This window comes from Paenibacillus agri (assembly GCF_013359945.1).
Lineage (GTDB): Bacteria > Bacillota > Bacilli > Paenibacillales > Paenibacillaceae > Paenibacillus_AQ > Paenibacillus_AQ agri.
On the sequence record NZ_JABWCS010000211.1, the window covers coordinates 1 to 57671 of the forward strand.

General features: G+C 46.7%; 53 protein-coding genes (1 of these 53 running past the window's edge). 7 read left to right on the forward strand and 46 right to left on the reverse strand.

Annotated elements, in window-relative coordinates; all coding sequences use genetic code 11:
- Positions 1-186: 186 nt before the first annotated feature.
- The 13 genes from HPT30_RS15575 to HPT30_RS15635 form a co-directional block, all read right to left on the reverse strand.
- A complete protein-coding gene (locus HPT30_RS15575) occupies positions 187-1020 on the reverse strand; it encodes a carbohydrate ABC transporter permease (RefSeq protein WP_175372277.1) in 834 nt (277 codons plus the stop codon).
- A gap of 15 nt (positions 1021-1035) precedes the next feature.
- Positions 1036-1926 carry a carbohydrate ABC transporter permease gene (locus HPT30_RS15580; RefSeq protein ID WP_175372278.1) on the reverse strand — a complete coding sequence of 297 codons (891 nt, stop codon included), beginning with the start codon at positions 1924-1926 and terminating at the stop codon, positions 1036-1038.
- A gap of 105 nt (positions 1927-2031) precedes the next feature.
- Positions 2032-3435, reverse strand: coding sequence for an ABC transporter substrate-binding protein (locus HPT30_RS15585; RefSeq protein WP_175372279.1), 1404 nt, complete (start codon positions 3433-3435; stop codon positions 2032-2034).
- 288 nt (positions 3436-3723) lie between these two features.
- A complete protein-coding gene (locus HPT30_RS15590; RefSeq protein ID WP_175372409.1) occupies positions 3724-4455 on the reverse strand; it encodes a glutamine amidotransferase in 732 nt (243 codons plus the stop codon).
- Complete coding sequence (locus tag HPT30_RS15595; protein WP_175372280.1) at positions 4455-5777, reverse strand: M20 family metallopeptidase; 1323 nt, start codon at positions 5775-5777, stop codon at positions 4455-4457. Before HPT30_RS15595 ends, HPT30_RS15590 begins: the two co-directional genes overlap by 1 nt.
- Positions 5778-5793: 16 nt before the next feature.
- Positions 5794-6345 carry an ureidoglycolate lyase gene (locus HPT30_RS15600; protein ID WP_175372281.1) on the reverse strand — a complete coding sequence of 184 codons (552 nt, stop codon included), beginning with the start codon at positions 6343-6345 and terminating at the stop codon, positions 5794-5796.
- Positions 6346-6369: 24 nt separating this feature from the next.
- Entirely contained in the window at positions 6370-7413 is a 1044-nt protein-coding gene (locus HPT30_RS15605; RefSeq protein ID WP_066364600.1) for an autoinducer 2 ABC transporter substrate-binding protein, read from the reverse strand.
- A 21-nt stretch (positions 7414-7434) separates the two neighbouring features.
- Positions 7435-8370 (reverse strand): ABC transporter permease, encoded by a 936-nt coding sequence (locus tag HPT30_RS15610; RefSeq protein WP_175372282.1) that lies wholly within the window; start codon positions 8368-8370, stop codon positions 7435-7437.
- Positions 8367-9329: an ABC transporter permease gene (locus HPT30_RS15615; RefSeq protein ID WP_175372283.1), complete on the reverse strand. Its 963-nt coding sequence runs from the start codon at positions 9327-9329 to the stop codon at positions 8367-8369. The genes HPT30_RS15610 and HPT30_RS15615 overlap by 4 nt, the downstream gene beginning before the upstream one ends.
- Positions 9326-10840: a sugar ABC transporter ATP-binding protein gene (locus HPT30_RS15620; protein WP_175372284.1), complete on the reverse strand. Its 1515-nt coding sequence runs from the start codon at positions 10838-10840 to the stop codon at positions 9326-9328. The genes HPT30_RS15615 and HPT30_RS15620 overlap by 4 nt, the downstream gene beginning before the upstream one ends.
- A 202-nt stretch (positions 10841-11042) precedes the next feature.
- Positions 11043-11963 carry a ribokinase gene (locus HPT30_RS15625; protein ID WP_175372285.1) on the reverse strand — a complete coding sequence of 307 codons (921 nt, stop codon included), beginning with the start codon at positions 11961-11963 and terminating at the stop codon, positions 11043-11045.
- 16 nt (positions 11964-11979) lie between these two features.
- Entirely contained in the window at positions 11980-13005 is a 1026-nt protein-coding gene (locus HPT30_RS15630; protein WP_217622401.1) for a LacI family DNA-binding transcriptional regulator, read from the reverse strand.
- A gap of 742 nt (positions 13006-13747) precedes the next feature.
- Positions 13748-14647, reverse strand: coding sequence for a LysR family transcriptional regulator (locus HPT30_RS15635; protein ID WP_175372286.1), 900 nt, complete (start codon positions 14645-14647; stop codon positions 13748-13750).
- 136 nt (positions 14648-14783) lie between these two features.
- On the opposite strand from HPT30_RS15635, the gene HPT30_RS15640 reads away from it, so the two are divergent.
- A complete protein-coding gene (locus tag HPT30_RS15640) occupies positions 14784-15794 on the forward strand; it encodes an alpha/beta fold hydrolase (protein WP_175372287.1) in 1011 nt (336 codons plus the stop codon).
- Positions 15795-15835: 41 nt separating this feature from the next.
- Entirely contained in the window at positions 15836-16906 is a 1071-nt protein-coding gene (locus HPT30_RS15645) for an MFS transporter (RefSeq protein WP_175372288.1), read from the forward strand.
- A gap of 51 nt (positions 16907-16957) precedes the next feature.
- Here HPT30_RS15645 and HPT30_RS15650 read toward each other — a convergent pair whose 3' ends face one another.
- The 5 genes from HPT30_RS15650 to HPT30_RS15670 all read right to left on the reverse strand — a co-directional run bounded on the left by HPT30_RS15650 (position 16958) and on the right by HPT30_RS15670 (position 23664).
- Positions 16958-18316 carry an Nramp family divalent metal transporter gene (locus HPT30_RS15650; RefSeq protein WP_175372289.1) on the reverse strand — a complete coding sequence of 453 codons (1359 nt, stop codon included), beginning with the start codon at positions 18314-18316 and terminating at the stop codon, positions 16958-16960.
- 337 nt (positions 18317-18653) lie between these two features.
- Positions 18654-20711, reverse strand: a complete 2058-nt coding sequence (locus HPT30_RS15655) for an iron ABC transporter permease (RefSeq protein ID WP_175372290.1) — start codon at positions 20709-20711, stop codon at positions 18654-18656.
- Between the two features lie 8 nt (positions 20712-20719).
- Positions 20720-21742 (reverse strand): ABC transporter substrate-binding protein, encoded by a 1023-nt coding sequence (locus HPT30_RS15660; RefSeq protein ID WP_175372291.1) that lies wholly within the window; start codon positions 21740-21742, stop codon positions 20720-20722.
- A gap of 188 nt (positions 21743-21930) precedes the next feature.
- Positions 21931-22755: an aldo/keto reductase gene (locus HPT30_RS15665; protein ID WP_175372292.1), complete on the reverse strand. Its 825-nt coding sequence runs from the start codon at positions 22753-22755 to the stop codon at positions 21931-21933.
- Between the two features lie 66 nt (positions 22756-22821).
- Positions 22822-23664, reverse strand: coding sequence for an IclR family transcriptional regulator (locus HPT30_RS15670; protein WP_376767042.1), 843 nt, complete (start codon positions 23662-23664; stop codon positions 22822-22824).
- A 146-nt stretch (positions 23665-23810) separates the two neighbouring features.
- Here HPT30_RS15670 and HPT30_RS15675 point away from each other — a divergent pair, with 146 nt between their 5' ends.
- Positions 23811-24215, forward strand: coding sequence for a hypothetical protein (locus HPT30_RS15675; protein WP_175372293.1), 405 nt, complete (start codon positions 23811-23813; stop codon positions 24213-24215).
- A 165-nt stretch (positions 24216-24380) separates the two neighbouring features.
- Here the strand turns inward: HPT30_RS15675 and HPT30_RS15680 are convergent, their stop codons facing one another.
- From HPT30_RS15680 to HPT30_RS15705, 6 genes are all read right to left on the reverse strand, one after another.
- On the reverse strand, positions 24381-25352 hold the full coding sequence (locus HPT30_RS15680; RefSeq protein ID WP_175372294.1) for an alpha/beta hydrolase: 972 nt from the start codon (positions 25350-25352) through the stop codon (positions 24381-24383).
- Between the two features lie 137 nt (positions 25353-25489).
- Positions 25490-25774 carry a CD3324 family protein gene (locus HPT30_RS15685; RefSeq protein ID WP_175372295.1) on the reverse strand — a complete coding sequence of 95 codons (285 nt, stop codon included), beginning with the start codon at positions 25772-25774 and terminating at the stop codon, positions 25490-25492.
- An 800-nt stretch (positions 25775-26574) separates the two neighbouring features.
- Positions 26575-27261, reverse strand: coding sequence for a (2Fe-2S)-binding protein (locus tag HPT30_RS15690; RefSeq protein WP_175372296.1), 687 nt, complete (start codon positions 27259-27261; stop codon positions 26575-26577).
- A 110-nt stretch (positions 27262-27371) separates the two neighbouring features.
- Positions 27372-28340: an ABC transporter substrate-binding protein gene (locus tag HPT30_RS15695; protein WP_175372297.1), complete on the reverse strand. Its 969-nt coding sequence runs from the start codon at positions 28338-28340 to the stop codon at positions 27372-27374.
- A 35-nt stretch (positions 28341-28375) separates the two neighbouring features.
- Positions 28376-29584, reverse strand: coding sequence for an alpha/beta hydrolase family protein (locus tag HPT30_RS15700; protein WP_175372298.1), 1209 nt, complete (start codon positions 29582-29584; stop codon positions 28376-28378).
- 170 nt (positions 29585-29754) lie between these two features.
- On the reverse strand, positions 29755-31335 hold the full coding sequence (locus HPT30_RS15705; protein WP_175372299.1) for an AraC family transcriptional regulator: 1581 nt from the start codon (positions 31333-31335) through the stop codon (positions 29755-29757).
- Positions 31336-31514: 179 nt separating this feature from the next.
- Between HPT30_RS15705 and HPT30_RS15710 the strand changes: the two genes are divergently transcribed.
- Both HPT30_RS15710 and HPT30_RS15715 read left to right on the forward strand, forming a co-directional pair.
- Complete coding sequence (locus HPT30_RS15710; RefSeq protein WP_175372300.1) at positions 31515-31877, forward strand: MerR family transcriptional regulator; 363 nt, start codon at positions 31515-31517, stop codon at positions 31875-31877.
- A 132-nt stretch (positions 31878-32009) separates the two neighbouring features.
- The gene (locus HPT30_RS15715) at positions 32010-32765 is read left to right on the forward strand and encodes a Nif3-like dinuclear metal center hexameric protein (protein WP_175372301.1); all 756 of its coding nucleotides are present in this window, start codon (positions 32010-32012) and stop codon (positions 32763-32765) included.
- A 164-nt stretch (positions 32766-32929) separates the two neighbouring features.
- On the opposite strand, the gene HPT30_RS15720 is transcribed toward HPT30_RS15715, so the two are convergent.
- Both HPT30_RS15720 and HPT30_RS15725 read right to left on the reverse strand, forming a co-directional pair.
- Positions 32930-33862, reverse strand: coding sequence for a DMT family transporter (locus tag HPT30_RS15720; protein WP_175372411.1), 933 nt, complete (start codon positions 33860-33862; stop codon positions 32930-32932).
- Positions 33863-33864: 2 nt separating this feature from the next.
- On the reverse strand, positions 33865-34722 hold the full coding sequence (locus tag HPT30_RS15725; protein ID WP_175372412.1) for an AraC family transcriptional regulator: 858 nt from the start codon (positions 34720-34722) through the stop codon (positions 33865-33867).
- Between the two features lie 135 nt (positions 34723-34857).
- Between HPT30_RS15725 and HPT30_RS15730 the strand changes: the two genes are divergently transcribed.
- Complete coding sequence (locus tag HPT30_RS15730; RefSeq protein WP_175372302.1) at positions 34858-36063, forward strand: DNA glycosylase AlkZ-like family protein; 1206 nt, start codon at positions 34858-34860, stop codon at positions 36061-36063.
- Between the two features lie 159 nt (positions 36064-36222).
- On the opposite strand, the gene HPT30_RS15735 is transcribed toward HPT30_RS15730, so the two are convergent.
- The 16 genes from HPT30_RS15735 to HPT30_RS15810 all read right to left on the reverse strand — a co-directional run bounded on the left by HPT30_RS15735 (position 36223) and on the right by HPT30_RS15810 (position 53115).
- The gene (locus HPT30_RS15735) at positions 36223-36930 is read right to left on the reverse strand and encodes an HD domain-containing protein (protein WP_246317164.1); all 708 of its coding nucleotides are present in this window, start codon (positions 36928-36930) and stop codon (positions 36223-36225) included.
- A 405-nt stretch (positions 36931-37335) separates the two neighbouring features.
- Positions 37336-37551, reverse strand: coding sequence for a hypothetical protein (locus tag HPT30_RS15740; RefSeq protein WP_175372304.1), 216 nt, complete (start codon positions 37549-37551; stop codon positions 37336-37338).
- Positions 37548-38747 carry an MBL fold metallo-hydrolase gene (locus HPT30_RS15745; RefSeq protein WP_175372305.1) on the reverse strand — a complete coding sequence of 400 codons (1200 nt, stop codon included), beginning with the start codon at positions 38745-38747 and terminating at the stop codon, positions 37548-37550. Before HPT30_RS15745 ends, HPT30_RS15740 begins: the two co-directional genes overlap by 4 nt.
- Positions 38744-40495, reverse strand: a complete 1752-nt coding sequence (locus tag HPT30_RS15750) for an ABC transporter ATP-binding protein (RefSeq protein ID WP_175372306.1) — start codon at positions 40493-40495, stop codon at positions 38744-38746. The genes HPT30_RS15745 and HPT30_RS15750 overlap by 4 nt, the downstream gene beginning before the upstream one ends.
- An 18-nt stretch (positions 40496-40513) precedes the next feature.
- Positions 40514-41293, reverse strand: a complete 780-nt coding sequence (locus HPT30_RS15755; protein WP_175372307.1) for an energy-coupling factor transporter transmembrane component T family protein — start codon at positions 41291-41293, stop codon at positions 40514-40516.
- Positions 41294-41307: 14 nt separating this feature from the next.
- The gene (locus HPT30_RS15760) at positions 41308-41898 is read right to left on the reverse strand and encodes a hypothetical protein (protein ID WP_066364667.1); all 591 of its coding nucleotides are present in this window, start codon (positions 41896-41898) and stop codon (positions 41308-41310) included.
- Positions 41899-41917: 19 nt separating this feature from the next.
- Entirely contained in the window at positions 41918-42619 is a 702-nt protein-coding gene (locus HPT30_RS15765) for a Crp/Fnr family transcriptional regulator (RefSeq protein ID WP_066364668.1), read from the reverse strand.
- 37 nt (positions 42620-42656) lie between these two features.
- Positions 42657-43115, reverse strand: a complete 459-nt coding sequence (locus HPT30_RS15770; RefSeq protein ID WP_175372413.1) for an NUDIX domain-containing protein — start codon at positions 43113-43115, stop codon at positions 42657-42659.
- 227 nt (positions 43116-43342) lie between these two features.
- Positions 43343-44179 (reverse strand): SDR family NAD(P)-dependent oxidoreductase, encoded by an 837-nt coding sequence (locus HPT30_RS15775; RefSeq protein ID WP_175372308.1) that lies wholly within the window; start codon positions 44177-44179, stop codon positions 43343-43345.
- Positions 44180-44810: 631 nt separating this feature from the next.
- Positions 44811-45533 carry an SDR family oxidoreductase gene (locus HPT30_RS15780; RefSeq protein ID WP_175372309.1) on the reverse strand — a complete coding sequence of 241 codons (723 nt, stop codon included), beginning with the start codon at positions 45531-45533 and terminating at the stop codon, positions 44811-44813.
- Between the two features lie 152 nt (positions 45534-45685).
- Positions 45686-46993 carry an LLM class flavin-dependent oxidoreductase gene (locus HPT30_RS15785; protein ID WP_175372310.1) on the reverse strand — a complete coding sequence of 436 codons (1308 nt, stop codon included), beginning with the start codon at positions 46991-46993 and terminating at the stop codon, positions 45686-45688.
- Positions 46994-47004: 11 nt separating this feature from the next.
- On the reverse strand, positions 47005-47544 hold the full coding sequence (locus tag HPT30_RS15790) for a GNAT family N-acetyltransferase (RefSeq protein ID WP_175372311.1): 540 nt from the start codon (positions 47542-47544) through the stop codon (positions 47005-47007).
- A complete protein-coding gene (locus HPT30_RS15795) occupies positions 47541-49604 on the reverse strand; it encodes an ABC transporter ATP-binding protein (protein WP_175372312.1) in 2064 nt (687 codons plus the stop codon). Before HPT30_RS15795 ends, HPT30_RS15790 begins: the two co-directional genes overlap by 4 nt.
- 22 nt (positions 49605-49626) lie before the next feature.
- The gene (locus tag HPT30_RS30010) at positions 49627-50451 is read right to left on the reverse strand and encodes an ABC transporter permease (protein ID WP_175372313.1); all 825 of its coding nucleotides are present in this window, start codon (positions 50449-50451) and stop codon (positions 49627-49629) included.
- Positions 50452-50502: 51 nt separating this feature from the next.
- Positions 50503-51426, reverse strand: a complete 924-nt coding sequence (locus tag HPT30_RS15805; protein WP_175372314.1) for an ABC transporter permease — start codon at positions 51424-51426, stop codon at positions 50503-50505.
- Between the two features lie 24 nt (positions 51427-51450).
- A complete protein-coding gene (locus tag HPT30_RS15810; protein WP_175372315.1) occupies positions 51451-53115 on the reverse strand; it encodes an ABC transporter substrate-binding protein in 1665 nt (554 codons plus the stop codon).
- Positions 53116-53653: 538 nt separating this feature from the next.
- Here HPT30_RS15810 and HPT30_RS15815 point away from each other — a divergent pair.
- Positions 53654-54961: an LLM class flavin-dependent oxidoreductase gene (locus tag HPT30_RS15815; protein WP_175372316.1), complete on the forward strand. Its 1308-nt coding sequence runs from the start codon at positions 53654-53656 to the stop codon at positions 54959-54961.
- A 78-nt stretch (positions 54962-55039) separates the two neighbouring features.
- On the opposite strand, the gene HPT30_RS15820 is transcribed toward HPT30_RS15815, so the two are convergent.
- From HPT30_RS15820 to HPT30_RS15835, 4 genes are all read right to left on the reverse strand, one after another.
- Complete coding sequence (locus HPT30_RS15820) at positions 55040-55663, reverse strand: TetR/AcrR family transcriptional regulator (RefSeq protein ID WP_175372317.1); 624 nt, start codon at positions 55661-55663, stop codon at positions 55040-55042.
- A 14-nt stretch (positions 55664-55677) separates the two neighbouring features.
- Positions 55678-56253 carry a TetR/AcrR family transcriptional regulator gene (locus HPT30_RS15825; protein ID WP_175372318.1) on the reverse strand — a complete coding sequence of 192 codons (576 nt, stop codon included), beginning with the start codon at positions 56251-56253 and terminating at the stop codon, positions 55678-55680.
- A gap of 411 nt (positions 56254-56664) precedes the next feature.
- Complete coding sequence (locus tag HPT30_RS15830; RefSeq protein WP_175372319.1) at positions 56665-57474, reverse strand: SDR family NAD(P)-dependent oxidoreductase; 810 nt, start codon at positions 57472-57474, stop codon at positions 56665-56667.
- A gap of 77 nt (positions 57475-57551) precedes the next feature.
- On the reverse strand, positions 57552-57671 hold the final stretch of the coding sequence (locus HPT30_RS15835; RefSeq protein ID WP_175372320.1) for an MBL fold metallo-hydrolase. Its footprint extends 981 nt past the window's final position; the window shows 120 of its 1101 coding nt (coding positions 982-1101); its start codon lies beyond the right edge, outside the window; the stop codon is at positions 57552-57554.

A 57671-nucleotide genomic window follows, 5' to 3' on the forward strand; every position in this document is an offset into this window, starting at 1 on the left:
CGATCCATCTGGATCGCCTGGAAAAACGGGGGTAAAACCCTCGCTTTCCGACGGGCTCTTGCCTGAACGCAAAAAAGAAACCCTGGATATTTAAATATCCGGGGTTTCTCGACAATCTGAACGGCATTTCTGCCGTTAATATTTTCAAAAATGATTTGTTTATCAAGAGATATCTCGTGAAAGGCTCTACCCCTTAGTACCTCCCTGTAACCCAAAACCCTTGGACATGTACTGCTGTGAGAGGATATACATAATGATCGCCGGGATTGCATACAGGACCGAGAACGCAGCCAGGCTGCCATAATCAACCATGCCGTATTGCCCGAAGAACTGATATAGCTTCACGGAAGCCGGGAATTTCTCAGGAGATTGGAGCAGGATATATGGCACAAAGAAGTTACCCCAACTGCCAGAGAAGGTGAAAATCGCGACCGTGCATATACCGGGAACCATGAGTGGAGCTACAACTTTGCGGATTCCTGTAAACACCGATGCGCCATCCACCCAAGCCGCTTCTTCCAGGTCGCTAGGCACGGAATCCATGAAGTTCTTCATCATCCAGATGCCATACGGCATCGAAGATGCTACATAGAACAGAATGACGCCAAGAATATTGTCGTACAGCTTCAGCCCCAGAAACAACTGATACACAGGTACCATAACCGCCGTAATCGGTAGGGAGGTCATGAACAAAATCGTAAGCATGAACGGCTTCTTATACTTCAGTTGATAACGCGATAGCGGATAAGCAGCCAGCAAGGCCAGAACCACCACAAGCACAGCTTGGCTTAGCGACATTACAAGGCCGATCAGGAAGGCTCTTTGATTGTCTCTGCTTGTGATGACATCGATGTAATTAGCCCCGGTAATTCGGCTTGGAACCTTTAGGGATTGCATCGCATTGGGATCTACGGACGCTACCAGAATCCAGAGCAGCGGTAGCACGAAGCATATTCCAAGTCCTGCAAGGATCACATACGGCAGGATACGAAAGATTAGTTTGCGTTGTTTGGCATTCATTTGGATTCACCTCGGTTACTCTTTCATCGAGCGGATATATAACAAACTTAGTACGATACCGATTAGCAGCAATAGTAAGGATATGGCCGTCCCGTAACCGAGCTGATAGTTCACGAAAGCCTGATTGTACATGAAGATGGGCAGCGTAGTCGTGGAGTTACCAGGACCGCCCCCGGTCATCGCATATATCAAGCCAAATACCCCGAGCGTCTGCAATGTGACCAGCATCATGTTGGTTGTGATGGTCCCTTTGATATAAGGCAGAATGATACGGGTGAATATTTTCCACTTGGATGCCCCGTCCACCACCGCAGCCTCCTCGATTTCAGTTGGCACATCGTCCAGCGCCGCCTGGAATACCAGCATCGAGAATGCCGTACCATGCCAAATGTTCGCCAGGATAATGGTGAGCATCGGCACCGTGAACAGCCACGTGACTTCCGAAAATCCGAAAAAGCCAATGATCGCATTCAGCGTACCATCATCCCCAAAGAAGCTGTACAGACACAAGGCGCATACGATTTCTGGTGTGACCCAGCCCGCAAGCACGATGGTCCCAATGACGCGCCGAAAGGTTTTGTTCCGCTGCTTCATCAGCAATGCAATAAGAAATCCGAGCACCTGTTGGCCGATAACCGCCGAGCCGATCAGGAAGATCAACGTATTCCAGATGCTGATTCTTACCGTAGGGTCCTGGAACATTCGCGTATAGTTATCAAACCCGATAAATTTTAGTTCCTTCGCGGCCTCACCGGTCAACGCCAGGTTCGTAAAGGAATAGAAGAACGTCAACAATATCGGATAAATAAAAAATAGCAGCATAATCGCGATCGAAGGTAGTAGAAAAAAGAGCCACGTATACGATTTTCTGGACTTACCGTACATGTCCACCGACAAACTGCTCATGCGTCGTTCTCCTTCCATGCTGTAGTTCTTAACAAAGCCGCTTGCCCAAACATCCATGGATAGCCTGAAGAATGCTTGAGCAAGCCGGCCCCCGGTTATACTTTTTTATTTCTCCACTGCATGATCCGCGCCGACGATGCGGGTAACATCCTGCGCGTATTTGTTCATCGCATCAGCAGGTGCAGTTCCCGTAGCCACAGATTCCACCATCGTTTGAATTTGTGTGGACACTTCCGGATATTTATCCTGAGCCGGTCTGAACTCCGCGTTCTTCAGGTATTCTGTCGCAATCTCGTTAAACGGCATTTTGGTATATCCCGGGTCCTTGGCAACATCGGCACGAACGGTGATATTTCCGGAAGCAATGACCAGCTTCTGAGTATTTTCCTTGCCTAAGGCGTATTGAATAAACGCCCACGCTTCATCCTTATTCTTGGAGTTGCTTGGAATCGACAGCGCCCATCCACCAGCCAGCGTTATGGAGCCTGGCTCCTGTCCCTTACTGGTAGGCATCGGTGCAAAACCCAGCACATCCTTGTATTCCGGCCATGGCGCAGCCCCGGTATCGAGATAATTCCCTGAAATCCATGATCCGTCCAGTGAAATCGCCAGCTTGCCTTTTGGCAAGTATTCACGGGATGCGGTGTTGCCAGCCTGACCGTTGAGCACCTTGGACAGCGGAGGCCCCAGCTTTTCCTTATTAACCGTCTCTACGAAGCCAAGCGCATCGAGAATGCCCTGGCTTTTGACCGTCCATTTCCCGGTGGCATCATCGTACAGCCTCTCCCCAGTACCATACAGCAGCATTTCATACGTCTGCATCGAGGTCGCCTCGCCTGTCGCCTTACCCATGTTCATCCAGATCGGTACGACATCCGGCGCTTTTTCCTTGATCGTTCTGGCTGCATTCAAGACATCTTCCCATGTCTTAGGCTGCCAGTCTTCTGGAAGACCAGCCTGTTTGAATATCTGTTTGTTGTACCATAACCCGCGGGAATCCGTGTTGTAAGGAACCCCGTACACTTTGCCGTCACTAGCCGTAACGCCCTTCTTCATCGCTTCGATGAAGGAGCCGTTGGTCCAGTCCTCCCACTTCGCCAATCTATCATCAAGCGGCTCCAGGAATCCTGCACTGGCATCCGAATTCAGAATAAACGTATCTTCCGTCACAATATCCGGTGCGGTATCCTTGGACTTCAAAGCCAGAGCGATCTTCGCAAAATAATCACCTTCCGACGCTTGAATCGGCGCCGGCTTGATCTCCACATTTTTATCCGGATAACTTGCCGCGACTTCCTTCAGCCACTTATAGAACGCCCCATTCTCACCAACACCGTCATCCCTGAACGTGACGTTAACCGTCTTCTTGGCTGTTTGTCCCCCTTCAGCCTTCTTCCCCGGACTGCCCGTCTCTGCCGGGCTATTCTTACCGCCCGAACAACCAAACAATAAAGACACACTTAAAACCGACATCAGTACAAGCGATAATCCCCTTTTGCCTGACTTCATCTTTCGCCCTCCTTTTGGCTGCGCAAACTAGAAGTATCACCCCATTAGGATGAACACGCTTACAAATGCGTATGTTCATCTCTATTTCCGAGATTGTTAAGATATTCTGAACTTTTTTTTCGTGACAAAAAGAGCCCGTTGGACTTGCCCTCAGGCATAACTTAAGAATCGGCAAATAGCCGTGCACACCTTCTTGGTGTGCACGGCTCGTAAGAAACATAGCAGATTTTATTTAACACTTAAGCCGCATATCCTCAAGCGCTGCTTTTCACTTTGTGGAGGATCGGTCTATTGCAGTGTCTTGAGCAGATTCCCCCAGAACGCCGAGTAATGCTCCCAGTTCATAAATTCCAGCGAGCCCCAGTGTGGTGCACAGTCGCTTGCGAAGGCTGCGGTTTTGCCTGATCCATAGGTGCCCACTACAAGCATTGGGTCGCCGTTATAATTCAGAATTTCTTCCGCATCCGGCTTGGTCACCAATTTATTGTATCCTAGTAGCCTAGGCCATTCACCGAATGAATCGACTAGCGGATGAGACTTGGAAGCCTTCGGAGAGAAGCCTTCGGGCATCTCTACACGATCCTCGCCATTCATCATTTCAACCGGCAGCACCTCGGCGAGAATGGTGTTTTTGTAATTCGCTTTACCTTCGATCCCCATAAACGTCAGGTATCCACCGATCATCAACAATCCTCCGCCTGCAGCAACAAACTGTCTAATGGAGTCGAGCGCATTGGGAATAATCTGCATTTGATAGAATGTTGGGTTCTGCAACAGAAAGGTGTTAGCACCCACATCACTGATCACAATGGCATCAAAGGCTTGAAGCTCTTCCAAACTTTTCGGGAAGCGTACCTGCACTTCGTGCGAAGGCATGTATGTTACATCCACTCCTTCTTCGCGCAAGCAGGATAACAGATACGTAGCTCCCTCTTCATATTTAGTCGATGTAAAGCTGTCATAACCTTTCGTATGGATCATATGAACAATCCAGGATTCACCTATGAATAATACCTTCATCAATTCTGCACCTCCACTGCTTCAGTTCCACACCAGTCTATAATTGTCTTGGCGATCATTTTAACGGCATCTATCACTTCGTTTACGGGTGTGAACTCATCGCTGTGGTGAGCTAGACTCGGATCTCCCGGGCCGAAATTCACTGTAGGAATCCCAACATTAACTGGCCAGCCCATATCCGTATGGAAGCCCAGCCCTTCGATCTTGCCTTCCAGACCAATAGAGTGCAGAGATTGAACACAAGTCTGAACAAACGGGTGCTCAACATCGGTTTCCGCACAATCAGCATCCACCAACCATTCAATTTCCGGCAGATTCTGACTTAGCCAAGGGTCCGATTTTGCTATATTATAAATGAAGTCTTCCAGTTCTCTCTTCACATGTCCGCCCATTAATTTATCGTCCCGTTCCGACGGCAAATACTGCGCATTAAACACGATTTCAGCCTCATTGGCAAAAGAGGTTGGGTACTCACCCGCATTAAACTGCGCTACATGGACTTGGCATGGAATCGAAAGATACGGATGCGTTTTGCGTACAGCCCAGTCTGCATTCAGATGATCGAACTGCTCCAGAATTAATCTGGCTTTCTTAATGGCATCCACCGCACCGCCATCCTGCCAGTCCGCCTGTGGCATCTCGATATGACCACTGCGGCCTTGCACCTTAATTTTGCCCCACAGAATGCCTCTGCATAATGGAGCGATTGTAAGTGAAGTAGGCTCCGTCAATATACACCCATCTGCACGATAGCCATGGTGAATGAAATCAAGTGCACCCATGCCACCCGTCTCCTCATCCACAACTGTACCCACAATAACAGGCCCCTTAAGCTTAGCCCCGCTGCGGAGAATCGCCTCAACCGCCATAATCATGGCCGCGACCCCGCCTTTCATATCAACCGTACCCCGGCCATACAGCTTGCCGTCAATGATCTCAGCCCCAAAGGGATCAACGGTCCATTTCGAACCGGCTTTTACTACGTCAATATGTCCAAAGAGTAGCAGGGACTTCCCTTCTTCTCCTGCTCCAAAAGTAGCTGCCAAATTGGGTCTTCCTTGAAAGTCTCTTCCCGGATAATAACCAGCCATTCCTTCATATTGCTTTAAATCATCGGCGACAGGCTCCCATAATTCGATATCGGCGCCTAATTTAGTCAGCTTATCGGCAATAAATTCCTGCACGTCTTTTTCTTTGGATGGCCCGGGCTCATCGAAAAACCAGGGGTTCACACTCGGAATCTGTATCAATTGTTGTAAGAAGCTTATAATTTCATCGTTATGATCATCAATCCACTGCATAATTTGCTGTTCTTGATTCATAGCTGCCAGTCCTCCTCTAGTTGATCAAGCTCGGGTCAGCCTCAGAGATGGACAAGCCATCTCCGAAACTTACCGTATCCCCATTTCCGAAATCCACCCAAGGATTGATCATTTCATCACCGAATTTGTCCTTCTTCTTCTCAATGGCGAACATGTAGCGCGCATCATCATGGGCAGGATAAGCAGGACTGTGCCAGACGCCCCGGCCAATAATAATGGCTTGCCCCGGTTTGATCCGGAAGCATCTCACTGTGCTTGCATCGGGATGTTCATCCGGATCATTAATGTCGGCACATAACGCCACCGGCTGAATGATCTCTTGATCGAACGTAAGCAGCAGCTCCTCCCGGCTTACGTGGCGCTCCATGGCATCCACCAGGAACTCCCTCTTTTTCGTAATCACAAGTCCAAAGCCAATAGGCTCGTGTACATCCAGCATGTCGATGTAATTCCAGCAGTCCCATCCATCTCCCGTTTTGGGAGGAGCGTAAGAAGGAAGATCTATTACTTTCCCGAAAGGTTCAAACGCCTCTTTCGTTAATGGTTCTACATTGATGCTATGCTGCATTTTTACGCCTCCTATCCTTTAGGATTAGAATCCAAAGCTGTCTACATTGTCACTCTTGACTTCTAGCATACCGATAAAGACGCTTTGCCCATCGACTTTCACCTTGCCGACCGTAGGTACATCCATGCCATCGGTGATTTTTTTCCCTTGAGCCAGTTGATCGAGGACATATACAGTCGTATAAGCGAGCTTGCCCGGATCCCAGATAATATCTGTTTTAATCGTGCCATTCTTGATGTAGTTTTTGACCACACTAGGAACGGCAATGCCGGTAATCGCAATTTGTCCTGCTTTCAAAGTGCCCGCCTTTACCGCCTGCTCGACCACTTCAGCTGCTGCCGGCGGCTCACCGCCTGCGAACCCAATAATGCCCTTCAAATCGGGATACGTTTTGATGAGGTTTTGCGCATTGGCATATGCCTTCTGTTGATCATCATCACTGGACACCGTTGTGACCACTTCAACGCCTGGATAGTTAGCCTTCAGGTAAGCTTTTGCCGCTTCCGATTTGGCAATTTGGTTCTGAGAACCAAGACCTGCTACCATGAATGCCACCTTGCCCTTACCCCCAATTTCGTCGCCGATCGTTTTAGCCAGCTTGTTACCAACCTCTTCATCCGTAGCTGGCGCTATATAATATTGACGGTCCGTATCTGGGGCATCGCTGTCCCAGGTGACAATTTTGACGTCCTGACCGGCTGCTTTCTTGAATACAGGTCCAACGGCTTTGGCATCATTTGGCGAGACGCCAATTCCGTTCACTTGACGAGTTAACATATCCTGAATCATATTAATTTGCTTAGAGGAATCCGCCTCAGTCGGAGCATTGAAGAGAACTTTCACCTTCAGATCCGTCTCCGCTTGCTTAGCGCCTTTTTCAGCGGCTGCCCAGTAAGCGGGACCAATGGACTTCGGATTGATGAAATAGGTTCTTGTGGCAGTGGACGAAGAGCCTTGATTGCTATTGCTTCCCGCACTTTCCTGTGGTTTGGAGTTACCCGTATTTCCGCAAGCAGCCAAAGTAAGGGTCAATAATCCAGTAATTAACGTAGTAGCGATTTTTCTCATGTGCTTCGACCTCCAAGTAAGTTATGCTTTTTGTTTACCAACAGCGATCAACAACAGAATGCCGAGAATTACGGATTGATACAATACAGATACACCCAACAAATTCAGGCCATTGCGTAAAAACACGATAATTAGCAAGCCGAGAAACGTACCCGCAAGACTCCCCCTTCCGCCAAAAATATGTGTGCCTCCTATCAGGGTAGCCGTTATTACATCAAGCTCTATATTTGTACCTGATGTCGCTTCTGCACTTGCCAGACGGGACACTAGGAAAACACCAGCCAAAGCGGAGAACAACCCACTGATCATGAACAAAATGAACCGGGTGCTAACAACAGAAATCCCTGAATAATGGACCGTTTCCTCATTGTTGCCTATGCCGTAAACATAGATGCTGAAGCGCGTCTTCTTCATTACAAAATTCGCAATCAGGAACATGACGGCCAGGAAAATCGCATTAAAGGGAATTCCCCAGAAATATTGCTGCCCCAGAAAGTAGAAGGCATCCGGGTAACCGCTGATCGGCCTACCTTCGTTCAGTACATAGACAAGACCGCGAAGCATTACCAGCATTCCGATGGTCACTACGATAGCCTGCATGCGATGCCTGGCAATCAGGTATCCGTTAACAGCTCCGCATGCTAATCCAGCTAACAGCCCAATGATCACGCTAAGCCAAATGTTGAGGCCGCCTTGAAACGCAAGTCCCATACAAACAGCCGAGAAGGCAAGAATCGAGCCGACGGAGAGATCCATGGCGCCGGAGATAATAATCATAGTCATCGGGATTGCGATCAGACCGACCTCGACCATCTGATTCAGTACGTTCATGAAATTGGTGAATGACAGGAAGTAAGGAGATTGAATGCTGAAAAAGACGAGGATGAAGATAAACAAGAGCATCTGAACCAGCATTTTATTAGATCTGAAGTTAAAAAATTGGGTCAGTGCACTCATATCAGCTCGCCGCCTTTGCGTTTATTTTGTCTGACGTATTGCAGCGTGTTGATGGCAATCGCCAAGATAATCAGAAACCCAGTCGTCGCATCTACCCAAAATGGAGAAACTTTAGCAATGACCAGACCGTTCTTGATAATCCCCATCAGGAGAATACCGACCGCAGTTCCAGCAATCGTGCCGGTACCGCCGAAGATGCTCCCCCCACCGATCAAGACTGCCGCCATCACTTCAAAGGATAGATTGCTGCCTGCCGTTGAAGCCTGAACACTGCCCACCTTGGAGGCAAAAATCACTGCCGCGATACCCACAAGCATTCCGCTGAATACGTAGACCATAAATTTGGTTCTCGGTATACTTACTCCGGCCAGCTTGGCCGCGGCTTTATTACCGCCAATCGCATAGATTCTGCGGCCAAAGCGGGTGAATTTTAGAAGAAAGATAAAGCCGATGATCAGAATTACAGTAACGATTAGCGGAAAGGATATGCCCAGAACCTGACCTTGTCCGAAGAACTGGAATCCTGGTGGAAAATTAGTCATCCATGTTCCGCCGCTGATGCCAACGGCCAGACCCCGAAAGATATACATCGAAGCCAACGTAACGATAATGTCCGGGATATTCAGCACAGCAATGAAATAGCCGTTAAACATACCGCACAGAATCCCTATACCAACACCAAGCAAGGAAGCGAGCCAAGGTGACATCCCATGACTGAGGAACAGCCCCACGGATGTGGCGGTCAGTGCCAGCACCGAGCCTACCGACAAGTCGATGCCGCCCAGCAGAATTACCATAGTCATCCCGATGGCAACAATCGCGCTTGAAGTATTCTGCTCCAAGATCAGCTTCGCATTATCCAGTTGAAGAAATTCCGGGGAGATGATTGTAAACAGAATGCCTATCAATACTGTGAACAAGATGATCGGTGCTTCGTGGACGTTCAATAGACGCTTCATATGACATCTCCTCCCCTAGTGCGCGGATTGGAGGCTCGTTTCAGTAATTGCTCCTGATCCGCCTCCCCACGTCCGAATTCATGGACAATCTCTCCCTTATGCAGCACCAGAATTCGATCACTGAGGCCGATGACCTCCGGCATCTCTGATGAAATAAGCAATATGCTCAAGCCCTTTAATGCCAACTGATGAATAATGTTATAGATTTCAGCCTTCGCCCCCACATCCACACCACGTGTAGGTTCTTCGAGAATGAGGATTTCCGGCTCTGCAGCCAACCATTTGCCGATAACTACCTTCTGCTGGTTGCCACCGCTCAGAAAATCGACACTTTGCAGATCATTCGGTGCCTTGATATGCAGTTGCTCCATATAGGAGCTGCTCATCTTCTTGATTCGTTCCTGATCCAGAATCAAGCCCGTAGAGAGCTCGGGCAGGATGGGCATCGCTAAATTTTGCCGGATTGACATCGGTTTAATAATCCCTTGGCGGTGACGATCTGGCGGAACATAAGCAATCTTCTTAGCTTTCGCTTCATTAGGAGTATTAATTTGTACTTGAACACCATTGATCTCGATTGCCCCTGTTCCCTTCACTAATCCGAAGAGTCGCTCCGCTACAGTGTGAGAGCCGGAACCCGGTATCCCAAAAAGGCCTAGGATCTCACCTTTTTTCAAGTTGAAAGAAATAGCATGCGCAGAGTCGAGAGACAGCTGCTTCACCTGAAGCACAATCTCTTCACGTGGCTCTACGATTCGCACAGGATATAATTGAGCGACCTCTTTGCCGACCATCATCTGAATCAGGCTTTGCTCAGTCACCTCTTCAATCTTGTGTGTAGCGATTTTCTTCCCGTCTCTTAATACCGTCACTTTATCTGCGATTTCGAATATTTCCTTCATTCGGTGCGAAACATAGACGATAGCCACACCTTGCTCCTTAAGCCGCTTTACCACATCAAACATCTTTTGCACTTCATTCTCCGGCAGCGCGGCGGATGGCTCGTCCATGATCAGTACATCAGCCTGAAAGGATAAGGCTTTGGCAATTTCGATGACCTGCTGGCTGTGAACCCCCAGGTGCCGCACTTCCTTACGGACATCAATCCCTCTCCCACCAATAGAATCGACCAGTTTCTGGGCCTCACTGTATAATCTTGACCACTGGATTCTTCCGAATCGTCCCACAACTTCCAGACGGTCGATATAAATGTTCTCTGCCGCAGACAAATTGGGAAACAGATTGAATTCCTGATGAATGATAGATACACCCTGATGCTGTGCATCGAGAGGATTACGAAAAACGACCTCTTGTCCTTTGAGCCGGATAATCCCCTGGGTAGGTGCATACACACCGGATAATATTTTCATTAAAGTGGATTTACCGGCCCCATTCTCCCCCATCAAAGCATGAATCTCTCCAGGATATAGCTCGAAATCGACGTCTTCCAAAGCTTTTACACCCGGAAACTCCTTGCTGATCCCCTCCATCGATAAGATCGGACGCTCCATCGTTAACCCTCCCTTTTCAAACTGTTACGGCTGGTCGACTAGTGACAAATGTGAAATTCAGGCATACTTTAACAAGACTCAGCTTTAAATCAACAAAGTAAAGTGATGCAACAATCCCCTTCAAAAAAGCACTTCGGAATCGATCCCAACATTGCCTTCCGGATTCCTTTTCACACAGTAGATCATCTGAATCTCACTTGTCCTAACCCGCTCTTTCTTTTTCCATAAATTCAAGAACCTGCGCTTCTTCCGGGATAGAACTTAGAGCACCAGGAGCCGATACCGTCAATGCGGAGGCAGCAGTAGCATAATTCAAGCTGTACTCCACCCCTTCACCCGTTAAATATTTGGATACGAAGGCTCCAATAAAAGTGTCCCCGGCCGCTGTGGTGTCCACCACCTCCACCTGATAAGCAGGCGTAGAGATTATTAAGCCGCTGGAATTGATATAGAATGATCCTTTGCTGCCAAGCGTGATAATGACACCCTGAACCCCATGCTTCAGGATTCGTTCACCCGCTTCATCTACTTTGGCGACATTGTCCAGCGTAACCCCGCTTAGGGCTTCCGCCTCAATCTCATTCAAGATCAAGAAATCGATGAACTTCAAATCAGCTACTTCAAAACCTGGCACAGGTGCCGGGTTAGCGAACACCGTTGTTCCGGCTACCTTTGCCAGTTTCAGCACAGCCCGGTTGGTCTCTCTCGGGATTTCATTCTGCAGAACCACAGCATCATAGTCTGAAAGCTCAAGGCCTTGCACATCCCGCTCACTATATGCGGCATTCGCGCCGGCTGACAGAACAATACTGTTCTCGCCTAAGTGATCTACCGTAATGATAGCCATCCCTGTCGTCAAAGGCTTGCGCAATACCCCTTCCATGCCGATATTATCTGCGGATAATTTACGGCGAATATCTTGTCCAAAAAAATCATCGCCCAGACCGCCTGCCATAGTCACTGTGGCTCCAGAGCGAGATGCTGCAACGGCTTGATTCGCTCCTTTACCACCTATAAAAAACTGAGTTTCTCGTCCTTGAATCGTCTCACCGGGAATTGGATGACGCTGTACTTGGGTCACAATGTCCATATTCATGCTGCCAACTACCAAGACCTTTGCCATGTTCCTTCTCCTTCGACTAATTCATTTTTTTGACAGAGCCGTATTTCATTAGTTCGACATCCAGTATGACTTTCTTGGGGTTCGTCTCATCCGTACTTTTATCTTTAATTCGCTTAATCAGCATCTCCGCAGCTTGCGTCCCCATTTCACGAGTAGGTCTGCGAACAACCGTTACCTTCGGTTTCACAAATTCAGCCAGTTCATTCTCGTCAAAACCAATTAATGAAATGTCTTCCCCGATCTCCAGATTCAAATCCCGAATCGCCTTGATGGCTCCCTGGCAGATCAAGTTGTTGGCTGCAAAAATCGCTGTCGGAGGTACCTCAGCTTGCATTAATTCAAGGGTAGATTGATAGCCGCTATCCTCCAGCCAGCTCCCTTGCTTGTGATACTTAGGATCAGGGCTAACCCCACCTTCAACCATGGCCCGCTGATATCCCCAATAACGATCCTTACCATCATTAAAGTCATGCTTCCCGTCTATAATGGCAATGCGTGTGTGACCATACTCTAGAAAGTGCTTGGTAGCTTCGTAAGCGCCGCGATAGTTATCAATCATCACACCATCATGACCGCTATTATCGATGTACCGATCCACCAGAATCGTCGGCTTACGGATGGTCTGGTAAAAATCCGCTGTCTTATGAGTACCAATTAAGATAAAGCCGTCGGCGTTTTTACCAAGAAAACTCTCGAAATAGGTGGACTCTTCCGCTTCATCGCCATTGGTAGATACAACAAGAGTGACAAAGCCTGCTTTCTTCGCTACTTCCACCGTTCCGCCTATCACTGCCGTGTAGAAGGGGTTTTGAATCTCCGGCACCACTACCGCCAGCATGTTCGTTTTTTTATTAACCATAGATGCCGCTATCGTGTTCGGCACGAAGTTTAATTCATCGATTACTTTCAATACTTTTTTTCGTGTAGCCTCACTTACCCGGTCCAGTCCATTGATTACCCGAGATACAGTAGCAACAGATACATTGGCTGTTTTTGCCACATCTTTAATCGTTATATCTCTTTTCGTGACAACCACTTCCATTCTTTACCTCTATTTTTGTCATAACGTTTTTACAACCGTTACACCTTTTATAATCTGAGACTATTTAACAATAATCTGTTATTTTGCAAAAACGTTTACGCAATTTCTAATCTCATTCTAGTACATGTTAGATAAGTTATCAATATATTTTTAAAATTTTAAAAAATAAAGATAAATGCATCACATATATAACACATAACTGACATATATGATTGTATTCATTCCACAACAAAAGTAATCGTTTAATCTGATCATGAAATATAACATTTAAATGACATTAAAATAGCTCTATTCTGGATAAAAGAACATGGTCGCACTTAATTCATGAACACCAATTCATGAACACCAATTCATGAATGCCATCTTTTTCAAGGCTTAAAGCTCATCTATAAGAGCTAACGGACCGTATAGCCGTTATTCCCCACTCTAAGTTGCTCTGAATGATGATGCGGACTCAGATGACGTTATTTGCTATCAAACAGCTGAATTTGCAGAAGATTTCTGCCAATAAGGTCTCTGGAGTCCGCTATTTTCCTGAATGACTGAATTTATAGGCGATAAGGTCTCTGGAGTCCGTTACCTGCCGAGCAAGCACTGATTTTGCGGCAGGCCCACTGAAGATTCATAAAACGATCTAACCAACGCAAAAAAACCTAAAAAAACTGAACTTCACATCTTACGACATGGAAACAGTTTTTCAAGGTGTTGTCATCGGTTCTATCTTTGGTTCTATCGTTGCTTTCTACAAGTTACTATTCCCCGGAAACGTATCCCGGCTTAAGTTAATAAAGGCTTCGATCGCAGGTGAGATCCACTTCTCTTCATGCCAGAACATTCGGGTTGCGAAGGACACGGCGGTCAAATCCCAAGCCAACGGAACCAGCTCTCCCCGATTCATTTCTTCGACTACGGCCATTTCAGGCAATATAGCGATGCCCATTCCTATTTTCGCACACTGCTTGATCGCTTCTGCGCTGTTAAACTCTAATTCCGTAACTCCTCTCATGCCCTTCTGCGCCAGACTTCGCTCAAAAAATGTGCGATAGGAACAGCCCTTCTCTGTCTGCAAAAAGGTCTCACCCTTAAAATCTTCAACAGTCAATGTCGTACGTGCTGCCAATGGATGATCGGGCGCCGCCAGGACATAGAAGGATTCATCCAGCAATTTTTCTCCACAAAATCCGGTCTCACCCTTGTCTTCATCCAGCATAAAAATAATATCCGCGTCCCCTTCCCGTAGACTCTGTTTGAGATTATCATCGGAAAGTGCGCGGAACATTAGGCGAATTCCAGGATAGCGCAAGCGAAAGCGCCGCAATACATCCGGCAAGCGGTACGTACACAACGTTTCATCTGCACCTATGACGAGCGTCCCTGTCATCTCGCCAGATTGTCTGACCACTTGTTCTGCTTCTTCAAGCTCCCTTAATATGTTGTCAACGTATCCGAGGAACCGTCTCCCCGCATCGGTTAATATTACTTTCTTCCCCAGTCTGTCCACCAGCTTGACCCCCAGTTCCTCCTCCAGAGCCTTCATCTGCATCGTAACCGTTGACGGAACGTAGTTTTGAACTTCTGCAGCTCGGCTAAAGTTTAGTGTAGAAGCAAGGGTATGAAAGGTCTTGAGTTGGCGTAACTCCACAGTACATCCCATCCTTAATTCAAATTAATTGAATGTATCATTCATAAACGTTTCCTTGAACAAACAATAGCATCGTCGTAGAGTGGTGACAAGTAAGACAGTCCATCTTGCATTTACGAAAAAGGAGATTGTTACGATGAGAGATTACGAAATCTATGAACTGGGGGATGTTCTGCTGCAATCCGGTGTCATCCTGCCGAATGCCATTCTTGCCTATAAAACTTACGGAACACTGAATGCGGCAAAAGATAATGTTATTGTCTATCCCACCTGGTTTGCAGGTCTGCATACCGATAATGAATGGTTAATTGGACCTGGCAAGGCGCTGGACCCGGAAAAGTATTTTATCATCATTCCGAACATGCTGGGTAATGGATTATCCTCCTCGCCAAGCAATACGGCCCCGCCCTATGATCACGGGAACTTCCCGGTGGTGACGATTTATGATAACGTGCGTCTGCAGCATCAACTGGTGACCAAGAAGTTTGGGATTAGCAAAATCGCCCTCGTCGTCGGCTGGTCACTCGGAGCTGTTCAAACCTTCCAGTGGGGCGCCAGCTATCCCGATATGGTGAAACGTATTGCCCCATTCGGGGGTACGGCTCAGACAAGGCCACATGCACAAATTGTTTTTGCAAGCATGATCGCTGCACTTCAAGCGGATTCTACCTGGGAGAATGGGTTTTATAAGCAGCAGCCTACGGCGGGATTAGCCGCAATGGGTCGGGTCTATGCCCCTTGGGGCTTTTCCCAGGCTTACTATCTGGAGCAGCTCTATCAGCAAGACGGTTACCACACTTCGGAGGATTATCTTGTGAACTACTGGGATCAAGTGTTTCTGACTTTCGACGCCAATGACCTGATCACCATGTTACGCACCGGAATCAGTGGCGATATCAGCGCAAACCAGGCGTATAACGGCGATTTCGAACTTGCATTACGAAGCATTACAGCCTGTGCGCTAGTCATGCCGGGAAGTACAGACTTGTTCTTTCCTCCCCAGGATAACAACTATGAAGTACAATGTATGCCGAATGCTCGCTTCCTCCCGATTGACTCGAAATGGGGACATTGCGCAGGCATTGGACAGCATGAACCCGATTCCGAATTTATAGATCAACAGCTGAAGATTTTCTTAGGTGAATGATTTTAGCGCACAGTGAATAATTGAAAGTGGAGCGAATCCAATTGAAAAATAATACGATCCTCTATATCCTGGCACTTGCAGTTTTTCTGATTGGAACCATTGAATACATTATTACAGGAGTCATTATCACTCCGATTCTAATCGCACTGACTATAAATGTGGATCGCAAGAAGCTGCTCGTGGCTTCCCTTGGTGTATTCATTGCCACTAACGGGCTTATGTTTGCGGATCTTTCTTATGAAATCGTACTATGGGTGCGAATGATTCAAGGGGCTAGTGGAGGAATGGCTACCGTGGTGGCTATGGCAGTAGCGACACGACTGGTTGAAAAAGAACGACGGGGACGGGCCATCGGTATTATCTTGATGGGTCTCAGCAGTTCGCTTGTGCTGGGTGTTCCGATGGGTACATTTTTTAGCGAGAGACTTGGATGGAGAGTTCTATTTATTGCGATCGGTTTATTAAGCGTTCTTCCATTGCTAATCATCTATAGAAAAGTTCCGGCAATCAAAGAAGTGGACAGGGTTACCCTCCGCATGCAGCTCTCCATTCTACAAGATCCAAAAATTCTGACTGCCTTAGGTATTACTTTATTGTATATCGGCGGATATTCTACCCTGTTCACTTATATTACTCCATTCCTGCAGGCCACCTCCTCACTGTCCATAACCGAGATTAGCGCTGTTCTATTCCTGGCCGGGGTTTGCAGCTTCGTGGGATCAAGAATGGGCGGGCAATTGGCCGATGCAAAAGGAGCGAAATTCACCATTTGTCTAGGACTCCTGTTACAAGGAGCGACGATCCTTCCCTTTGCTCTGGCTGGCATGAATCTATTTCTATTAATCCTGGTATTAATGATCTTTATGTTAGCTACCTGGAGCATTTCTCCTGCCCAACAGCTATTACTGGTTACCCTGGTACCCAGAAATCCTGATATGGCGCTAAGTGTGAACACTTCCTTCATCCAGTTAGGTTTTGCTTTAGGATCTGGATTGGGCGGACTTGTCATCAGTAAAACCTCTGTTCTGTACTTGAATTGGCTCGGGCTTGCTGCTGTAAGCATGGCTCTACTTCTTGCGATCTGGCTTTTCAGAACTTTTGACCACGAATGATTACTCCTTCAATGTAAAAACCCCTTGGATGCCCAAGGGGTTCTCGCTTAGTCATCCTAAATCATGACCAGTCAAGATAATATAGCACACCAAGAACACATTGAGGGCAACGATAACCCCGGTGGATAGCCAAGCCAGAATTTTAATCCACGGCCGATTGGCGAATTCGCCCATTTTCCGCTTATCGCTGGTGAACAGTACAAGTGGGATAACGGCAAAAGGTAACTGCAAACTAAGCACTACCTGACTCCATAACAACATGTCGCCTGTCCCCCTGGAGCCGGCTATCCACGTAACGATAAATGCGGGCACTACAGCCAGCAAGCGGGTAATCAATCTGCGGAGCCACGGCGACACTCTCAAGCGCACAAAGCCTTCCATCACAATCTGCCCTGCTAACGTTCCCGTAATGGTCGAGTTCTGGCCAGAAGCAAGCAATGCGACTGCGAATAACGTGCCGGCAATACTAACGCCAAGGGTAGGACTTAAAAGCTCATACGCGCCTTCTATTTCCGATACATTTAGTCCCGTACCATGAAAAGCGGCCGCACCAAGGATCAAAATAGCAGAGTTAATCAAGAAAGCAAAGAACAGTGACATATTAGAATCGAGAACGGAGAACTTAAGTGCTTCTTTCCGTCCTTTGACAGTTCTCTCATATTGCCGGGTCTGTACAATCGATGAATGCAAGTACAGATTGTGTGGCATCACTGTTGCTCCCAAAATCCCTAATGAGATGAAGAGCATCTCAGGATTCGTAATGATCTCAAATTTAGGAACATATCCGCCCAATAAAGCCGATACTTCCGGCTTCGATATGATCACTTCAAAGACAAATACTGCGAATATGGTGAACATTAAGACGATAATAATCGATTCAATAATCCGAAAACCTTTTTTCTGTAAAAATAACAATAGCAGCACATCAAGTGTAGTAATAGCAATGCCCCATAACAACGGGATCCCGAACAATAAATTAAGGGCAATTGCCGAGCCGATCACTTCTGCCAGATCTGTTGCCACTATAGCAAGCTCCGTTAGAATCCATAAAAAAACAGCCATTTTGGGACCGACAGCATCCCTTGTTGCCTGTGCCAAATCTCTTCCGGTGACAATCCCGAGCTTGGCTGACAAGACTTGGAGCAGCATGGCTATCAAATTTGAAATTAAAATAACAGATAAAAGAGTATAGCCAAAGCGTGCGCCGCCCGCAATTGAGGTTGCCCAGTTACCCGGATCGATGTAGCCAACGGCTACCAGTGACCCCGGTCCCGCAAATGCCAGGAGCTTTCTCCAGAATCCTGACTTTAGAGGAATTTTAACGGAATTGTTTACCTCCTCCAAACTAATACTAGAACTGCTCCGTAACCATCCATGATTTTCTTTTACTTGCTGAATTCCTGCATCCATAGTCTCTCCTCTTTTCACACATTAATCGTGGGGTTGTTCCGAGCCCCTAAACCTAACGAACATATACTGACGAATCTTATTTTTCTCTAGGGAAACATTTTTGTCAATAGCTAAATTTTATGCATAAGACTAAAAAAAGAGGGACGCCCCAAAATCCATAAAACGGATAATTGGGACGCCCCTTATTAAAATGAAGATGGGAAGATGGTTCTCACGCCATCTCAATCACGGATGTCGATATTAGATGTCCATTTATTATTGTATGCCCAGCATAAACGTACACAAAATAGGCCGCCCCATGACGGGACGGCCTTGAATAAGTGTCTCAAACTACATTCTACCCTTTTTTAACAAGCGAACGGTACATTAAGAAGAGGAAATAAGGTGCACCGATCAGCATAATGATCAAGCCTGACGGAATTTCTTTCGGTGCCATAATCGTTCTTCCGACCGTATCGGCGATCACCAGCAGCAATCCGCCAAGCAGACCCGACAAAATAATGGAGCGTCTCGTATGGTGGCCGATCATCATCCGTACTGCATGCGGTGCGATGAGCCCGAGAAAACCAATCGTCCCTACACTGGAAACAGCTCCCGCTGCCAGCAACACTCCGATAATCATCGCCCAAAGCCGCGTCCCGCGAACGGGCAAACCTAGGCCGACTGAACTCTCATCACCAAAAGCCAGCAAATCGATTTTCCGTCCCAAATAGTAAGCAACGGGTAACAGGATAAGGAGGAAGATCAAAAGGCTATAAAATTGATTCCAGCCCCGTCCATAGGTCGAGCCAGTGATCCAAATTAAGGAGTTGCCGCTCCAGATACTTGCCTTGACGATCATCACCTGTATGCCCGCCGAGGCGATCGCAGATATCGCGATTCCAAGCAGGATGAGAACCGACGGATTCAGACCTCTGCGCCATGCCAGGAAGAATACAAAGGCTGCCGCCAAAGCCCCGCCAGCCATTGCGGCAATAGGTAAAGCAATGACCGTCATTGCCGGCCATGCGAACAACACGATCAGCGCACCAAAGCCAGCTCCTGAGGTCACACCGATTATAGAAGCGTCAGCAAGTGGATTGCGGACAGCACTCTGAATCAGTACACCGCTAATGGCAAGTGCGATACCGCCTGCAGCTGCAACCAGTGTACGCGGAAGTCTTAAATTCAGCAGAACAGAATACGAATCATCACCCCTCTGTACAAGACTGCTCAGCAGATCCCCAATAGGTATCCTCGTCCCGCCAAGCGACAAGCTCACAAGAATAATAACGATTAACAGTACACTCATAAATATCGCTGTCGGAATAAAACGCATACGTAGCGCTACTCCGCCTATACTCATGGAGGATTGCCCTGGACCTGAACCCGATATATTTTTCATTCTGGTCAGCACCAGCCAAATAAGCCAAGGGGCTCCGATAATCGCCATAACCGCACCGACCGGCATCTCCCCTACACTACTCCGCACCGCACGCGCAAGTGTATCCGCTGCCGTAATGAGCAACGCTCCCCACAAGGCACTCGCAGGAATGAGCAAACGATGCTTATGTATACCGCCAAGCCGGACAAGGTGGGGAGCGACTAAGCCAACGAAGCCGATGGGGCCGACCACGCTGACCACGATCGCAGCCATCAATACCGATATGCCGAGGCCTACAGCCCGGGTTAACCCTACTCTTTGTCCCAGCGAACGGGCAGTAGACTCATCAAGTTCAAGCGCATCGAATTGCCTGCCTGCGAACACGGATACTCCAAGGAGCACAAGGACAAAGGGCCAAGCATACTGGACGCCGTCCCAGTTCAGCTGAATCAGAGAACCCGAACCCCATAAGAATAAATTTTGCGTTTCCGTCTTATTGAAAATAAATAGTGCCGAGGTGAACGCTCCAAGCACCATGGACACGATCATTCCCGATAGAGCCAGCCGGACAGGCGTAGCCGTCTTGCCGCCGCTCAATAGATAGGCAACAATTGCTGCCAGCAGGCCACCAGCAGCTGCCAGCACAAATGGGAACTGATGCTGCAAAGCCGGAAAAGCAACCATGCCAAGAACAACCATAAAATAAGCTCCCGCATTAATCCCCAGTGTATCTGAGGAAGCAAGCGGATTCTTCGTTATCGTTTGTAGTAACGCGCCAGCCGCAGCCAGGGCCGCCCCGGCCAGAATACCGATAACTGTACGCGGCATGCGGATATCCCAGAGCAGATTATGTTCCATGACATCCTGACGGTTCAGCAATCCCTTCATTACAGTACCTGCCGGGATTTTGGCCTCCCCAAAGCCTAGACTTAGAATGAACAAAACGAAGAGGACGGCAAGGCCGCCCCCAAATATTCCAATAATCCGCCAGGTCATATTAATTGAAGTTTTTTCACTGCTATGCCCGTTCATAGTAGCACTCATTTCGTTAAGGTTTTTACTACTTCATCCACAATGACCTTAGAGGAGATTGGACCGCCAAATACCCAGGTCGCGCTGTCTAATGCGTAAGTACGTTTCTCCTTAACGAAGGTAAGTCCGTTCCAAACGGAATTATCCTTCAGTGTCTTTGTGAAAATATCATCATCCTTTTGGACAATATAGAGCAGATTAGTATCCTGAACCGCAGGCAAGGCTTCAACGGTCGATGTGCTGAATCCGTAGCTCTCGAAATTATCAGGTTTCCAGTCGTTCTTCAGACCAATCCGGTCCAATGTTTGTACTGCTAGTGAATTGTCTGTGAACAGACGCATTGTTGCTGCATTTTGATAGCTATACGCTTGTGTCAGTACGTAATTCAGACCTTCCTTGCCTGCTGCAGCCAGCTTCGTCTTTGCATCCGCATAATGCGCATCCAAGTCTGCAAGGACTTTGTCACCTTCCGCAGTTTTACCAAGAGCCGCTGCTATCGTTTTGAAGGTGTCTTCCATCAGTGTGTATTGGTCACCTTGCCCTTCAGGCGGATACAGGCTGAAAATCAGTGTTGGAGCAATACTTTTCAGCTGATCATAAATCGCTTCATTGCTAGGAGCATTCGCAATAATCAAATCCGGCTTCAATGCCGCAATGGTCTCCAGATTCGGCTCGTCGCGCGTACCAACATCCGTCACGCTTGCATCCAATGGTGCTTCAGATGTCACATACAGCTTATAGTTTTCGTTATCGGCGTTCCCCACCGGCTGTACTCCGAGCGCAATTACATCTTCTGTAAATGTCCACTCCAGTACAACAACCTTTTGTGCAGGCTTATCCAACTTAACCTCGCCTTTAGAGTCCTTTAATACAATAGGGCCACTTGCGGTTTCACTGCTAGTATTTTCAGCCGCCGCATTGCTCTTCGGCTCGCTGTTTGTTGCCGGATTCGTAGTATTGTTAGACCCACAACCCGCTGCAACCAGTATCACAACAATAAGCATAACTACACTCAAAAACCTTTTGTGCATTTTGTATATCCCCCTAATTTCTATAAATTGTATATGATAATGATTATCATTTTTAATGACATGAACTATGTTATCTACGATTACATGGAAAGTCAAGGGAATATGATATTTTTACTACTCTATCTTTGGATGCAAAAAGCCCGCAAATCGCTTATAACAAGCGGATTTACGGGCTTTGAATCAATCAATTATCTCATATGAAATTCATTTGGATGCGGGCCTTTGCGGCGGTTACTGTCCAGTTGATTGATGGACTCCATCTCGTCAGCGGATAGTTCAAAGTCAAACACATTGAAGTTTTCTTCAATTCTGGAAGGAGTAACGGATTTCGGAATCACAATCGCGTTACGCTGCAAGTGCCAGCGAAGTACGACTTGCGCTGGAGATTTGCCATGAGCTTCGGCCAGCTTGACGATGGCTTCGTCCTTCAAAACATCGCCGCCTTGATCCAGTGGGCTCCAGGCTTCAACAAAAATATCGTGCGAATCACAGAACGCCTTCAATTCATTTTGCGCCAGGTATGGATGGCATTCGATCTGATTGAGGACCGGCTTCACTTCACATTCCTTCAGAAGACGCTCCAAATGTTCGATTTCAAAGTTACATACACCGATCGCCTTCACTTTACCATCATGGTACAGTTTCTCCAGCGCCTTGTAAGTATCAATGTACTGATCGAAATTCGGCGTTGGCCAGTGGATCAAATACAAATCAATATAATCGAGTTCCAGCTTCTTCAAGCTTTCATCAAAAGCACGCAAGGTGTTCTCATATCCTTGATCTGCGTTCCACACTTTAGTGGTGATGAACAGCTTCTCCCGAGGAATTGCGGATTCCTTGATGGCTTGTCCCACACCCAGCTCGTTCTGATAAATCATGGCCGTATCAATCGAGGTATAGCCCACTTCAAAGGCTTTTGTTACAGCAGCAGTCGCTTGGTCATCGCTAACCTGCCATACGCCGAATCCAAGCTGAGGCATTTTTACACCGTTGTTCAATGTTACAAAATTCATGGTCTATTCTCCTCTGAATATATTTTTATTTATGGAAATCAATTTCATAAACGCGCACTTATCAATTTATGAAATTGATTTATGGCTCAACAGATCTGAAATCTCTTGTGCACATGACGTTACCTGCTCAATATGATAGTCATCCTTCTCTTTGGACACCCGGGTTGTAGGACCGCTGATCGCAATGGCTGCAATGACCTTGCCATCCTTCCAGATCGGTGCGCCGATACACCTGGCCCCGCATTCCCCTTCTTCATCATCCAAAGCATAACCTTTGACCTTAATGTTACTCAGTTCCTCACGGAATTTATCCTGGGAAGTAATCGTATGCTCAATCTGTTTCTCCAAAGACATATTCTCCAAGATCCACGACTGTAGCTCTTCACCCTGATAAGCAAGCAAACATTTTCCAATGGCATCCCCACGAATAGGTTTACGATCACCGATCACATGATGCGTTCGAGTGGCATACATCCCTGAAATTGCATGCGTGATCACTACCTCTGTGCCATGAAGCATTCCGATGTAGGAGGTCTCCCCTGTCGTCTTGCTTAGCTTGTCCATAGATGGCACGGATTGCAAGAGATCAACGTCCTGCTTGAGGAGATTCTCACTTTGTAATTTGGATACAAACACATCCGAAATCACAAACCCGTTTTTGGGGCTTCTCATGATGAAATCATTCTGCTCCAATGTGCTAACCAAGCGATAAGCCGTGCTTTGGTTGAGCTGTAATTCTTCCATGATCTCTTGGGTAGTGATGTTGGGATTATGGAGTACAAGGTTAAAAATATCCAAACCCTTCTTGAGCGTACCGACCTCATTGCGGTTTATATCCCCACCCCCTACTGCGATAGTATTCCACTCACAATTGGGATTATAGCAAAGGAAAATCCATTTTTCAAATATAGATAATTAAATAATATAATTTATCCATAATGGATAATACATTGCACTAATTCAACATTCCCGTAAGCGAGACGTTGTTATATACATTTACTATGCAACACTCACATGGTAAATTTAGTAATGATATCAATTTAGTAGAGGTGACCGTGAAAAAGCTAATATTATTAATGACTTCCATGCTGATAATCATTGTTGGATGTTCAAGCCATAACACATTAAATATTAATTATCTAGACCCAAGTGAAGCTAACGGACCAATACGTAAATGGATAGAATCCAATAATGCAAGAAATGGAATCTATTTGGGCAGAGTATCCACTGAACACCGTGTATACCTGTATGTAAATTATAAAAATGAAGAGCATAATCAGAAGTTCACAGTACCCTCAGTAGATATTCAGAATCAGGACGGAAAGCTTATCGTAGAAACAGTAACCGTCGCTTCAGATCATTCGTTTGAAAAAATATTTGTAATTACAAAAAAGGGAATAAAGCAAATCGAATTAAATGGACAAGAATTTAACTTGGAACAATTAGAGGAACTCGAATAGCTTTTTGATTTGTCTTTTTAAATAAACAAACGATACTTAACTCATGAAAAATGAGAATGTACCTTTTTGAAGTAAAAAAACAGCGACAACCTAGGAATTGAATTATCAGATCCATAAGCTGTCGCTGCTTTTGTTATGAGTTTTTACTGTTATTATTCTTACGGATTAAAGCAAATCCAGCGCCTTCAGCAAAGCATGTTCGCTTGACTTCGAGCCTTCCTGAGAATAATGGGCATTAGGGAACATTGGCGACAGATGGTGGTAGCCCGGATAGACATGCAGTTCCACCACAACACCATCATGAATCAGTTGTTTCGCGAATAGCAAAGCCTCGTCAACGAATAAATCAATGCTGCCGATTGTAATAAAAGTAGATGGCAACCCAGCAAGTGATTTTGCACGTGCAGGCACGTAATATTCACTTACGCCTTCCTGACCTGGTTCATGACCTAATACAGATTTCCAGCCAAAATAATTACTTGCTTTATTCCAAACAAATTCTCCGGCATAAGGATGATCTGGTGCAACACTCGTACGGTCATCCAACATCGGATTACGCAATCTCAAATGATGAATCTCAAATTCCTTCTGATCCCGAATGTATAAAGCCACACCAGCCGCCAAACCTGCGCCAGCACTTGAGCCTGCAACGGCAACTTTCTTAGCGTCGATTCCCAGTTCTTCCGCGTGTTCAACACACCATTTTAGGCCCGAATAGATATCCTCTAGCTGGCTTGGCTGAACATGCTCAGGTCCCAGGCGGTAATACACAGACACACAGCAAAAACCATGCTGCACAGCAAGGGCGGCATTCCCCATGCGGTCACCGACCGGACTTCCCATAACCATCCCGCCGCCGTGAAGAGAATAATATAAAGGCATCTTTTCATACTTTGGCTGCGTAGGCTTAATAATCTCTATACGTACTTCCGGCCCGCCAAAATAACTGGGTACCGTTCTTTCTTCAAAGGTAACCGGGAACTTTTCCGTAACATCGATTTGCGGCATCATTTGTGCTTGCTTCATGCGTGATTCTATCAGCACAGACGGAGTAAGATCCGTTGTCGGGAACATATCAAGGGCGCTAACCACTTCTGGGTCCACCAGATGTCTGCTTCTGCTCTGCTCTTCACTCATTGTCATATTTCCTCTCTATATGTCATTTTCAGACCAGCTGTCTCTATCGTTAGTCTACAGTGTACCCTCCACTCTTAAAATGAACACAATGACTTAGAATCATTTTCGGCATAAAAAAAGACACTGATGAAGGATGTTCACCAGTGCTGTTTCTTACTTTTATGTGAATAGACAATTTTCTTAATCGTTTCGATCGAGAGAAAATGTTCCTCGGCGAGTTGCTCGATACTGCTGCCATTTTTAAAAGCAGCTCGGATCGCGACATTACGCTCATCAAGTAACCGTCGCCCGCCGCTCTGACTTCCCCAATGCTTATACTCCGTTTCCGGCTTAGGAATGTAGAGCGTTTCTCCCTGAACATATTTTTGAATTTCCATAATTAGCTTTTCGGGTAACACTTTTGCTGCATTAATATATTTCATTGTGCCCGCTCCTTATTTTAAAATTTCCAAATAAGGTGCAAAGCCAACATATTAGAAGAGCTTATTTAGCGTTAGCGTTAAAAAAGGTTTTGCCCCATGCAAAGTAACGCTTTTCTAATACAGGCTTTGCATGAGTGGGAGAAGTACCAGACAATCTTACAATATTCTCCATCTATTAAGCACCCCCTTTTCGCTAACCATTATAGCATAGTTTCAAGCGTGACTGTCACGAACAGTATTGTGAGAACAATTGACTTTACCACGTACCTCTTCATCGACGTAGGCTTTAAAAAAGTATCAAATAGCGGCATTTTTGTACCTTAAATCCTCTGCAGCTACGGGTTAGTGGCGATTAGGTGCATTATTGTACCTTAATTCTTCCAGAATACCTCGTCCAGCGTGCTTTTTCGAAAAATAAGATACAATAATGACCTTAATTACCTCATTCACCTATAATAAAGAAAAATAAGGTACAAAAATGCCGTTAGTTAGGAAGATGCCCCTCTTTTTCACTGTTAAAACGACTGGTGAAGGGGAATGTATTGCTTCTAGTGACATCGCTTAATTTGAACAGCCATGGATTATAGATTTTGCTGTCGACCGTCTATTCCGGTGCTAGCTTTCCTATGGAAAGCTTCCAGGCGAGCGTTTTGCGCCTACAGTCAGTTCCAAACTTCCCCATTCGCTCATATTCGCTTTTTATCAATCTCTTTTGTTCGGCATATATAATCGCTTCTTTCTGTATAATCTTGAAAAGAAAAAAGGCAACCCTTTTAATAAGGATTGCCTTTACGTTTTGTTTAACCCTGCTGAAGCCAATTCATACGATCTTGCTTGGACAGGCGTGGACAAGTATAGCAGTACGAACGATTAGTACGCTTATATTGTAGGCAGCAGGTATTTTTGATAGCAAGCGTCTTCCCTACTTCGAGCGGATGGTCGATGAACCGGACTTTAGCTTGGAGCGGGTTTTTCGATCGTCCGAAGACCTCAGGGCCAAGTTCATTGCACATGAAAGCATCGTCTTCGGCCAGATAGGACAGCAGCGAAGCATTATCCTGTGTAGACAACAATGCTTGCAGCTTTTCCCTGTAGTTCTGTAGAGAGGTCGGCAGCTGTCCCCATAAGATTCCTAACTGAAGTCCGCTTGCCTCTGATAAACAAAGGAGCAGTGGACTGACAGTATCCTTATAAAAACGGCTGAACACTTGCTCCCGCCATACAGCCCAATCTACCGTGTGTCTTTCTCCTGGCGCATGATCTAATTGATCCTCCGACAGTTGAAAGGCAATTCGGGTGAAGCCCTGCTCAGGTATGAGATGTACCTGCAAGTTTGTAAGTGTGAGGTTCGGAACGGTATTGTGCACCGAAACGCTATACAACAGCGCAGCAGCCACATCCCCAAACCAGCTTACAAAATAAGCTGCAGCAACTGGAAGCTCTTCTGCCTCAATGAACTCGCCGTAAGCGGTGAGAAAGTTCTGCATGACTGCCTTCTCGGTTAAAGCTTCACCTCCAATAGTACATACAGCCTTCCCCTGCTGTTGAATATGAAGGTTACAATAGGAGCTCAGTTGACCCCAAATATTCGTGTCCATTATTTAACGAAGATTCTAGTCAGATCATCCAGCATGGAGTTAGCAGCGTTAGGTCCATATCCACCGAACCAGGAATCCGAAGACAGGGTGTACACCTGATTGTTCTTAACGGCTTTGAGGTTTTTCCAGATGCTTAGATCTTGCAGCTCGTTATAGATACTTTCATTGTCGTTAATGAGTAAAATGTAGTCCGGATTGATTTGCGGAAGCTTCTCATTAGACAATGACTCAAAACGATTGTCCGGTCCAGTTACTGGATAGACAGAAGGCCGGGTGAAGCCGAAATCATCATACAACCATTTGTAATCCGTATCCCCGTAATAACGGATATCATTACGAATACGCAGTACCATTAAGGTTTTGCCGGCTACTTTATCGTGAATCTGGTTCACTGCCTCTTGCTTGTGCTTATCATAGTCGGTGATGACTTGCTCAGCCTTGTCTTGAAGGCCAAAAGCTGTAGCCGTTGCGCGGAACGCTGTCTGCCAATCAGGGGCTACATAGCCATTTTCTAGCATGGCCGTAGGCGCTATTTTCGCGTACTCGTCATAGATTTTTTCGCTGTTGGTGTCTGTAATAATCAGATCGGGAGTTATGGATAACAGCTTTTCCAGATTAACCTTTCCTTGATCGCCAATAATCTCAACGTTATTCAGAAAAGGCTTCAGGTACAGCGGAAAATCTTCATTTTGAGACTTAACTGAAGCCGTCGGCGTTAAACCCAGTGCGATCATATGATCCGTTAAATAAGTTACCGTTGTGGCAATATGAGCAGGCTGATGATCAAGTTTATGTTCCCCATTGATATCCTTGTAGGTAAAAGATGTCTCTTGGGCTGTGTCCGGACTGGCAGTCTGTTCTGCAGCAGGTTCAGAAGACTCCTTGCTGCAAGCTGTAGCAATCGCTAGCAGCATCATAATCAGAATTACTACGCTTAATGGGCGCAGCTTTGTATAATGGTTTCTCATGTTTCTTTCCCCTTTTTCATTCTACTTGATGAGTCTTATACAGCTCGATGGTCTCTCATGACACGGGAACTGGTGATCCAGCCTCTGGCATTGGTCAGCTGCACATAAAATACTCCGCCTACTATAGGCAAAGAGACATGCGCTTCTCCGATATCATTATTCTCGGCCTTGTGCAGGAAAGCCGCCTCTGAACACCAACTGGCGCTTCCCCAGTCCGAGTCATCTTCACACCAGTACAGCACGGCTTTAGTCACCTCAAGCGGCGATTGAAAAAGCACCTGTACCTTCTCCCCATGCTGCTCCACGCGAAGAATGCGGATTAAGGCGGGGCCGTCTCTTGTAATACTGTCTGCAAAAGCGTAGCTCTCTTCACAGGACCATGCTGCCGGATAGGTATGAGGTAGTCCATGCTGAATGCTTAGTCGGCTCTGCAGCGGCGCATCCTCATAGTGATGTTCATGCTGTTCGTAGGACTTCACAAAGATCGACAACGGAAAATGTGAATCCTGGCTGCCGTTGAGCCACAGCATAGGTATCTTACTTTGGTGCAGATAAGAAGACGGGTCCCACAGACTCCGAAGGTGCTCTGCTGTAGCAGGCGGCATCTTAGCAAATCCAAGACCGTAGAGGGTACCTGACTCATAAAGATAGCCACATCCATATACAGGCATGGCAAAAGAAAGCCTGCGATCCAAACCAGACACCAGACTTGTAATAATGCCTCCCCATGAGATTCCTGTAATCCCAATTCGGTCTACATCCACACCAGGTAGCGCGCGAAGGATAGTATGTGCTGATAACACAGCGGCTACAGCGTGATACATCCATTGATCCTGCACTTCTTCACCATAATCTGCGAACACTCCCTGCTTGATGGGGCCGCTCCAAGGATGTGCGGAGAAGCGTGACTGGGATGGGTCCATACTAAGATGATCATGGCTTCTACTGCTGATGTTGTTATAGCTTTCAAAAGGGACCTGTCCCTCAAGATCCATCGCAATTGCGGCGTAACCCCGGTCATTCCATTGCTTCACCCAATGGGAAAATGCGCTCCCTGCACCGCCATGAACCAAAATGATCCCAGGGACCTGCTTAGAGATCTCATCTTGCTTATGTTCTTCGATCTTAGGCATTCCATAGTAGGCAAATACTCGTGTTTCCTTTCCCTTATATGGAACCCCTTGATAAAATACGGCATGAATTCCGGTCTCCTCATCTTCAAAAACCGGATATAGGGCAGGCAATTGGAATAATGACTCCAGATCCCAGGGGATGTGAGTAAAAATAAAAAACCTCCCCCTCCATAATCATGAGAATGATTTTCTTTCTCAACAAACAATAACACTGAACCCTTCTCATTAACATGGATTATGGGGAGATGCAATTTGGATTTTTGTTACCTTTGGAAGTGAAATTAGCGTCTGCTCAACAGCTCAGCAAAATAAGATAAAGCCCGGTCATGAGACCAAGCAGAATACTCCAGAAGTTTCTCTGTGCCAATATCAAAGATTCTGTTATTTTTCGCTGCCGTCAGATTTTGCAACAGCTTGCTTCTCTGCAATGTCCGCCACTCTAGTGCTGCCTTGGGGGATGGATCAACCATAATAACAAGGGCATCGGCGTCATAGGCCGGAAGATCTTTTCGAGTCACAATTTCATACACATCAACTTCGTCTAATGGATGCGTAGCCGTAAGCTGAAAATCGCCATAGAGCACCGAACCTGCATTCCGATCCCCATAGACCCGGTATTCATTATCCATGATCCGCCAAATATTAAGCGTTGCGCTGCCCAGACTCCCGCGTACCTTGCGCCGGACAATCTCTGCTTTGCGATCATACTCTGACAGCCATTGTTGTCCCTCTGGTTCTAAGTCGGCAGCTTCTGCAATGAGCGTCAATTGTTCACGCCAATTCGCAGTAAGCCAAGGAACAGTGACGGTCGGGGCGATTTGCGCCAATTCATGATGGGCCTGTGCATCCAAAAAATCGGTACAGAAAATAAGCTCCGGGTTCGCACCTTGCAGCATGGCTACATTTTCTCCCCACATTTGTCCTATACCTTGTTCATCCGAATGCAAGCGAAGCATCCTGGCATCCGGCTTGTGATTCGGATAGAATGCAGCAGCTCTAGGCAGTAACTGCAAGGCAAGCAGACTTCCAAAGATCGGTTCGGATACACTGGCAATATTTCTCCTCCGGCTATTTACATAGGTCAAGGGAGACATTCCGGTCTGCTGCTTGAAGCGCCGGCTAAAATAAAATTCATCGTCAAATCCCACTCGGGAGGCTGTATCCCTAACGCCGCTCCCCGATAGCAACAGTCCCTTAGCCTTGGCTATTCGCAAATCCATGACAAAGGCTGACGGTGATTGTCCCATTAGCTGCTGAAAGGCTCGTGAGAAATAGCCCGGGCTAAGTCCGGCTAACTGCGCAAGCTCGGTTCGATTCAACTCCTGATCAATATGCTCCCTGATATAGTTAGATACACGTGCAATCGCCTCAGCCAACGTTTCCTCAGTAGAAGGCCTGGCTGTTGAGGATTGTAGCAAAGCCATCAGCTGATAAAAATCAGCCTGTCCCCTGTACCGGCTTGGCCGCTCAGCTAGCTGTACCTGGTGTAATCTGTCACAAAGGCCTGCCAGCATTTGAGGATTCTCACAGCGCAGCCACTTATACCGAACAAGATTATGTTTTGCTAAAAGATTCTGTTCCTGCAGCACATAAGTATCAAATTGAATTCGCCAGCCCTTAAAGGGCTCTTGTTCATCTGCTATAATCTTAGACTCTTGCCCTGGGGGTAGTATGCAGATTTCTCCAGGGGATAGAGAACAAGTATCATTTCCCCACTCCACCGTTGCTCGGCCGTTCAAGCAAATCAGCATTGTATGTGAATCCATGCTGGCGTAGAAACCCCCGCCATTCATCACAATCTCAAGCGCTTGTATCCCATTAAAGGTCAATATATCTGTAAAGACGTCCTCAAGTCTATTCATTAAAATCCCCCCTACTCAACGTCTTAGCTCCCGGTTTATTTTATTTGACTATACCCGTTCTCTGCAGGAATGGAAAAGGGGGAAAATTGGAATTCGCGAATTTGCTAAAATTATCAGTTGTATTGAAGTTCACTTTAAGGGTTATAATAGCCGTAATTTATGTGCGAAGGATGAGAACCATGTATACCATCAAAGAAGTCTCAGAAAAATTCAATTTGGCTTCCCACACGCTGCGATATTATGAAAAAGAAGGCCTGTTGCCGCCTGTTCACCGTATGGACAATGGCAGACGCGTCTACAGCGAGACGGATATACAGCGGATTCAAATGCTGTGCTGCATGCGGGACTCCGGCTTGTCCATTGAAGCGATCAAGCACTACAATGAACTGATCCTTCTTGGGGACGACACTGTTCCGGAAAGACGTGAAATCATTTCTCGGCAAAAAGAGACCGTTCAACAGCACATCGCAGAATATCAGAAATATCTCGACCTATTATCTCAGAAACTGAACTACTACGATGCTTTTTTAGCCGAAAAGTGAAAGAAGTCGCCTCTTTGGCGGCTCTTTTTTATATCTGTAGCTTAGCTGAATTAAAAACAATAATTTGCAGAAAAGGGTTATACCAACATATCATCGAATAAGAACCGTAGGCAACTTCAAGGGGGAATGAAGATGAATCTAACTGCTTTCAATGACTTCATTAAAAGCACCTTTGGCAACTTAGTTGAACAATTCAAAGAAAATGATGAGTATGGCTATAATAATCCCCGATCACAGGATATTATTCAGGTTGGGTTTACAACAAACCTAACTCCAGACGTGATTCGCAAAGCAGTTGATAACAAAGTTCAGTTCATTATTACACACCATGATGCCTGGGATTTTCTATACGAAGTAAGAGAGCAATGTATGCAAGACCTGATCGACAATGAGATTTCACATTTTTATATCCATCTCCCTTTGGATTGTGCAGAATTTGGTACTTGCAACTCGCTTTTGCATGAAATCGGGATATCAAAAATAACTCAGCAGACACACTATGAGGACAACCACGAAATCATTGGTATTGGTGATTATAACGAACCTATAGCTTTTGAGGAACTAGTGGATAGAATCTCAAACGCATTAGCTGAAGATGTGAAGGCATGGAAAAACTCCAATACAACGATTAAGAAGGTGGGAGTGGTCACTGGTGCTGGAAATTCTACAGATCTAATCAGACAAGCCAAAGAAGCGGAGTGCGATGTGTATATCACGGGTGAGAAATCATTGTACTCTGTTCAATACGCAAAATTCGCTGGCATCAATCTCATCGTTGGAAGTCACACATTCACAGAGATCTTTGGTGTTAAATCTCTTGTCGAGAGGCTGAAAGCAGCGTTTAACGAGATTGAGACCATCTATCTTGAGGAGGAACACGTGGAGTAATTCCAAAATATAAGTCTTATTAAAAAAGCGCCCAAAGAACAGACACATCTTTAGAGAAATGTGCTGAGCCTATGGGCGCATTTCTTATAACCTTCTAATGTGGATGCGTATTGGTGAACATTTAAATAGCCTTACTATTGCTATACAGCGTGGTATCCATTTTTCTATAATGATCCTTGCTCTGTGACAGAATCCGTTACATGCCTGCGCTTACGAAGGAATCTTTGTTCAGACACGATTAAACCTGCCAAGGTTAGCGCAATACCCACGATACCAACACCAGTAATCCTTTCATGCAACAACAAATAAGCTGCTATTACAGTAACTACAGGGGTCAAATAAAAGTATACGCTGGTCTTGATTGCTCCCAGAATGCCCACACTCCAGTTCCAGCTAACATAGCACAAGGCGGAAGCACCCAAACCTAGGAACAGAAAATTCCACAAGTGAGACCCTGTCCCAAACCGGGCCAGATCCATTCGAAAATCGCTAATCAAGGTTACCGGCAGCATAAAAATTAGACCGTAGAAGAAGACTCTCCGGGTCATGCCGATTGAAGGGTATTGAAACTGATTGATCTTGCGTAAAAGAATGGAATACAAAGCCCAGCTAATGCATGCAAGAACGGCAAGCAAATCCCCTAGCGGATTTAATTGAAGCTTCGAGCTGCCACTCCAGGAAATAAGCGCAATCCCAATCATCGCAATCAGGAACCCTACAAAAAATCGGAAATGCAACTTCTCATCCTTCAGGATAAAGTGCGCAGCCACCGCTGTAAAAAAGGGAGCTACGGTAACGATGACGCCTACATTGGAGGCATACGTATAGGTTAAGGCGATATTTTCCAAGAGGAAGTATAAGGTCACACCGCATAGCCCCGCTGCTGCAAGCAGTAGCTCCTCCGCTCTCTTCTGAAACGGAATCCGTCTTGGATGAACGATCCACAATGCAGCATAACCAATCAGAAACCGGGTAAACAAAATCTCCATAGGACTAAAATCGCTCAAAAGTACCTTGGACGAGATGAAGGTACTTCCCCAAATCAGTATGGTGACCAGTGTTGCGATATGTGCGGCCGTCCGGTAACGAGAGTGCATCATTAGCGCTCACCCGAAACCGGGGTTTCTGTTACCGTTTCCTGCTGATAGATCCGCATGTACTGCCGGGGCGTCAATCCTATCATCCGTTTGAAAAAATGGGTGAGATGACTTTGATCGCTAAAGCCAGTCAGGTGTGCTGCATCAACAGGAGCCACTCCCAGCTCCAATAACTTCTTGGCATTGCCAATTCGGATCGTCTCCAAATAGTTGTAAGGAGAAAGCCCTTTATGCCGGGTAAATGAACGCAGAAAATGATACTTGCTGAGTCCGGCCAAATCGCTCAATTGCGACAATGTAATTTTAGACGCATAGTTGGCTTCCATATAATCACACACGACCTCAAATTCAGAAGGCCCCTTCTTTCCAGTCTGTTCATGCTCCTCCGGCGAATTCGAATAATCTTGCAGCAATTGGCTAATAAAAAAGAAGAACCATTCCTCTTTTATAAAATCAGGCTCGCCCTTAAGGATCATTTCATGCAATTCTCTCAAAGCAGGCGCTAACTCGCTGCCGGAAAGTACATTCTGTGTGAATGAAGGTAACAACGCACGGCCCGCAATATCGTTCATGATGCTCATCATACGATCCGGCTTGATATTGATGCTGCGGTAATCTAACGGCTTACCATCCACTTCTTCACAGGAATGAACATCACCAGGATTAAAGATCAGGAGATCACCAGGCTGAATGCTATACTCTATATTGTTGCACAGCATACGGCGCGGACTGTTCTCTATATATCCGAATACATAATGGTCATGAAAATGATTGGGGAAGCTGTGCATCACGCCTTGAAACCGGTATGCTTCCACTTGCAGTTCTGTGTCATAACATGCTGTTCTTAATTCACCTGGCACTGGCATTACAACGCCTCCTTTAACATTCTTCATAACTATATCAACTGCGATGACAAAAAGATTGCATGATATTGCTCTAGTTCATACTGTAAACAAGAACTGACGTTTGGTATAGTGGAGTTATAATCATTCCTCATGAAGAAAGCAGGGATTATTATTACACTGTCATCCTTTTCAAAAGCAGATATCAGAAAATACTTAATTACCTATCATCATTTAAGTGACGATTCAGCGCTTCAGAGCATAGATCAAGTTGCTGAGTATATCCGTAAAGTTGGCTGTATTCAATATGATCCGCTTGATGTCGTAGGCCGCAATCCCGATCTGACGCTACAGTCCCGCTGCGCTGCATACAGTAAAGGAGATATAGACCAGTATCTGTATACCGAGCGGGTTTTGTTTGATGTATGGGATAAAAACATGTCTATATGTGAGGTCAGCGATTGGCCTTCTTTTAAACGATTCAGGGAAAGGTATTTGCACTGGTGCCATGAACACCAAGAGACGATTGACGCCATTAGTGCATATCTAAGGGAACATGAGACGGCATGCTCCTCCGATTTTGTACTGGAAGAAAGGGTAGATTGGCATTACGGACCGCAGAGGCTGGCCAAGGCCGCACTAGAAGCGATGTGCTATGCAGGACTTGCCGTTGTTCATCATAAAAAAGGGACTCGGAGATATTATGGCTTGGCCGATCAATTTATACCCGAGCCCTACCTCAGCGCTCCCGCACCCTACACGACAGAGGAAGAGTTCTATAAATGGTTTGTCTTGCGGAGAATCAATAGCATCGGAATCTTGTGGAATAGACAAAGCGATGCTTGGCTGGGGATTAACGGACTTAAAAGTCAGGATCGGAACAGGGCATTCGAAGCATTGCTCCATGAGGGGCGCATTATTGAAATCACCGTCGAAGACATAAAACATCCTCTGTATCTTTCGGCTACTAACATAGAGATATTGAAATCTGCAACAGAGCATGAGCTTAGTGGCAATACGGCCAGAATCATCGCTCCGCTCGATAATCTAATGTGGGATCGGAAGTTGATCCAGGACTTGTTCGGCTTCGAATATACATGGGAGGTCTACGTTCCTGCCGCTAAGCGCAAATACGGTTATTATATACTCCCTGTGCTGTGCGATCAGCAACTGATTGGCCGAATCGAACTGGAAACGGATAAAAGCAGCAAGACTTTGATAGTGAAGCACTTTTGGCCACAGCCTGAGACGAATATCCTGGACTATCGGGAGCAGCTGCTATCTGGCCTGGAACGCTTTAAACAATACAACCTCTGTGATGTCATTGAAATTAGACCGGACGTACTGTTTCTTAAATAACATTTACTCCCGATTGCCGAGAGGTTAAACAAGCAGGCGGAGCCATTACAGAGGGCTTGCGTCAGGCAGAATCCCAGCCGCCCGTATCCGCAAAACCCGCGAAGCGCTCTGGAAGATCAGGGCTGTCGCGGGTTTTTGTGTTTTTAGAATCATGTGGCTTTACTTCAAGGCAGTTACTACAGGGGAGCTAAGTCCCAGTTCGCTCTCGAATTGCTTTAAGAATGCGGTCATCACCTGATGCCGCTGCTCAGCCATCCTTTTTCCGGGCGCCGTATGCATACCATCTGCAAGCTTCAAGAGCTTTTCATAGAAATGAATGTGAACCGAGCCATTGGGAGGAACGTTAGGGTCAAATGCAGACACGATTGATTTCTGCTCCTCCTCAATCATCGGCAGGCCATGTGCACCTCCGAACATAAAAGTACGGGCAATCCCGACTGCCCCTATGGCTTCCAGCCGATCCGCATCCTGCAAGATTTGCGCATCCAGCGAAAGAACAGTGTTAGTGTTATAACTCTCATGCAGCGTTATGACATCCAGAATATTATCGAATGCCTTCTCCCCGATCTCTGGAATAATCAACGAGCCAAACTCCCGGCGCAGCTCTGCTATCGCCTCAAGACCGAAATGCAGCTGCCCGGTTAGCTTCTCTTCTTTGCGATAGTAATCATGCATCAGTCCGGCTGCGGCGGCGATATCTACATCGGCATGAAGTTCTTCCGCGATGCTTGCCGAGAGCTCCATGACCCGCACTGCATGCAAAAAATCATGGCCTGTCGTGTCATCACACATCTTGGCAAATACCTTAGCTACGACAGGTCCAATCCATTCCGGCAAAGGCATTGTAATATACGGAAAATTCAACATCCTCACACCTATTCCTCCTAATGTTATCTATATAATTTCAGGAAAATGGTTGCTAGTCAGGGCAATAGAGCCTTTACTATCTGCCTCCCTCATCTCATCATCTCTGCATGCCTAAATTGGTGTAGCTCACTTCATACCTAAATTGTCGTGGCTCCTGCATTTCCTAATTTGGCGTAACTCACTTCATTTCAAACTGGCGTAACTCACTTCATTCCTATATAAGAGCATTTTCGTACCTTATTTTTCTTGTTTTTAGGTTGTTTAAGGAAATAAGAGCATTATTGTAGCTTAATTTTTGGAAAAGTGCCCTAAAGAGGGACATTTGGAAAATTTAACATACAAAAATGCACTTATCTTAAGCAAAACACCTGCTGCATCTGATTTAAGGTACAAAAATGCACTTATTTACACCATGGGGAGCCTTGAGCCCCTTCCACTACATGTCTTCTCGACTTTTGTTTCAATCTCTCGTTTCTCTTGTTTCTCTTGTTTCTCTTGTTTCTCTTGTTTCTCTTGTTTCTCTTGTTTCTCTTGTTTCTCTTGTTTCTCTTGTTTCTCTTGTTTCTCTTGTTTCTCTTGCTTCTCTTGTTTCTCTTGCTTCTCTTGCTTCTCTTGTTTCATTCTCTTGTCGTCTCTTCTAACTTGCTTCCCCTACGCCATACGCGCCATTCATGCTGTTTAAGCAGCCTCATTCCGCACAATGCTTCTTCCCCAAGGCCTTCCGGTGCTATACCGTAATGCATCAAATAGGTATGTTGGCGAATGGCTTCAGGGTATTGGCATAAGTCTTGAAAGCTGGCATGGACGGGACTGGAATCAAAGCTGCAATCATGGTAAAAATCCGTAATTCCTTCTTCGTGGAGTCTGGACACCAGGTCTGCGTCCGCCACCATATCTGCGCTATAAAAGAAGCGATTATTGATCACGAGCGAACAGCTGAACTTGGAGGGCACGTGATGTGTTTGAATCCAGTACATGGGCAGTAGCGGGTGGTCTGCTGCAGCACCAAAGCTGCCATCAGCATTACCAGCCCTATTAACAACACCTGCACCATTAGTAGCATTAGTAGCACTAGTAGCACTAGCACCACCAGTACCATCATCAGCATCTTCAGCAGCATCAGCATCATCAGCATCATCATCAGCATCATCAGCATCATCATCAGCATCATCAGCATCTTCAGCAGCAGCATCAGCATCATCAGCATCATCAGCATCTTCATCATCATCAGCAGCATCATCATCAGCATCATCATCAGCATCATCAGCATCATCAGCATCATCAGCAGCATCATCAGCATCTTCATCAGCATCAGCAGCAGCAGCATCACAAGCATCACCAGCACTACTAGCATCACTCACTTCACCAACAACGCCCGCACCACCAGCAACGCCGGCACCAATACTAGCCGTTAACCAAAAAGGCTCCCCTTCTTCGACGGTCTGTATATCAAAGTAATCTGCTAAAGATGTTTTTCCTTCTGCCGCATTCTCCAAAGTTCCGCGTAGATGCTGTTCCCATAAAATGGGCTGCAGCGGAGCCGGTAGCCAGAGCTTCATCTTGCGTCCGGCTGCATAGGCTCCGTACAATGCGGCTTCATCCAGCCCTCCGCAATGATCGTAATGCAAATGTGTAATAAAGATACCATCGATATCCTCAAAGCCGAGTCCAAGTTCATACAAGCTGTGCCAAGCCAGTGCTCCGCAATCAATCAGAAATCGGCGACCCTCCACTTCCAGCAATGCATTGTTATGATAAGTGGACTTCACAAATCCGTTGCCGACGCCGAGCATCATGATGCGAAATTCCCGGTTCATTCTACACCTCCGCCAAAAGCCGGCTCTGGCAGAGCCGCAGCGGATAATGCCTCCACCAGCTCATCAGAGGTCAGTGCAGTCGGTGTCCAACCCCAGATATGCGACAGCTCAACCACTGGCGGAAGCGTAATATGATAACGCTCCAGCTCTTTTCCCTTTGAAAACACCTCACGAGTAGGCGCATCCCACACAATCTGTCCCTGTGACAGTACAATTGTACGCGGAATATAGTCTGCTACAACCCGCATATCATGCGTAAGCATAATAATGGTATGGCCTTGGCGCCAGAGCTCGGCAATATAATCCATCATTTCCCGGCAGCGTACGGAATCAAGTCCAGTCGTCGGTTCGTCCAGAATAATCACTTCCGGCTGCATCACCAGTATGGAGGCAATCGCTACTCTGCGCCGCTCTCCCCGGCTTAAGAAATGGGGATGCTCCTCCAAATACTTATCGATTTGCAGCAGTTTTGTTACTTTCATGACGCGTTCCTCAATCTCAGAAGCCGGCAGCTTCTGCACACTTAAGCCATAAGCAACTTCGTCATATACGGTACGCCGAACAAACTGATAATCCGGATTTTGAAAAACAAAGCCGATATGACGCGCCCGCTGGTCAGCCCGGTATTCTCTGGAGGGCTTGCCGTGAATCAGCAGCTCTCCACCATGCGGCTTCAAGAGGCCCGTAATCAGCTTACACAACGTGGATTTGCCCGCACCGTTACGGCCAATGACTGCTGCGAATTCGCCCCTGCCGATCTTGAGATTCAGCGGCTTGATGGTCATCTCATCTTCCTGCTTGCGGTAGCGGAACGTGATATTCCTCAACTCCAGCAGCGTTTCACCAGCAGGTGCTACCCCGCCTTCAGGCATTCGATCACTCTCCTGCCTGGGAGGTTCAGGGCGAACAATACCTCTGTTGTGCAAAGCCTTCCGTAGTTCTTCCACTGACAACGGATCACAGTCCCTGTGCTGCTCGTCTTCTATTTTCACACCCAGCTTACGTGCCAGTTCAATCACTTGCGGCATCGGCAGCCATTCCCGGACAAGCGGTTCATCGTATAGACGGTTTGGCGGAGCATCCGCTACGATTTCCCCTTCTGCTACCACGATTACCCGGTCGACATAGGGCATAGAAACATCGAGATTATGATCAACAAAGACGATTGTATACCCCCATTCCTGGTGCAGCTGGCGAATCGTCTCCAGCACCATTTCTTTGCCAAGTGGATCAAGCTCCGCAGTCGGCTCGTCCAGTACGATGACCTTCGGCTTCGTCATCAGACAAGCGGCAATGGCGACCCGCTGCTTCTGCCCGCCGGACAAGTCCAGTGTGGAGCGAAGCAGCAGCGACTGGATCTCCACTCTCTCCACAACTTCTTCCAGCCGCCGGTCAATCTCTTCAGCGGGGAAGCCCATATTTTCAAGCGCAAAAGTCAGTTCTTCCTTCACCGTACCCCTGACGAGCTGCCACTCCGGGTCCTGCAGTACGGTCCCGACTACAGAGACAAGATCGTTCGGATAGACATCCTGTACCCGGTTCCCATCTACCGTCACACTGCCCTGGTAAGTGGAACCTTCCGTTTCATGGGGAATCAATCCGTTGATTGAAAAGCATAACGTCGACTTCCCGCCGCCGCTTGGCCCAGTGACAAACACAAACTCGCCGGGCGTAATATTCAAATTCAATTGATGCAGCATCGGCTTTCCCGACGAATACGTACAGCTGTAATTATCGAAACGGATCATCTTGACTCTCCTCCGTTGTTATAAAGTAAAGAAGCATCTTAGTCCTAGCCAGGTGATAAACAGCAGTCCCCCCGCCAGAATGACCCGTTTGTCGATTCCGGTAATCCTGGGATTGTAATAGTAAGTCCGCTTGTTCTTCCGCCCCGCCCCCTTGAGTGTCAGGGCGAAGCTGGTCGTACGGAATCGCTTCAAGAAGACGAACAGGACTGGAACAAGCGTACTTGCGAACCGGACAGAACGGGCATACAGATTGCCTGAGCGAAAATCAACGCCCCGCACGTATTGCGCGTCCATCACCGTTTTGACGTCGAAGATCATCAGGCTCCAGTAACGCAGCGCAAGGGATACGGACAATGTCACGAATTCAGGCAGCCCGAACTTTTTCAGCCCCATAACAATATCTTCATTAGAGGTCGTGAACAGAATCAGGAAGAAGAGCAAACACCAAATCAGCATACGGCACATGAATTTTAGCGAAACTGCGATGTTACCAGAAGAAATAATGATTTTCCAATAGCCCAAATCTGCCTGAAAGTATAACGTTCCACCTGCGTCAGACAGAAAGTAAGACAAACTCATCGTGAATGACAGGATCAGAACGGGAACGAGCAGCAGCCAATGCCATCGTGAGGGACGAATATAAATGAATAATGCCAAACATACCAGCAGCAGAACTGTTAGACTTACGAGCTGGTCCATAAAGAGCGGAATAAAGGTAAGGAGTAAACCAAAGACTAATATTTTCGTAAAGCCGTGCAAGTAGTGCAGAAGCGAATTCGATGGATAATACAATTGCATAAGTGTAACCCCCGTCAGCCTAGAAACCTTTTGAAAAACAAGCCGGACTTATTCATATAGTCAGACATCCACGCGAACAGAAGCGGGCTGAAGATGGCTGCAGCGAGCGTGTTGCTAACCTGCATCCAAGGCCAAATCGTGCCCCATACAACATTGCCAGGAATCTTTTGAATGAGGACCAGGTTCAGTGCTACTAGTACCGTTGACAGAATCATCCCCAGCGTTACGGTAACGATGAAAACAATACGATCCTTCGCGCCTTCAAACCGGACTTTGCGGAAAGCGATCCCCGGAACGAACCCCATAATGAACTGGGCAAGCAAGGCTAGAGGATAGATGGCCGGATTCATACCAACCACAACCATAGATAGAATATTGCCGACCACAAGTCCAGCCGAACCCCAAACGCCAAACCAAACCCCGAACAGCGGAGCGAAAATCGCCGCAGGATACAGCACTTGAACCGTACCTAACTTGATAGGGACAAACCGGGAAATATAAATGGTCGCTCCAAAAATCAGCGCACTGATCACCATCGCCACAATATGACGGGCAGTCACCCCTCTTTTCGGTAATCCTGATTGCATGGAAGTCAATTGGCTCACAACAAACACTCCTTAGATGTTATTTTTCCATGTCCGTTAATTCTTTTTTCAATAAAAAGCGGCTCCACTCATTGCAGATAATCCGGTTTTTATCTACATAAATGATCTCCCGGTCCTTCAGCTCCTTGAGCACCCGGTTCACACTGCGCAGCGTCACTCCCCACTGGGAGGCAATATCTTCGCGAGAGATGGGAATGATAAATGATGCCTGCTGGTTAAAGTTGAAATGCTCAACCTGTCCGTATAAATAGCGGAGCAGCTTGTGCCTGAGGGACATCGATACATGGTCAATGGATTTGCGCACCGTCTCATGCAGCTTCCCGGCTAATTGTTTCGTTAAGTACAGTAAGAAATGATTATCCGCCAGCAACCATCTTTGGTATATATCCTTCTTCAGCACAAGTGTAGAAGACTGCATCTCGGCGGTAATGCGGCATACGTACGGCGTCATTAACGCTATCTCGATATCACTGATCATTTGCCCCGGATCGAGATAGGCAATAATGAGGATCGTGCCGTCTTCCAGAATGTGCTCTACTTTCAAGCGCCCCTCTATAACGATGAAGAAAACAACAGGATGCTCGCCTTGCTCACATACCAGTTCTTCAGGATAATAGCGCCATAGTTCCCAATGGACAAGCAGTTCCGGCGGCATGTGTTCCAGCATGTCATGCAGCCATCTGTAGTTGTTCATCAAGTTGAGCAGGACTGACTTGTCCATTTGCAGCCTCCATTACCTTTTTACAGCTATTATTCCCCTAGAGCTTCTGATCTTGCAAGACTCGCTTGGCGATTTCTCGAACCGCAACCGGCACCGGCTCTTCGTCCAATTGAATGGCCTCCAGCCAAATCCACTCCTCTTCGGCTTCCGTTCGCGCTCCGGAAATGATTTCTCCAACATAAATGTAATCGATATGGTCATGCTGATTATCGATACGCTCAAGCTGAATCTTGATTGGAAAAGCCAACGGAACTACACCAGACTCTGTATGACTGTTTTCCTGTGCCGACACAAGCCGAATGTGATAGCCCGTCTCTTCCCACACTTCTCTGACTGCTGCTTCATCCGGCGTCTCATTCGGCTCTAAATGCCCACCTGGCGGGAAAAAGCACCCGACAAATGGCGGTTTTCGCCTCCGCATGAATAAAAGCGCATTGCGTTCTTCATTCAGGACATAGACCGTAGCGGTAAACTCTCTAATCCGCTTCTGTTCGATCTCTCTTCACCTCCATTTCGCTTGCCTCATTTGATTCTTATTTTAGAGATTTTTCCGCACGAAAAAAGGACAATTGTCTAGTAATGTTAAATAAAATGACACGTTTCGTAAAATGACTATTAAACATAAAAAATAGGACATCCTGAATGGAATATAGCTCCAAAATCAGGATGTCCTCTATGATTTATCTATTATTATTCATCATTCATAAAGCTGGTCACTTCATTTTAGGAAGAGAAATTTACCGTCTCACTCACTTGGCGCCACTTGGCATCCGTTGCCGCGCGAGCTTGCTGTGCAGCATCTGCATTATCGACCGCATCCTGGCCCAGCAGCAAACGAAGAGGAGCTTCAGGCAGCAAGGCTAGCTCGCTAATGACTTCAGCAAACTTCTCAGGTTCACTGCCAAATTGACCTGAATGCTCTTGCAGCATTGTAGCTAACGCTCCAATGGTCTGTTCATACGGCTGGCTGATTGGCGGAATAGTCATGGAAGAACCCGCCCAATCTGTCCGCATGCCGCCTGGCTCAATGACAGTTACCTTGATGCCAAAAGGCGCCACTTCTTGTGCCAGCACCTCGGAGAATCCGCCGACAGCCCATTTTGCACTTTGATACGCCGCTAAGCCCATAGTAGCAATCCGGCCGCCTACAGATGAAATCTGGATGATATGCCCGCCGCCCTGTTTGCGCAAAATCGGAACGACAGCCTTGGAAACATAGACAACACCATAGAAGTTCGTATCAATCTGTGCCCGGAAATCATCCAGCGTGACATCTTCAACCGAAGCAACATCACCATACCCGGCATTGTTAACCACGACATCCAAACGTCCAAACACTTGATGGGCTTGTTCAACCGCAGCAGATACAGCTTGCTCATCACTGACATCTAGCGCAAGCGGATGAATCTGCTCCCCGTATTGTTCAACCAAATCATTCAGTGACTGCGGATTGCGGGCTGTTGCAATAACATAATCCCCTTTTTTCAGAACAACTTCTGTCAGACTGCGTCCAAGACCTCTGGAGCTGCCGGTAATGAACCATACGTTTGGTTTAGACATTGATATTCTCTCCTTTTATTAAATATCGCGGCTTCGTGTCTGCTTCGATATCATCTATTTATCTCACTTCTGTATAATAAACGATCATTCAGTTATAGTCAATCTGCTGCGAAAACTTACCAGCGATCACTTACCAGCTATCGCTTACCAGCTATCACTTACCACTTACCAGCTATCATGCAGCTCAGAAACAGAAACCCGCGAAATAGCCTTCTAAAATCAGCTCTGTCGCGGGTCCTTATATTAAATTAATTTACTTTGATGCTATATAGAACGCATTAAAAAACAAACATAGCCAAGAAAAAAGAGAGCTTGTATAAGAAGGACCGAAGTGTAATTAACGGCATTTTCGTACCTTAAATCCGCTGCAGCTAGGGGTTATTGGAGATTAAGTGCAATATTGTACCTTAAATCTTCCAGAATACCCCTTACTGCATGCTTTTACGAAAAATAAGATACAATAATGCCCTTATTTCCCTCATTTGCCTATATCAAAGTAAAATAAGGTACAAAAATGCCGTTAGTTGAGGGGGTAGCCCCTTTTTCATTATTAAAACGGTTAGTTAGGGAGGTCACCCCTCTTTTTACTTCTAAGAAGACTGGTGAAGGGGGCTACATTTCAGAGGTAAGCTTACCAGGAAACCGGACCGTTTTCGCTGAAAAAGCCTCCTGTAGGCCCGTCATCCGGCAGTGTCGCAAGGTGCACAATAACTTTTGCCGCTACCTCAGCTGAACGATGGCCTTGATTACCTGTTAAGTCTGTAGAGGTATAGCCCGGGTCAGCCGCGTTGATCTTCAGTGGTGTATTTCTAAATTCCTTGGCGAACATGATCGTCAACGCATTCACAGCCGTTTTGGAGCTTGGGTAAGCAAGGAAGTTAAAATTAGCAGCAGCCGTATCACTCATAAAGGTCAATGACCCGAGTCCGCTGGATACATTAACAATTCTGCCTGCAGGAGCCTCAGTCAGCAAAGGAAGGAATGCCTTTGTTACAGCAAACACACCGAAAAAATTCGTCTCATACGTTGCCTTTAAATCAGACAATTCCAGCTGGCTTGGCGAAGCGAAGGCTTCAAAAGAGGCTCCAGCATTATTAACCAATACATCTAGTGATCCGAACTCATCAGCGATTTGCTTGGAGGCAGCATCAATCGTCCCCTGATCCGTAACGTCGAGCACAATGTGACGAGCATCGTAACCTTCGCTTATCAGCTTCGCCGCTGCTTCCTTACCTCTTGCCTCGCTTCTTGCGCCTAGCAGGACCGTATATCCTAAGGATCCTAATTGTCTAGCTGCTGCATATCCAATCCCTTTGTTAGCTCCAGTAATCAGAGCAGTCTTTGTATGTGACATGGTTTTACCCCGTTTCTGTATGAATTTGTTTGAATAATTTTGGTGACACTCACACTCTACAACTTGGAGTACACTCCAAGTCAAGCGCCGCCTTACTCAGCAGTCTATCCTTCAAATTCCGTTCATATTTACGGGGAAAACATCTTTGTCATTTAAGATTGAGCGTAGCGATTCTTCGGTATGCTCAGTCCAAGATTTTCTCTAAGGGTAGCCGCCTCATAAGCTGTACGGAACAAGCCACGCTCTTGCAGAATCGGCACCACTTCATTTAAGAAATCATCCAGTCCAAATGGACCGAAGGGAACGAACATGAAGCCATCTGCGGCGCCTGCTTCAAACCACGCCTGCAACTTATCTGCGATTTGTTCAGCCGTGCCCATGAATGGACTGCGCGGAGTTGTCGCCTCCAAAGCAAGCTGTCTGAGTGTCTTCCCACTCTGCAGTTCTTCCGTAAAGTACTTGAAAGTACCGTCTTGACCCGGAATCAGCTCCAGCAGATTTATTGCCGGTTCATCCAGCGGATACTGCGAGAGGTCAAGATGGTTAAAGAATCTGCTGGTATAGTTAAGGGCATGCTCGATGGTCACCAGGTTTGCAATCTCCTGATATTTTTGCTCGGCTTCCTCCTCGGTTCTGCCTACAACTGGTGATATATTAGCAAAAACAAGAATATCATCGGCTGATCGGCCGAAAGTTACCGCTCTCTTCCTCATATCTTCTCTAAAAGCAATCGATTCTGCTATGGTCTGTGGGATCGAGTAGATTGCATTGGCGAATTGGGCTGCAAAGTTACGGCCCGGTTCCGACAATCCAGCTTGGAAAATAACTGGTTGCCCTTGCGGAGAACGTTCGATGTTCAGCGGCCCTTTGACAGAAAAGAACTTACCCTCATGATTCAAGGTGTGCATCTTCGCAGGGTCAAAGAATACGCCTGTCTCCTTGTCACGTACAAAGGCATCGTCTTCCCACGAATCCCATAGCCCCTTAGTGATTTCCAGATATTCGGTAGCCAATTCATATTTTTCATCATGATGAACTTGCTTCCCATTGAAGTTATTGGCAGCTCCATCAAGTAATCCGGAGGTAACGACATTCCAGCCTGCCCGTCCGCCACTCATTTTATCCAGCGATGCAAACTGACGTGCGATAGTAAAAGGATCACTATAAGTAGAAGATACTGTACCTACAAGGCCAATATTTTTCGTTACAGTCGCCAACGCGCTGAGCAAGGTAATCGGTTCATAGCGATTTAAAAAATGAGGCAGTGACTGTTCCGTGATATACAAACCATCCGCGATAAAAAGAATATCGAAAAGTGCGGCCTCGGCCTTTTGTGCCCATTCCTTGTAAAGCTCAAAATCTATACTTGCGTCTGCCTTCGCATCAGGATGTCTCCATTCAGACATGCTTCCTCCGACACCGCGCAGGTTGATTGCCAGTTTAATTTTCCGATCGCTCATTGATATTCCTCCTATAGTTCAGCTGTTAAGTCGAGCCGAAAACCTTCCATGAAATATTCTCCCTGATGAAGATCCTGGTCGTGTGAACGGACAAAGCCCAGATGCTCATATAATCTCGCTGCGGATGCATTGGTTTCCAATGATGTATGCAAATATAAATAGCCAGCTCCGGCGTTCAATGCTCGCTTCGCGCTCTCATGAATAAGCTGTGTAGCAATTCCCTTACCCTGCCATCCAGGTGCAACAGCTAATCTGCGCAACACTGGTGTTGCCAGCGTCTGCTGGATGTCACCGTACGCTTCAGCAGCGTTATGGAATATCTCCGCTGTTCCAATAATAAGACCTTCCGCTTCAGCAACAATACGCTCCTGTGAACCTGGCTCCAGATACTTTCGCAATGCTTCCTTTAGCGATTCTCTGACTTCAGGGTAGGTCACGGCGTAACTTTCCCAAGCCTGAGACAGTATCTCAACCACTGCATCATAGTCAGCAGGGACTGCACTGCGGATCGTAATGAATTCCTTCTGTTCCGAAGAATTGGACAAGCTCATTGTAAGTCTCCTTCAAATGGGATAGGGTGATGACAGGCTACGAGATGCTGGTCTCCGACATTTTGCCATACAGGGTCTTCTGTTCTGCATTTGTCAGTGGCCGCAGGGCATCTTGGATGGAACTTACAGCCTGTTGTCCGGAACGTCTGCGAGGGAACTTCCCCTTTTAACAGCCCATATGCTTTTTTACCGGAAGGGTCCGAAGCAGGGATCGCTGATAATAACGCATGTGTATACGGATGAGCCGGGGAAGCATACAACGCTTCTGTAGGCGCAAGCTCCACGAGCTGGCCCAGATACATCACCCCTACACGATCTGACAAATGCCGGACGACATGCAGATCATGGGCAATGAACAGAAAGGTTAGCCCGAGCCTTCGCTGCAGGTCCTGCAGCAAATTAATAATTTGCGCCTGTACAGATACATCCAGGGCAGATACCGCTTCATCAAGGACGATGAACTTTGGATTTAACGCAATCGCCCGGGCAATGGCAATACGTTGCCGCTGCCCGCCTGAGAATTCATGAGGATAACGATCTGCCGATGCAGGCTCCAGTCCAACCAGAGTCATCAGTTCTTCTACTCTCTCTTTTCTTTCTTTAGAGGATAATGAGAGATGGACCTTTAGCGGCTCACCAATAATATCCGCTACTTTCCAGTGAGAGTTGATAGAACTATACGGGTCCTGGAATACCATCTGCATCTCACGGCGCAAACCTCTTAAGTCCTTGCTCTTCGTCTCGGCCAAGTCATGTCCTTCCCAATGGATTTGACCTGAAGTCACCTTCTCCAGTTGAAGCATCATGCGCCCCAGTGTTGATTTCCCACTACCAGACTCCCCGACGAGGCCGAACGTTTCCCCTCTCAGAATCTGTAAATTCACTTCATCCACTGCGCGAACACCTTGCTTGCCCCTGGATAAAAATCCTCTATCTGTGTTGAAGCTTTTAGTCACCTTGAGGGCTTCGATCAGTACTTCTGGATCGCCTATGTTGGAATGGGACTGAACAATAACGTTCTGCGCATTCTGTTCAGCAGTCTGAACATCCTGATCAACAGTCTGCCGTTCCGCTCCCAGTGGAAGCTCTGATATGCTATCGGCATGCCAGCAAGCAACCATATTCGTACCATTCGTAACAGCAGGTGGTTCCTCAGAACGACACTGATCCGTAGCAAATGCACAGCGCGGATGAAAACGACAGCCTCGCGGCAGATCTGCGAGACTTGGAATAGAGCCCGGAATATGATAGAGCGGCTTCGTACGATCACTCTGTAACGTCATAACTGATTGCAGCAGTCCACGTGTGTATGGATGCTGTGGCTTAGCAAAAAGGGAGTTAACATCAGCGACCTCTACCAATTTACCCGCATACATGACGGCGACCCGATCGGCCAGTTCTGCAGCGATCCCCAGATCATGGGTGATCAGCAGAATCGACATGTTGAACTCTTCCTTCAGTTCTTGCAGAAGCTGCAGAATCTGGGCTTGAATAGTGACATCTAGCGCTGTCGTGGGTTCATCAGCAATAAGCAGTTCCGGCCCGCAGGACAGAGCCATCGCAATCATGACACGCTGCCGCATGCCTCCCGACAGTTCATGCGGATACTGCTTCATCCGGAGCTCCGGATCGACAATACCCACCCGGTCAAGCAAGGCAATCGCCCGGTTCCGCGCTTCCTCCTTCGTGGCCAGCCCATGATGAATCAGGATCTCCATCATCTGATGACCAATCGTAAAGATAGGATCAAGCGCCGTCATCGGCTCTTGAAAGATCATCGCTATTTTCCGGCCGCGAAGCTCCCGTAGCTCACGGGCGTTTAGCTCTGCCAGATTGAGTCCGTTCAACTCAATAGAACCTTGGGCGATACGTCCATTGTCATAATCAATGAGCCGCATGACAGATAGAGACGTCACCGTCTTCCCGCTCCCGGACTCTCCTACCAAAACCAGCGTTTCCCCCGGAGCAATGGTCAGACTGATATCATTCACCATATTTCGGGGTCCTTGCGGTGTCATAAAATCAACGGACAGCCCTTTAATATCGAGTACATTGTTCATGGGATATGCGTCCTCCTTTCTTTCAACCTTTTCGAGGGCCGATTGCAGACTGTAGCTCGTCCCCTAGAAAGTTAATCGACACCACTAGCAAAGTAATGGCAAGACCAGGGAACGTGGCAATCCACCAAGCCATCGAGATATAGCTTCGTCCCTCTGACAGCAAACTTCCCCAATCCGGAATTTCTTCCGAACTCCCGAGTCCAAGAAAGCTGAGTCCTGAGCCCATTAAGATCGCACTGCCCACGCCAATCGTCCCCATGACCAGCAAGGAGGAAAAGGCGTGCGGCGCAATATGCGAAAATAGAATTCTCAGATGTGAGGTGCCGATGCTTCTCGCCGCTTCAATGAATGTGCGATTCTTAATCGTTAGCACCTGTCCGCGCAGCACGCGGGCAAAGCTAGGTATGATCGAAATACTGACAGCGATGATTAAATTGAATTTACTTGGCCCCAGCACCGCTGACACCGTGAGTGCCAACAGAATCCCTGGTATGGTCATCAGTGTATCAATAAGACGCATCAGCACAGCATCGATGAACCCCCCGCTATACCCGGCAATAGCACCGATCAATGCGCCAATCCCTCCACCGAGCAGCACCGCAGAGATCCCGATAATCAAAGCATCCCTACTGCCATAGATAACCAGAGTTAAGATATCTCGTCCAAAATAATCCGTTCCGAGTAGGTGACTCCCGCCGGGTGCCTGCAAGATCGCTGCCCCATTCATCTCGGTAGGAGAATAAGGAGCAATCCAGCCAGGAACAAGTGCAAACAGCACCAGACAGGCAATCATCAGCACGGAAACGGTTATCATTGCTCTTGAAAAAAGACTTCGTTTAGCGTTCACCTTATTCGTTCCCTTTCTTCTTGGCTCATGGTTTGCCTTTATACATGCAAGCTAGGCTTGGCGAATCCTTGGATCAATGATTGCATACGACAAGTCGACCAATAGATTGACCAGAATATAGATGGAAGCCGTCAGCAGAATCGCCCCTTGGACTACAGGCAGATCTTTTGCCAAAATGGCATCCAGGATTACTCTGCCTACACCTTGCCTTGCAAACACGGATTCAATAACAACCGCACCCGCGAGCAGTTCTCCAAGGAGCATCCCCATCATCGTCACCGCTGGAATGAGCGCATTACGCAGGACATGCTGATACATCACGCTTCTCTCCGGCAGCCCCTTCGCACGCAGTGTTCTTACAAAGGGTTCATGCACCACTTCCAGGATACTGCCCCGCACCATGCGGGCAATTAGCCCCGAGCCAACAATACCCATCGTCGCTGCCGGGAGAATGAGATACTGAAACCCGCCTACGCCCGAAGCCGGAAGCCATTGCAGATTAACGGAAAAGAGGAGAACAAGAAGAATAGCTACCCAGAACGTCGGCATCGAAATGCCGAAGATACTGAGCAGCCGAATGAGATGATCGAGACTGCGATGCCTGTATACTGCCGACACAACGCCTAGCAGCACGCCAAACACTATAGATATGGCCATGCTTAGAAGCGTTAACCACAGCGTTGCCGGAAACTGCGCCATGAGCTTGGTCATCACAGGTTCATTATCCACGAGCGACTTTCCGAAATCTCCCCGGAATACCTTCCCCAAATACTGGAGGTATTGTTTATGAAGCGGTTGATCTAGTCCGAATTCATGCTTTAGCTTAGCCACAACCTCCGGGGATACCGGATTTCCAGCGATTTTTATATTGATTGGATCTCCCGGCAGGAGGTGAAGAAGAAAGAACACCAGTGTTATGGTGCAGAGCAAGACCACAATGGAGACTAGCAGCCGGTAAAGAATAGTTCTAAGCATTTCTCCGCGTCTCCCTCCTGCTGTCTATTTCGAGACTGCAACGTCATAGAATTGCGGATACCCTGGGAAGTCAAATGTAATTCCGCTAACTTTCTTACTTTCTGCAATGGTGTATGGGAACACATATACAGGAATAGAAACGGCATTCTTCACAAAGTATTGTTGCAGTTCTTTATACGTCGCAATCCGTTTTTCCGGATCGGCTTCCTGATAAGCGTCTGTTAACTGCTGCTCAATCTGCGGATCATAGAAACGGGCAAAGTTGGAGTTCGCATATTCATTCGTAGACCAGTTCGCTTTGGAGAAAATAGTTCTTAAAATATCAGGATCTCCGCCAGCAAAGCTGTGGCCGACCAGATCATAGCTGGCAGCTTTCAGTGCATCAACATAAGGGCCCGCAGCCATAATCGAAACATTCATTTTTACGCCGATTTGCTTCACTTGCTGCTGCACCATTTTAATGATGTCGCCACGCTTCTCTCTATTACCGGTGATATCAATATAATTGATCTCCAGTGGCTTGCCGTCCTTTTCGCGGATACCATCCGCACCTAACTTCCAGCCTTCTTCATCAAGCAATTGGTTAGCATGCTGAATATCTACCTTATATGAATCTTCCAGGGAAGAATCGTAGCCTAAGGTTGAGGAGGACAATGGACTCCATGACCGCGGGAATGTGCCGAGGTACAAAGATTTCACAATTGCATCGATATCGACAGTGGATTGTACCGCCTGGCGAAGCTTCACATTATTCCACGGTGCTTTCTCATTATTAAAGGTGAGTTGGAACGTAGCACCTGGGAGTAGCGCCTTCTGAATCTGGTAATTAGGGTCTTTCTCTAATGCGACAATATTCTGTGCCGGGATCGATTCGGCGGCAAGTACCTGTCCACTTTGCAAGCTGCTGACACGAGTGGATTCTTCCGGAATAAGCTTCAAGACGATTTTATCCAAATAAGCTGGACCGCTATGTTCCGCTGCCGGTGAAGGCCACTTATAATCGCTGTTTTTCTCCAGAACGATCTCGGAATTTGCAACCCAGGAGGCCAGCTTGAACGGACCGGTTCCTACAGGATGCTGCCCCACTTGGTCGCCATACTTCTTAAAGGACTCAGGAGACTGAATGCCCAGTGTAGATTTAGCCAGATTACTTAAGAAAGGTGTAAACGGTTCTTTAAAATTCACTTTAAGCGTAGACTCGTCGATGACCTCGGAAGACTCGTACGGTCCTAGTAACTGCTTCGCATAAACCGACTTCCCGTTAGGATCAGCACTTCTGTCAAAATTGACTTTTACTGCCTCTGCGTTGAATGGCGTACCGTCATGGAAAGTAACGTCTGTACGCAGCTTGAAGGTATAACTCTTCTTATCTGCTGAAATTTCCCAGGACTCTGCCAGCCAAGGCTTGATTGTATGATCCGGCAGTTCACCTACCAAACTATCGAATATATTCCGGCCAACCCGGAAATCAATATCAGAAGAGGTGACACCTACATCCAGCGTACTCGGAGAGCCCGCAAGTGCGAAGGTTAACTCTCCTCCCTCGGTAGGAGTAGATGCTGGAGCTTCATTTGTTGATGCTGTATTAGCAGGAGCATTCTTGTCACCATTGCTGCAGCCTGAGACCACTAATGAAAATCCAATAGCCATAACGATGGCCCACTTAAACTTAGGAAAAGAAAGATTCATGGTTACACCCCTTGTGTTTTTCGCATAGGAATACATGGAATTAAATCACAAGTTGACCGCGCGTTCAACTTGTGATCAATTATATTCACTCCCTTTGGCACTGTCAATTTTAAATTTTTTTATCTTAAATTAAATATTTCAATGCCATATAGATTGAACTTAGAATTCTTACACGGGGTTAGATCGTCATTGCGGAAAACGTTTGGACTTCCGGCCGCTGTTGTCCCCAGATTTCTCTTGATTGTACCGCTATTCGCGGATAAAATCCGGAGACAGCCTTTGCTTCCGATGCAAGCTTTTCTACGAAAAGCTTTTAGGCGGTCGCTTTCGCTCCTTCAGTTCCAAACTTTCCCTCCATTCCGTTCCCCTTATGTTAAATTTTTTAGTTCAATCTATATGTATTTTCAAATTGACAGCCAGGCGGGAAGCAAGCTATAATGATTCACAAATTAAACGAACGGTCAATATGTGGGTGTAGCTGCACTTTAATCCGAGTATACTCATTCTCTTAGTTGATCAAATAGTGGGAGGAATCACTGTGAGTCGGAAACAAATAAAACTGGCTGTAAATTTGCGCGGCGTTGGGGACAGCATTTCTGAATGGAGACATCCTGATGCTCAGCCGGACGCCAGCGTGAATTTTGAGCTTTATAAACAGTGGGCCAAAAAAGCAGAGTCTGCCCTGTTGGATGCCATCTTTATTGCGGACGGCTTGTACATTACCGAACAGTCACTGCCCCATTTTTTAAATCGCTTTGAACCCGTCTCTCTACTGAGTGCCTTGGCGGCAGTAACCTCCAACATTGGTCTGGTCGGAACCGTATCTTCCACCTTCAGCGAGCCTTTTACACTGGCGCGTCAGTTTGGAACGCTTGATAAAATTAGCGGAGGAAGAGCCGGCTGGAATGTGGTGACCTCCGGTACGCTGGATGGTGCGGCGGATAATTACAACGAAAAGCAAATCGAACACGATGCGAAGTACAGATTAGCTGCCGAATTTCTGGAGGTTACAAAAGGTTTGTGGTCTTCCTGGGAAGAGGATGCATTCGTACGCGACAAGGAAAGCGGAGTGTTTTTTGACCCTGCAAAAATGCATACGCTCAATCACAAAGGGGAGTATTTTTCAGTCAAAGGACCGCTTAGCATTGAACGTTCGCCGCAGGGCCAGCCTGTTATTTTCCAAGCGGGAACATCGGAAGCCGGTCGCAACTTTGCAGCAGAGCAGGCCGATGCCATCTACTCCATTCCTAAGACGATTACAGAATCGATTGCTTTTAGAGAGGATATGAGAAGAAGAGCGGAGACGTTCGGTAGATCAGCAGATGATATTCTCGTCTTCCCAAGCATCGCTCCAGTTGTGGGCAGAACCGCAGAGGAAGCAGAGCAGAAATATCAGGAAATGGCGAGCTTAGTCACGATCACGGATGCCCTTAAATATACCAGCCGCTTTTTTAACCACCATGATTTAACGCAGTATCCACTGGATGAACCGGCATTGAACTTGCTCGATCTTGTGCCGGCTCAACAAGGTTCACTAAAGAACTTTACCGAGGCTCTGAAAAGTGGTATCACGCTTCGCCAGCTTGCTTTAGAGGCAACTACACCGCGCAGTCCGTTTATGGGAACGCCCGAACAGGTCGCAGATACGGTGCAGGAATGGTTTGAAGCAGGCGCCGCAGACGGATTCATGCTCGTTCCCTTCGGTCCCTTTGGCATGGATGACTTCTTAACTCAAGTGGTTCCGATTCTGCAAGAACGCGGTTTGTTCCGGACAGCATATGAGAGTGATACGCTCAGAGGGAATCTGGGCTTACATATTCCGCAGAACCGTTATGTAACGAATTAATCCCCTGGTGAATACGACAAAAAAACCGTGAAAACCTTGATAAATCAAGCGTTTCACGGTTTTTTATGTTTATAGCACCTACTGACGAAGAAAGAGCTTGAGTGCCTGCTCTACATTGCTCTCATCAAAGAGCCCTTCACTCCTGGTATTCTCCATGAACATGCCATTCACGATCGAGGCAAAATGAATCGATAGCCGGTAAGGATCACCTTCGATGAATTGCCCGGCGTTTTGCCCCTGCTCGATTAATTTCGCAATGGTTTGTCGTCTAAAGCTATAGGCTTTATCCACGTCGCTCTTATAGGGTTCAGGCAATTGTTCAAAACTTAGAAACTGCATGGAAAAAGCCAGATTAAATTGCATTTCCACGGCATCTCCGGCTAATTTGGATTTCTGTATGATAACTACATCTTTAGCCAATCGACAAAGCCTGTCCCATGGAGTGCCTTCCCGCTCATACAGGAGATGATGCGCGTCTTGTTCGGAAATGCCTAAGATATCAGCGGCCAAAATACTGTATAACTCTATTTTCGACTCAAAATAGTTATAGATCAGACCTTTGCTCATGCCTGCCGCCTTCGCAATTTCGCTGATCGTCGTGCCCTGAAGCCCGTTATCAACAAATAGAGGCAAGGCCGATTTTAAGATCTGTTTTTTCCGCTCTTCACGGAGTTGAACATCTTTTTCATGATTTCTGGGCATTCCATAATCTCCAATCAATCGAAATATCCACCCTTTAAAATAGGCAAAATTTTCACCGCAAATTCTTGCGGTGTCTCCGGCCGTTTCTCCATATTCCAGCGATAAGTGCTGCCATAGATCGACCAAGTCAAAATATTCGCCGCGATTCGCAAAGTATCTTCATCCGTATCTTTGCAGTCATTGACCATAATTTTAAAAATAATATCTTCCAGATGGGCTTTAATATCTTTTTCCACGTAAGAAGCAATCGCTTCATAATTCTGCTTGCAGATCTGATTTGTAGTTACATGATATTCGCATAAAGAGATCACGATAAGCTTAATCGTTTCCTCCGATAAATCCGCTTGTGGATCAACTCTTTTGTGGACAAATTCCATAAATGAAGCTGAGAAATAACGATCGGTAAGGGCCAATTTATCTGTAAAATGCGCATAAAAAGTCGCTCTGTTGATCGTCGCCAGCTTAGAAATATCACTGACAGTAATGGCGTTAAACTCCTTTGTGGTCAGCAAATCAATAAAAGCATCGATTATTAATTGCCGTGTTCTAATCACGCGCGGATCAGAGGCATTCACTTCAGATAATGGCATACTCATTTCACCTCATCACTATCTTTCCAACAATTATATAGAAATGTTGTGTTAGCAACAACTGTTTATAAAATCAAACTATAAAGAACGAACTTAAGATCCGAACTTAAGGCTCAGTCGTCACTACGGTGGAATGTTTGGACTTCCGGCCGCTGTTATCCCCAGATTTCTTTCCATTGTACCGCTGATTGCGGTTGAAATCTGGAGACAGCCTGTGCTTCCGATGCGAGCTTTCCTCCGGAAAGCTTTCAGGCGAGCGCTTCGCTCCTACAGTTCCAAACTTCCCCCTTCGTTCCTTTTTGCTTTTGTTTCTTTCTTTTGTTCATCTTATATAGCTTTTATAAATAAAATATTATGTATTCTTATTACGAAAAAGAGGAGCGGATGATCATCCGCTCCTCTTTCTTACTATTAATCTGCGCTTGCAGTAATGTGTTCCCACTTGTCATATTCCTCAAGCATGCCATTCAGCTGCGTACGCGCCATCACGAGGCCCATGCTACCAAGTGCCAATCTTCTCGGAGCATTGTCTGCGCCGGCAATATCGGCAACGGCTGACATCGCTTTTTCCACATCGCCATAAGGCGCGGTCTCAGCAAGATCATTATACCAGTCATACAGCGGTTGATAGTCTGGGATACTGCTTGTAATTTCCTGCGTATTGGCTTGGAAGCCCGTTTTGAATCCTGCCGGCTCTACCAGCGTGAGCTTGATACCCAGATCCTTAACTTCAGCCGCCAGACCTTCACTCAGGCTTTCAAGCGCTGCTTTGGAGCTACAGTAGATAGACAGCGTTGGCAAGCTTTGTACGCCGCCCATCGATGAGATATTGATAATATGACCTGAGCGATTTTCCCGCATTTGTGGAAGAACGGCTTGAATGGTGGTCATTACACCGAACACATTGGTTTCATATTGCTGACGTGCTTGGTCAACAGTTACTTCTTCAAAAATACCTGCTTGCGCATATCCGGCATTATTGAGCAATACATCAATGCGTCCGTATTGACGTGTTACCGTATCTACAACCTCGCGGGTCATTTCCTGATTCGTAATATCCAGGGCCAGAACTTGTACGTTACTATATTGGTTAAATTCAGCAGCAGCTTTCGATGTATCCCGCATGGTAGCGACGACATTCCATTCACGCTTCGCGAATTGAAGCACCAATTCTTTGCCGAAGCCTGTTGATGTGCCTGTGATTAAAATGGTTTTACTCATGTGTATTCCCTCCAGATCACGAATTGAGCTTGGCTCGTGAGCTATCGTAACCCTTAAAGTTCACTTTAAGGCAAGCACTATTTTTTAATCGACTCCCACCAGCTTGAAGAAGGATATACATTAGAACCGATAATCACCGTTTCTCCAATTTTTGGCGTAGCCAACGCTACACCACGCTCATCCGCAGCTGCCTTCGC

Excerpts from the sequence above, each read along its gene's own strand:
- HPT30_RS15575 (WP_175372277.1), bottom strand. The coding sequence starts at position 1,020 with ATGAATGCCAAACAACGCAAACTAATCTTTCGTATCCTGCCGTATGTG.
- HPT30_RS15580 (WP_175372278.1), bottom strand. The coding sequence starts at position 1,926 with ATGAGCAGTTTGTCGGTGGACATGTACGGTAAGTCCAGAAAATCGTAT.
- HPT30_RS15585 (WP_175372279.1), bottom strand. The coding sequence starts at position 3,435 with ATGAAGTCAGGCAAAAGGGGATTATCGCTTGTACTGATGTCGGTTTTA.
- HPT30_RS15590 (WP_175372409.1), bottom strand. The coding sequence starts at position 4,455 with ATGAAGGTATTATTCATAGGTGAATCCTGGATTGTTCATATGATCCAT.
- HPT30_RS15595 (WP_175372280.1), bottom strand. The coding sequence starts at position 5,777 with ATGAATCAAGAACAGCAAATTATGCAGTGGATTGATGATCATAACGAT.
- HPT30_RS15600 (WP_175372281.1), bottom strand. The coding sequence starts at position 6,345 with ATGCAGCATAGCATCAATGTAGAACCATTAACGAAAGAGGCGTTTGAA.
- HPT30_RS15605 (WP_066364600.1), bottom strand. The coding sequence starts at position 7,413 with ATGAGAAAAATCGCTACTACGTTAATTACTGGATTATTGACCCTTACT.
- HPT30_RS15610 (WP_175372282.1), bottom strand. The coding sequence starts at position 8,370 with ATGAGTGCACTGACCCAATTTTTTAACTTCAGATCTAATAAAATGCTG.
- HPT30_RS15615 (WP_175372283.1), bottom strand. The coding sequence starts at position 9,329 with ATGAAGCGTCTATTGAACGTCCACGAAGCACCGATCATCTTGTTCACA.
- HPT30_RS15620 (WP_175372284.1), bottom strand. The coding sequence starts at position 10,840 with ATGGAGCGTCCGATCTTATCGATGGAGGGGATCAGCAAGGAGTTTCCG.
- HPT30_RS15625 (WP_175372285.1), bottom strand. The coding sequence starts at position 11,963 with ATGGCAAAGGTCTTGGTAGTTGGCAGCATGAATATGGACATTGTGACC.
- HPT30_RS15630 (WP_217622401.1), bottom strand. The coding sequence starts at position 13,005 with ATGGAAGTGGTTGTCACGAAAAGAGATATAACGATTAAAGATGTGGCA.
- HPT30_RS15640 (WP_175372287.1), top strand. The coding sequence starts at position 14,784 with ATGAGAGATTACGAAATCTATGAACTGGGGGATGTTCTGCTGCAATCC.
- HPT30_RS15650 (WP_175372289.1), bottom strand. The coding sequence starts at position 18,316 with ATGGATGCAGGAATTCAGCAAGTAAAAGAAAATCATGGATGGTTACGG.
- HPT30_RS15655 (WP_175372290.1), bottom strand. The coding sequence starts at position 20,711 with ATGAACGGGCATAGCAGTGAAAAAACTTCAATTAATATGACCTGGCGG.
- HPT30_RS15660 (WP_175372291.1), bottom strand. The coding sequence starts at position 21,742 with ATGCACAAAAGGTTTTTGAGTGTAGTTATGCTTATTGTTGTGATACTG.
- HPT30_RS15665 (WP_175372292.1), bottom strand. The coding sequence starts at position 22,755 with ATGAATTTTGTAACATTGAACAACGGTGTAAAAATGCCTCAGCTTGGA.
- HPT30_RS15680 (WP_175372294.1), bottom strand. The coding sequence starts at position 25,352 with ATGAGTGAAGAGCAGAGCAGAAGCAGACATCTGGTGGACCCAGAAGTG.
- HPT30_RS15685 (WP_175372295.1), bottom strand. The coding sequence starts at position 25,774 with ATGAAATATATTAATGCAGCAAAAGTGTTACCCGAAAAGCTAATTATG.
- HPT30_RS15690 (WP_175372296.1), bottom strand. The coding sequence starts at position 27,261 with ATGCAGAACTTTCTCACCGCTTACGGCGAGTTCATTGAGGCAGAAGAG.
- HPT30_RS15695 (WP_175372297.1), bottom strand. The coding sequence starts at position 28,340 with ATGAGAAACCATTATACAAAGCTGCGCCCATTAAGCGTAGTAATTCTG.
- HPT30_RS15705 (WP_175372299.1), bottom strand. The coding sequence starts at position 31,335 with ATGAATAGACTTGAGGACGTCTTTACAGATATATTGACCTTTAATGGG.
- HPT30_RS15710 (WP_175372300.1), top strand. The coding sequence starts at position 31,515 with ATGTATACCATCAAAGAAGTCTCAGAAAAATTCAATTTGGCTTCCCAC.
- HPT30_RS15715 (WP_175372301.1), top strand. The coding sequence starts at position 32,010 with ATGAATCTAACTGCTTTCAATGACTTCATTAAAAGCACCTTTGGCAAC.
- HPT30_RS15720 (WP_175372411.1), bottom strand. The coding sequence starts at position 33,862 with ATGCACTCTCGTTACCGGACGGCCGCACATATCGCAACACTGGTCACC.
- HPT30_RS15730 (WP_175372302.1), top strand. The coding sequence starts at position 34,858 with ATGAAGAAAGCAGGGATTATTATTACACTGTCATCCTTTTCAAAAGCA.
- HPT30_RS15735 (WP_246317164.1), bottom strand. The coding sequence starts at position 36,930 with ATGTTGAATTTTCCGTATATTACAATGCCTTTGCCGGAATGGATTGGA.
- HPT30_RS15740 (WP_175372304.1), bottom strand. The coding sequence starts at position 37,551 with ATGAAACAAGAGAAGCAAGAGAAGCAAGAGAAACAAGAGAAGCAAGAG.
- HPT30_RS15745 (WP_175372305.1), bottom strand. The coding sequence starts at position 38,747 with ATGAACCGGGAATTTCGCATCATGATGCTCGGCGTCGGCAACGGATTT.
- HPT30_RS15750 (WP_175372306.1), bottom strand. The coding sequence starts at position 40,495 with ATGATCCGTTTCGATAATTACAGCTGTACGTATTCGTCGGGAAAGCCG.
- HPT30_RS15755 (WP_175372307.1), bottom strand. The coding sequence starts at position 41,293 with ATGCAATTGTATTATCCATCGAATTCGCTTCTGCACTACTTGCACGGC.
- HPT30_RS15765 (WP_066364668.1), bottom strand. The coding sequence starts at position 42,619 with ATGGACAAGTCAGTCCTGCTCAACTTGATGAACAACTACAGATGGCTG.
- HPT30_RS15775 (WP_175372308.1), bottom strand. The coding sequence starts at position 44,179 with ATGTCTAAACCAAACGTATGGTTCATTACCGGCAGCTCCAGAGGTCTT.
- HPT30_RS15780 (WP_175372309.1), bottom strand. The coding sequence starts at position 45,533 with ATGTCACATACAAAGACTGCTCTGATTACTGGAGCTAACAAAGGGATT.
- HPT30_RS15785 (WP_175372310.1), bottom strand. The coding sequence starts at position 46,993 with ATGAGCGATCGGAAAATTAAACTGGCAATCAACCTGCGCGGTGTCGGA.
- HPT30_RS15790 (WP_175372311.1), bottom strand. The coding sequence starts at position 47,544 with ATGAGCTTGTCCAATTCTTCGGAACAGAAGGAATTCATTACGATCCGC.
- HPT30_RS15795 (WP_175372312.1), bottom strand. The coding sequence starts at position 49,604 with ATGAACAATGTACTCGATATTAAAGGGCTGTCCGTTGATTTTATGACA.
- HPT30_RS15805 (WP_175372314.1), bottom strand. The coding sequence starts at position 51,426 with ATGCTTAGAACTATTCTTTACCGGCTGCTAGTCTCCATTGTGGTCTTG.
- HPT30_RS15810 (WP_175372315.1), bottom strand. The coding sequence starts at position 53,115 with ATGAATCTTTCTTTTCCTAAGTTTAAGTGGGCCATCGTTATGGCTATT.
- HPT30_RS15820 (WP_175372317.1), bottom strand. The coding sequence starts at position 55,663 with ATGCCCAGAAATCATGAAAAAGATGTTCAACTCCGTGAAGAGCGGAAA.
- HPT30_RS15825 (WP_175372318.1), bottom strand. The coding sequence starts at position 56,253 with ATGCCATTATCTGAAGTGAATGCCTCTGATCCGCGCGTGATTAGAACA.
- HPT30_RS15830 (WP_175372319.1), bottom strand. The coding sequence starts at position 57,474 with ATGAGTAAAACCATTTTAATCACAGGCACATCAACAGGCTTCGGCAAA.